The 56,373-nt window shown below is 56.9% G+C and carries 40 protein-coding genes; 21 read left to right on the top strand and 19 right to left on the bottom strand.

The window, feature by feature from the left end:
• The first annotated feature begins 249 nt into the window (after positions 1-249).
• The 4 genes from pnp to CIK87_RS11845 all read left to right on the top strand — a co-directional run bounded on the left by pnp (position 250) and on the right by CIK87_RS11845 (position 7,562).
• Positions 250-2,475 carry a polyribonucleotide nucleotidyltransferase gene (gene pnp, locus CIK87_RS11860; protein ID WP_022310623.1) on the top strand — a complete coding sequence of 742 codons (2,226 nt, stop codon included), beginning with the start codon at positions 250-252 and terminating at the stop codon, positions 2,473-2,475.
• Between the two features lie 154 nt (positions 2,476-2,629).
• Positions 2,630-3,382, top strand: coding sequence for a DUF1573 domain-containing protein (locus tag CIK87_RS11855; RefSeq protein ID WP_094387348.1), 753 nt, complete (start codon positions 2,630-2,632; stop codon positions 3,380-3,382).
• 33 nt (positions 3,383-3,415) lie between these two features.
• Positions 3,416-5,209, top strand: coding sequence for an alpha-L-fucosidase (locus tag CIK87_RS11850; RefSeq protein ID WP_254046556.1), 1,794 nt, complete (start codon positions 3,416-3,418; stop codon positions 5,207-5,209).
• Positions 5,210-5,240: 31 nt separating this feature from the next.
• Positions 5,241-7,562, top strand: coding sequence for a glycoside hydrolase family 3 N-terminal domain-containing protein (locus CIK87_RS11845; RefSeq protein ID WP_371327123.1), 2,322 nt, complete (start codon positions 5,241-5,243; stop codon positions 7,560-7,562).
• A gap of 271 nt (positions 7,563-7,833) precedes the next feature.
• On the opposite strand, the gene CIK87_RS11840 is transcribed toward CIK87_RS11845, so the two are convergent.
• Together CIK87_RS11840 and CIK87_RS11835 are read right to left on the bottom strand one after the other, a co-directional pair.
• Positions 7,834-8,889 carry a YhcG family protein gene (locus CIK87_RS11840; protein WP_094387345.1) on the bottom strand — a complete coding sequence of 352 codons (1,056 nt, stop codon included), beginning with the start codon at positions 8,887-8,889 and terminating at the stop codon, positions 7,834-7,836.
• A 99-nt stretch (positions 8,890-8,988) separates the two neighbouring features.
• The gene (locus CIK87_RS11835) at positions 8,989-11,490 is read right to left on the bottom strand and encodes a glycoside hydrolase N-terminal domain-containing protein (protein ID WP_158216251.1); all 2,502 of its coding nucleotides are present in this window, start codon (positions 11,488-11,490) and stop codon (positions 8,989-8,991) included.
• Positions 11,491-11,706: 216 nt separating this feature from the next.
• Between CIK87_RS11835 and CIK87_RS11830 the strand changes: the two genes are divergently transcribed.
• The 5 genes from CIK87_RS11830 (at position 11,707) to CIK87_RS11805 (ending at position 18,303) form a co-directional block, all read left to right on the top strand.
• Positions 11,707-13,005 carry a M18 family aminopeptidase gene (locus CIK87_RS11830; RefSeq protein ID WP_094387343.1) on the top strand — a complete coding sequence of 433 codons (1,299 nt, stop codon included), beginning with the start codon at positions 11,707-11,709 and terminating at the stop codon, positions 13,003-13,005.
• A gap of 9 nt (positions 13,006-13,014) precedes the next feature.
• Positions 13,015-13,521 (top strand): C-GCAxxG-C-C family protein, encoded by a 507-nt coding sequence (locus CIK87_RS11825; RefSeq protein ID WP_094387342.1) that lies wholly within the window; start codon positions 13,015-13,017, stop codon positions 13,519-13,521.
• Entirely contained in the window at positions 13,490-14,644 is a 1,155-nt protein-coding gene (locus CIK87_RS11820) for a glycosyltransferase (RefSeq protein ID WP_144008216.1), read from the top strand. Before CIK87_RS11825 ends, CIK87_RS11820 begins: the two co-directional genes overlap by 32 nt.
• A 516-nt stretch (positions 14,645-15,160) precedes the next feature.
• Complete coding sequence (locus CIK87_RS11815; RefSeq protein WP_144008215.1) at positions 15,161-15,784, top strand: hypothetical protein; 624 nt, start codon at positions 15,161-15,163, stop codon at positions 15,782-15,784.
• Positions 15,785-16,434: 650 nt separating this feature from the next.
• On the top strand, positions 16,435-18,303 hold the full coding sequence (locus CIK87_RS11805) for a DEAD/DEAH box helicase (RefSeq protein ID WP_094387338.1): 1,869 nt from the start codon (positions 16,435-16,437) through the stop codon (positions 18,301-18,303).
• 464 nt (positions 18,304-18,767) lie between these two features.
• Here the strand turns inward: CIK87_RS11805 and CIK87_RS11800 are convergent, their stop codons facing one another.
• Together CIK87_RS11800 and CIK87_RS11795 are read right to left on the bottom strand one after the other, a co-directional pair.
• On the bottom strand, positions 18,768-19,040 hold the full coding sequence (locus CIK87_RS11800; protein WP_144008214.1) for a hypothetical protein: 273 nt from the start codon (positions 19,038-19,040) through the stop codon (positions 18,768-18,770).
• Positions 19,041-20,115: 1,075 nt separating this feature from the next.
• The gene (locus tag CIK87_RS11795) at positions 20,116-20,715 is read right to left on the bottom strand and encodes a hypothetical protein (RefSeq protein WP_144008213.1); all 600 of its coding nucleotides are present in this window, start codon (positions 20,713-20,715) and stop codon (positions 20,116-20,118) included.
• A 423-nt stretch (positions 20,716-21,138) separates the two neighbouring features.
• On the opposite strand from CIK87_RS11795, the gene CIK87_RS11790 reads away from it, so the two are divergent.
• Entirely contained in the window at positions 21,139-21,672 is a 534-nt protein-coding gene (locus tag CIK87_RS11790) for a TIGR00730 family Rossman fold protein (RefSeq protein ID WP_022309839.1), read from the top strand.
• Here the strand turns inward: CIK87_RS11790 and CIK87_RS11785 are convergent.
• From CIK87_RS11785 to CIK87_RS11765, 5 genes are read right to left on the bottom strand one after another with little or no spacing between them, the layout of a single operon-like run.
• Positions 21,653-22,816, bottom strand: coding sequence for a dicarboxylate/amino acid:cation symporter (locus tag CIK87_RS11785; protein WP_094387335.1), 1,164 nt, complete (start codon positions 22,814-22,816; stop codon positions 21,653-21,655). The genes CIK87_RS11790 and CIK87_RS11785 overlap by 20 nt on opposite strands.
• 25 nt (positions 22,817-22,841) lie before the next feature.
• Entirely contained in the window at positions 22,842-23,492 is a 651-nt protein-coding gene (locus tag CIK87_RS11780; RefSeq protein ID WP_254046138.1) for a CPBP family intramembrane glutamic endopeptidase, read from the bottom strand.
• Between the two features lie 4 nt (positions 23,493-23,496).
• Complete coding sequence (locus CIK87_RS11775; protein WP_158216250.1) at positions 23,497-24,435, bottom strand: prenyltransferase; 939 nt, start codon at positions 24,433-24,435, stop codon at positions 23,497-23,499.
• Positions 24,428-25,618, bottom strand: a complete 1,191-nt coding sequence (locus CIK87_RS11770; protein WP_094387333.1) for an FprA family A-type flavoprotein — start codon at positions 25,616-25,618, stop codon at positions 24,428-24,430. Before CIK87_RS11770 ends, CIK87_RS11775 begins: the two co-directional genes overlap by 8 nt.
• Before the next feature lies 1 nt (position 25,619).
• Positions 25,620-26,561, bottom strand: coding sequence for a carbohydrate kinase (locus tag CIK87_RS11765; RefSeq protein WP_094387332.1), 942 nt, complete (start codon positions 26,559-26,561; stop codon positions 25,620-25,622).
• Between the two features lie 76 nt (positions 26,562-26,637).
• On the opposite strand from CIK87_RS11765, the gene CIK87_RS11760 reads away from it, so the two are divergent.
• Positions 26,638-27,879 (top strand): pitrilysin family protein, encoded by a 1,242-nt coding sequence (locus tag CIK87_RS11760; RefSeq protein WP_094387331.1) that lies wholly within the window; start codon positions 26,638-26,640, stop codon positions 27,877-27,879.
• Between the two features lie 4 nt (positions 27,880-27,883).
• On the opposite strand, the gene CIK87_RS11755 is transcribed toward CIK87_RS11760, so the two are convergent.
• Genes CIK87_RS11755 through dapB form a run of 4 tightly spaced genes read right to left on the bottom strand, consistent with a single transcriptional unit; the run spans position 27,884 to position 31,256 of the window.
• Complete coding sequence (locus CIK87_RS11755) at positions 27,884-28,522, bottom strand: WbqC family protein (protein WP_022309846.1); 639 nt, start codon at positions 28,520-28,522, stop codon at positions 27,884-27,886.
• Positions 28,501-29,025 (bottom strand): signal peptidase I, encoded by a 525-nt coding sequence (gene lepB, locus CIK87_RS11750; RefSeq protein WP_094387330.1) that lies wholly within the window; start codon positions 29,023-29,025, stop codon positions 28,501-28,503. Before lepB (CIK87_RS11750) ends, CIK87_RS11755 begins: the two co-directional genes overlap by 22 nt.
• A gap of 8 nt (positions 29,026-29,033) precedes the next feature.
• Positions 29,034-30,488 carry a signal peptidase I gene (gene lepB, locus CIK87_RS11745; protein ID WP_094387329.1) on the bottom strand — a complete coding sequence of 485 codons (1,455 nt, stop codon included), beginning with the start codon at positions 30,486-30,488 and terminating at the stop codon, positions 29,034-29,036.
• A 6-nt stretch (positions 30,489-30,494) separates the two neighbouring features.
• Positions 30,495-31,256 (bottom strand): 4-hydroxy-tetrahydrodipicolinate reductase, encoded by a 762-nt coding sequence (gene dapB, locus CIK87_RS11740; protein ID WP_094387352.1) that lies wholly within the window; start codon positions 31,254-31,256, stop codon positions 30,495-30,497.
• A 409-nt stretch (positions 31,257-31,665) separates the two neighbouring features.
• Between dapB and CIK87_RS11735 the strand changes: the two genes are divergently transcribed.
• The 4 genes from CIK87_RS11735 (at position 31,666) to dusB (ending at position 35,563) form a co-directional block, all read left to right on the top strand.
• A complete protein-coding gene (locus tag CIK87_RS11735) occupies positions 31,666-32,961 on the top strand; it encodes a DUF2851 family protein (RefSeq protein ID WP_094387328.1) in 1,296 nt (431 codons plus the stop codon).
• A 67-nt stretch (positions 32,962-33,028) separates the two neighbouring features.
• Positions 33,029-33,448, top strand: a complete 420-nt coding sequence (locus CIK87_RS11730) for a thioesterase family protein (protein WP_094387351.1) — start codon at positions 33,029-33,031, stop codon at positions 33,446-33,448.
• Positions 33,445-34,572, top strand: coding sequence for a DNA-processing protein DprA (dprA, locus tag CIK87_RS11725; protein ID WP_094387327.1), 1,128 nt, complete (start codon positions 33,445-33,447; stop codon positions 34,570-34,572). The genes CIK87_RS11730 and dprA overlap by 4 nt, the downstream gene beginning before the upstream one ends.
• A gap of 7 nt (positions 34,573-34,579) precedes the next feature.
• On the top strand, positions 34,580-35,563 hold the full coding sequence (gene dusB, locus CIK87_RS11720; protein WP_094387326.1) for a tRNA dihydrouridine synthase DusB: 984 nt from the start codon (positions 34,580-34,582) through the stop codon (positions 35,561-35,563).
• A gap of 456 nt (positions 35,564-36,019) precedes the next feature.
• Here the strand turns inward: dusB and CIK87_RS11715 are convergent, their stop codons facing one another.
• A complete protein-coding gene (locus tag CIK87_RS11715) occupies positions 36,020-36,388 on the bottom strand; it encodes a hypothetical protein (RefSeq protein WP_094387325.1) in 369 nt (122 codons plus the stop codon).
• Positions 36,389-36,812: 424 nt separating this feature from the next.
• On the opposite strand from CIK87_RS11715, the gene CIK87_RS11705 reads away from it, so the two are divergent.
• The 3 genes from CIK87_RS11705 to CIK87_RS11695 all read left to right on the top strand — a co-directional run bounded on the left by CIK87_RS11705 (position 36,813) and on the right by CIK87_RS11695 (position 41,692).
• Positions 36,813-37,517 carry an alpha/beta hydrolase-fold protein gene (locus CIK87_RS11705; RefSeq protein WP_094387323.1) on the top strand — a complete coding sequence of 235 codons (705 nt, stop codon included), beginning with the start codon at positions 36,813-36,815 and terminating at the stop codon, positions 37,515-37,517.
• Between the two features lie 16 nt (positions 37,518-37,533).
• Positions 37,534-38,301 carry a peptidylprolyl isomerase gene (locus CIK87_RS11700; protein ID WP_094387322.1) on the top strand — a complete coding sequence of 256 codons (768 nt, stop codon included), beginning with the start codon at positions 37,534-37,536 and terminating at the stop codon, positions 38,299-38,301.
• 112 nt (positions 38,302-38,413) lie between these two features.
• Positions 38,414-41,692, top strand: coding sequence for a glycosyl hydrolase (locus CIK87_RS11695; protein WP_094387321.1), 3,279 nt, complete (start codon positions 38,414-38,416; stop codon positions 41,690-41,692).
• Here the strand turns inward: CIK87_RS11695 and CIK87_RS11690 are convergent.
• Positions 41,596-41,919 (bottom strand): hypothetical protein, encoded by a 324-nt coding sequence (locus CIK87_RS11690; RefSeq protein WP_144007675.1) that lies wholly within the window; start codon positions 41,917-41,919, stop codon positions 41,596-41,598. The genes CIK87_RS11695 and CIK87_RS11690 overlap by 97 nt on opposite strands.
• 7 nt (positions 41,920-41,926) lie before the next feature.
• On the opposite strand from CIK87_RS11690, the gene CIK87_RS11685 reads away from it, so the two are divergent.
• A complete protein-coding gene (locus CIK87_RS11685) occupies positions 41,927-45,184 on the top strand; it encodes a glycosyl hydrolase (RefSeq protein WP_094387319.1) in 3,258 nt (1,085 codons plus the stop codon).
• Between the two features lie 305 nt (positions 45,185-45,489).
• On the opposite strand, the gene xylA is transcribed toward CIK87_RS11685, so the two are convergent.
• The 3 genes from xylA to CIK87_RS11670 all read right to left on the bottom strand — a co-directional run bounded on the left by xylA (position 45,490) and on the right by CIK87_RS11670 (position 52,373).
• Positions 45,490-46,812 carry a xylose isomerase gene (xylA, locus tag CIK87_RS11680; protein WP_094387318.1) on the bottom strand — a complete coding sequence of 441 codons (1,323 nt, stop codon included), beginning with the start codon at positions 46,810-46,812 and terminating at the stop codon, positions 45,490-45,492.
• Between the two features lie 32 nt (positions 46,813-46,844).
• Positions 46,845-48,338, bottom strand: a complete 1,494-nt coding sequence (locus CIK87_RS11675; protein WP_022309863.1) for a xylulokinase — start codon at positions 48,336-48,338, stop codon at positions 46,845-46,847.
• A gap of 528 nt (positions 48,339-48,866) precedes the next feature.
• Positions 48,867-52,373 (bottom strand): discoidin domain-containing protein, encoded by a 3,507-nt coding sequence (locus CIK87_RS11670; RefSeq protein WP_094387350.1) that lies wholly within the window; start codon positions 52,371-52,373, stop codon positions 48,867-48,869.
• Positions 52,374-52,696: 323 nt separating this feature from the next.
• On the opposite strand from CIK87_RS11670, the gene CIK87_RS11660 reads away from it, so the two are divergent.
• Both CIK87_RS11660 and CIK87_RS11655 read left to right on the top strand, forming a co-directional pair.
• Positions 52,697-54,925, top strand: a complete 2,229-nt coding sequence (locus tag CIK87_RS11660) for a glycoside hydrolase family 3 C-terminal domain-containing protein (RefSeq protein ID WP_254046554.1) — start codon at positions 52,697-52,699, stop codon at positions 54,923-54,925.
• 167 nt (positions 54,926-55,092) lie between these two features.
• Positions 55,093-55,629 (top strand): hypothetical protein, encoded by a 537-nt coding sequence (locus tag CIK87_RS11655; protein ID WP_144008212.1) that lies wholly within the window; start codon positions 55,093-55,095, stop codon positions 55,627-55,629.
• Between the two features lie 108 nt (positions 55,630-55,737).
• On the opposite strand, the gene CIK87_RS11650 is transcribed toward CIK87_RS11655, so the two are convergent.
• On the bottom strand, positions 55,738-56,175 hold the full coding sequence (locus CIK87_RS11650) for a hypothetical protein (protein ID WP_094387315.1): 438 nt from the start codon (positions 56,173-56,175) through the stop codon (positions 55,738-55,740).
• Positions 56,176-56,373: the final 198 nt, after the last annotated feature.

The raw sequence follows: 56,373 nt of genomic DNA, 5'->3' as shown, positions 1-56,373 counted from the left end.
CATCTGCAACGCGAGAATGGTGGGGGTTGGGCGGTCTTTGGCTGCCTTGTCCGTCGTAGACGGAGGGGGAAGAGGCAGAAATCGCTGTTTTTTAGCGTAAAATAACAATAAAAGGCGCAGATTGTTCGTTTGTTATCATTTTATTGGCTATCTTTGCACGGAAATTTAAAAATGGCTCATTTCGACCACATCACGAGTAGGAAGAAAGGGATTTTTAGATGCAAAAATTAAAACAATAACATTTTTTAGATGAACGTAATTACGAAAACAGTTCAATTGCCTGATGGAAGAACCATCACAATTGAGACCGGAAAGGTTGCAAAACAGGCTGACGGTGCCGCAGTACTCCGTATGGGCAACACCGTGCTTCTCGCAACTGTTTGTGCAGCTAAGGACGCAGTTCCGGGTACAGATTTTATGCCTTTGCAAGTAGATTATCGCGAGCAGTACAGTGCCGCAGGCCGTTTCCCCGGCGGTTTCACCAAGCGTGAAGGCAAGGCAAGTGACAACGAGATTCTTACCTCTCGTCTGGTCGACCGTGCCCTCCGTCCCCTCTTCCCCTCCAACTACCATGCCGAAGTGTATGTACAGGTTATGCTGCTCTCTGCCGACGGTGTAGACCAGCCCGACGCTCTTGCCGGTTTTGCCGCATCAGCCGCTATGGCCTGCTCCGACATTCCCTTCGAGCACACTATCTCTGAGGTTCGCGTAGCCCGCATCAACGGCGAGTTTGTCATCAACCCCACCTTCCAGCAGATGGAAGAGGCCGATATGGACTTGATGGTAGGTGCCACCAAGGACAACATCATGATGGTGGAAGGCGAGATGAAGGAAGTATCTGAGCAAGACCTCATCGGCGCCCTCAAGGCTGCTGCCGAGGCCATCAAGCCTATGTGCGAGCTGCAGGACGAGCTGTCCAAGGAACTGGGCAAGGACGTGAAGCGCGAGTACTGCCACGAGGTCAACGACGAAGAGCTGCGCGAGCAGATCAAGAGCGAGCTCTACGCCCCCGTATACGATGTCAACAAGCAGGCGCTGGAGAAGCACGCCCGTATGGACGCCTTCGACAAGATTATCGCCGACTTTATGGAGAAATATGACGCCGCCCATGCCGACCTCTCTGCCGACGAGCTCGAGGAAAAGCATGCCGAGGCCACACGCTACTACGACGACGTGATGCGCGATGCCATGCGCCGCTGCATCCTCGACGAGGGTAAGCGTCTCGACGGTCGCAAGACTACCGACATCCGCCCCATCTGGTGTGAAGTGTCTCCGCTGCCCATGCCCCACGGTAGCGCCATCTTCCAGCGCGGTGAGACCATGTCGCTCTCTACCTGTACTCTGGGTACCAAGCTCGACGAGAAGCTGGTAGACGATGTGCTGCAGAGAGGCTATCAGCGCTTCCTGCTCCACTACAACTTCCCTCCCTTCTCTACCGGTGAGGCCAAGGCTCAGCGCGGTGTAGGCCGTCGCGAGATTGGTCACGGCCATCTGGCATGGCGCGGTCTGAAGGACATGATTCCCGCCGACTTCCCCTACACCGTACGTCTGGTAAGTCAGATTCTGGAGTCTAACGGCTCATCGTCTATGGCTACCGTATGTGCCGGTACGCTGGCTCTGATGGATGCCGGTGTGCCTATGAAGAAGCCCGTTTCGGGTATCGCTATGGGTCTTATCAAGAACCCCGGTGAGGACAAGTACGCCATCCTGAGCGACATCCTCGGCGATGAGGACCACCTGGGCGACATGGACTTCAAGACCACTGGTACCAAGGACGGTCTTACTGCCACTCAGATGGACATCAAGTGCGACGGTCTGAGCTTCGAGATTCTCGAACAGGCTCTGATGCAGGCTAAGGCCGGCCGCGAGCACATCCTCAACTGCATGATGGAGACCATCTCCGAGCCTCGTGCCGAGATGAAGCCTCAGGTTCCACGCATCGTTGCCTTCGAGATACCCAAGGAGTTTATCGGTGCCGTGATTGGCCCTGGTGGCAAGATTATCCAGCAGATGCAGGAAGATACCAATACCACCATCACCATCGACGAGGTTGACGGCGTAGGCAAGGTACAGGTATCTGCTCCCAACAAGGACGCTATCGACGCCGCTCTCGCCAAGATCAAGGCTATCGTGGCCATTCCCGAGGTGGGCGAGGTCTACGAGGGTACCGTACGCTCTATCATGCCCTATGGCTGCTTCGTAGAGATACTGCCCGGCAAGGACGGTCTGCTGCACATCAGCGAGATTGACTGGAAGCGCCTGGAGACTGTAGAGGAAGCCGGCATCAAGGAAGGCGACAAGATCAAGGTCAAGTTGCTCGAAATAGACCCCAAGACCGGCAAGTACAAGCTGTCACGCCGTGTGCTGCTCGAGAAGCCCGAAGGCTATGTAGAGCGCGAGCGTCGTCCTCGTCGCGATGGCGAGCGCCGCGGTCACGGCCAGCGTCAGCCCCGTCACAACGACAATCAGGAGTAATCCCTGAAAGAGGATTTTCATTGACATATGAGCCACTGCTTTGCCTATAGCGCAAGCAGTGGCTCTTTTAGTTGGCCGGCACGGATAAAATATAAGCCAAATGATTTGGCATTGAGGGTGAAAAGATGTACTTTTGCAATAAAATATAACCTAAATGAAAAAATTATTCGTATTGATTTTCATGGCGGCGCTCACGATGGCCGCCACGGCGCAGAAGGAACCGCAGTATATCTCCTCTTTCAAGTATGACAAGCGTGTCCACGACTTCGGTACCATCAAGGAGAAAGACGGCAAGGTGAGCCATACCTTCACATTTACCAACACCAGCATACTGCCGGTGGTCATCAGCGACGTCAACTCGTGGTGTGGATGTACCACCGCCGAATATACCAAGACCCCCATCCTGCCCGGCAAGACCGCCAAGGTGACGGTGACGTTCAACCCGCTGTCGCGCCCAGGCAAATTCAGCAAGGAGGTGGTGTTAAACCTCGACGGCAACAAGGGTTTCACCCGCGTATGGATCAAGGGCAACGTCATCCCCTACCGCCACCCCGTGGGCGAGGACTATCCCTACGCCTTCGGCGAAGGGCTGCACATGGGCTTCAAGGTCTACCTCTTCCCGCCGCTCGCCGAGGGCAGCACCTACAGGCTGGAGCAGCGCGTGTCTAACGAGACCGACAAGGAGATGACCGTAGAGTTTGAGCGATGGCCCAACAACACGGTGCTGAAGATGCCCTCGAAGATAACGCTCAAGCCCAAGGAGCGCACCACGTTCAAGGTGAGCTACACCGCCCCTGTGAGCCACTATGCCGACCGCCACATCTATGTGCGCGTGAAGGTGAACGGCAAGCAGGTGAAGCCCATCCTGGTGAAATGGTTGGGCTCGGAACAGAGATTTACCAAATAAGCAATGATAACTATGAGTATTAAGCAGACTGTAATGTCACTGTTAGGCTGCGTGATGGCCGTCCAGGCCGCCGCCCAGACAGCTCCGGCGCCCATCGCGCCGCTGCCCTCCAAGCACCAGGTGGCTTGGCAGCAGATGGAGACCTATGCCTTCATCCACTTTGGTCCCAACACCTTTGGCAACCGCGAGTGGGGATATGGCGACGCCCCGTTGGAGAGTTTCAACCCTACCCGCCTCGACTGCGAGCAGTGGGCCAAGACGCTCCACGACGCCGGCATGAAGGGCATCATCATCACCGCCAAGCACCACGACGGCTTCTGCCTCTGGCCCACCAAGTACACCGACTACAGTGTGCGCAATACCCCCTACAAGAACGGCAAGGGCGACATCGTGGGCGAACTGTCGGCAGCCTGCAAGAAATACGGCCTCAAGTTTGGCGTCTATCTCTCGCCCTGGGACCGTCACCAGGCTTTCTACGGCACTCCCCTGTATGTAGAGTACTTCTACGCACAGCTCGAAGAACTGCTCACCCAGTATGGCGACATCTTCGAGATATGGTTTGACGGTGCCAACGGCGGCGACGGCTATTACGGCGGCGCACGCGAAGAGCGCACGATAGACCGCCGCACCTATTATAATTTCCCGCGCGCGTGGAAGATGGTCGAGCGTCTGCAGCCCCAGGCCATCATCTTCTCCGACGGCGGCCCCGGCTGTCGCTGGGTGGGCAACGAGAAAGGCTATGCCCACGCCACCAACTGGTCTTTCCTGCGTGGCAACGAGGTCTATCCCGGCTACAGCCGATACTGGGAGCTGCAGCAGGGCCACGCCGACGGCGACACATGGACTCCTGCCGAGTGTGACGTGTCGATACGCCCGGGATGGTTCTACCACGAGAGCGAGGACAGTAAGGTGAAGACGGTAGACTATCTCACCGACCTCTACTATCGCAGCGTGGGCCACAACGCCACCTTCCTGCTCAACATGCCCGTGGACAAGGAAGGACGCATCCACCCCATCGACTCAGCCCGTGTCGTGGACTTCCACAAGCGCATCTGCGCCGAGTTTAAGACCGACCTGCTGGCCAAAGCCAAAATCAAGGCCTCCAATGTGCGTGGCAAGCAGTGGGGCACCGCCAATCTTACCGACGGCAACTATGAGACCTACTGGAGCATCAGCGACGGCACCGACAAGGCCCAACTCACCATCACCCTGCCCCGCAATACGCGACTCAACCGACTGATGCTGCAGGAGTATATCCCCCTGGGCCAGCGCGTACAGCGCTTCAGCGTGTCTTACCTCAAGGGCAAGGAGTGGGCTCCGCTCTCCGTGGGCGAAGAGACTACCACCGTGGGCTACAAGCGTCTGCTGCGCTTTGCCACGATCGAGACGCGCCAAATCCGCATCAGCTTCGACGCCATGCGCGGCCCCATCTGTCTGAGCACCGTGGCTGCCTATCTCGCCCCCGAGACCAAGGGCGCAGAGGCAAAGAAGGAAGAGGTGAAGGGCGTAGACTTCACCGCCACCGCCGAGGGCGACAACGTGGTCACCTTTGACCTGGGCGGCGAGCAGGAGATAGGCTCTTTGCGCTATCTGCCCCAGCAGGGCGACGACCGCAAGGGACTCGTGGCCAACTATGAGATATATGCCGGTATGGAGAAAGACGCCATGCAGCGCGTGGCTGAAGGCGAGTTCTCCAACATACGCAACAACCCCGTGATGCAGGAAGTATTCTTCACTCCCACCCACTGCCGCTACGTGCAGCTGCGTGCCACCCGCATGGTGAATGCCGGTGAGAAGATAGCTTACCAGCAAGTGATTATCAGATAACATCTAATAAATATTGACCTATATGAAAAGAATGATTATGACCGCAGCCATCGTCTGCATGGCCGGCATCCAGATGATGGCGCAGCCGAAGTTGCCCTACCGCAACGCCTCGCTGCCCATCGAAGAGCGCGTGAGCGACCTGCTGTCGCGCATGACGCTCGAGGAAAAGGTGGGACAGCTGCGCTGCACCCTGGCTTGGAACTACTACGACATCAAGGGCAACAAGGTGGTGCCCTCGTCCACATTCATGAAGGACATCGCCGAGGGCAACATCGGCATGCTGTGGGCCACCTACCGCGCCTGTCCCTGGACACGCAAGTCGCTCGCCACCGGACTCACGCCCACGCTGGCAGCCAAGGCGGGCAACGCACTGCAGCGCTACGTGATAGAGCACACCCGTCTGGGCATCCCACTCTTCCTCGCCGAAGAGGCACCCCACGGCCACATGGCGATAGGCACCACCGTATTTCCCACCGGACTGGGTATGGCTGCCACATGGTCGACAGCCACAGCCGAGGCTGCCGCCCGCGTCACCGCCAAGGAGGTGCGTCTGCAGGGCGCACACATCAGCTACGGCCCCGTGCTCGACATCTCGCGCGACCCACGCTGGTCGCGCGTCGAGGAGAGCTATGGCGAAGACCCCGTGCTGACGGGCGAGATGGGTGCAGCCATCGTGCGCGGACTGGGAGGCGGCAAACTGTCGGCCCCCTACGCCACCCTCGCCACGCTGAAGCACTTCATCGCCTATGGCACCACCGAGGGTGGCCAGAACGGCAACCCCTCTATCGTGGGCGAGCGTGACCTGCTGCAGACCTTCTTCCCCCCGTTCAAGAAGGCTGTCGACGCCGGCGCTCTCTCGGTCATGACATCCTACAACTCGCTCGACGGCATCCCCTCGACAGCCAGCGGCGAGCTCTACAATGACATCCTGCGCCGCCAATGGGGCTTCCGTGGCTTTGTCGTTTCCGACCTCTACAGCATCGACGGCATCTGGGAGACCCACCATGTGGCGCGCGACCTGCAGGAGGCTGGCGTGATGGCGCTGCGTGCCGGAGTGGACGAAGACCTGGGTGGCAAGGCCTACGCACAGCTCATCGCCGCCGTCAAGGATGGCAAGGTGAGCGAGAAGGAGATAGACCAGGCTTGTGTCCGCATCCTGAGGCTCAAGTTTGAGATGGGCCTCTTCGAGCATCCTTATGTCGACGTCAAGGCAGCAGCCGAAGTGGGCTGCGCCGACCATGCCGCCGTGGCTCTCGATGCCGCCCGCAAACTGGTGACGCTGCTCAAGAACAAGGACAATACGCTGCCGCTGCGCCGCGATATGCGCGTGGCTGTGGTAGGCCCCAACGCCGACAACGTATATAATATGTTGGGCGACTATACCTCGCCTCAACCCGACGGAAAGGTGAAGACCGTGCTGGCGGGCATCAAGGCCAAGATAGGCGAGGGTCAGGTGGAATATGTCAAGGGCTGTGCCGTGCGCGACACCAACAACTGCAACATCGAGGCTGCCGTAGAAGCTGCCCGCCGCGCTGATGTGGTGGTGGCAGTTGTGGGTGGCTCGAGTGCCCGCGACTTCAAGACGAGCTACAAGGCTACCGGTGCTGCCGAGGCCGATGTCAAGTCGGTAAGCGACATGGACTGCGGCGAAGGCTACGACCGCGCCACGCTCTCGCTGCTGGGTCGCCAGATGGAGCTGCTCCAATCGCTGCGCAAGACAGGCAAACCCATGGTGGTCATCTATATCGAGGGTCGTCCTATGGACAAGTCGTGGGCTGCCGCCAATGCCGACGCGCTGCTCACCGCCTACTATCCCGGTCAGGAGGGTGGTACCGCCGTGGCCGACGTGCTCTTCGGCGACTACAATCCCGCCGGCCGTCTGCCCATTTCGGTAGCTGCCAACGTGGGTCAGCTTCCTGTATATTACAACAAGCGCGCTCCCAAGCCCCACAACTACGTGGAAATGTCGGCAGCGCCACTCTACGCCTTCGGCTATGGCCTGAGCTATACGCAGTTTGCCTACAGCAACCTCGCCATCGCCAAGAAAGGCGATGCCTACAGCGTCACCTTCGACATCAAGAACGTAGGTGAGCGCGATGGCGAGGAAGTGGCTCAGCTCTACATCCACGACCAGGTGGCGTCGGTGTCGCAGCCGCTGTTGCAACTCAAGAAGTTTGACCGTCTGTCTATAGCCAAGGGTGAGACCCGCAAGGTGGAATTCATCCTCACCGCCGAAGACCTCGCCATCATAGACCGCAATATGAAGAGTGTGGTAGAACCCGGCGACTTCGACATCATGGTCGGCGGTTCGTCAGACAATCTCCCCCTGCGCGGAGTGCTCACTGTAGAGTAGGCCGCCAAAGGCCATCAAGCCATCGATAATCTGCCCAAGCACGGCAGACCCCCATACGCCAGCAGGGCTGGGTTCTGAACGAGGAACCCAGCCCTGCTTGAATACGGTCGACAGAAGAATCAGGATATTCTCACAACGAGCATAACCAAGGAGCTACTGGAGCTCGCATGCGAGCCATACTTCAACCTTTTCTTTGCCATTATCGCTCTCAATGTAATGCCTTATCTCGTTGAAAGCAGATGTTTGCTGATTTATTCTTTGAATATCCATGTTATAATAATTCTTTGTTTTCTTTTTCCTCACCAAACGCCTTTATCTCGTCAGCAAGGACTTTCTGTAATTTCTCTTTCGGTACTATCAGCTGATAATCTGCCACTCCGATAGGCTTTCCCATATCTTCAAGTGCCAGTTCCACCTCTACCCGGTCTTTCTCCGCACAAAGTATGATACCTATGGAACGGTTCTCGTCTGCACCACGTTCAAGGCAGTCAAGCAGAGACAGATAATAGTTCATCTTACCTGCATACTCTGGTTTGAAAGCACCTATCTTCAAGTCAACAGCAACAAGGCAGCGTAGTCCACGGTGGAAAAACAGCATATCTACCTTACTTTCTTTGCCATTGTATTCCAGCACATGCTGGTTTCCGATGAATGTAAAACCACTGCCGAGTTCCATAAGGAAACGGGTAATAGCTTTTACAAGGCGGTCTTCAAGTTCAAGTTCCAAAAGGGGGCTTGTCACTCCTAAGAAGCCGAGATTGTAGCTGCTGCTAAACACCTCGTTAGCATACTGCGCTTGTTCGGCAGGAAGAGTGCGGTCGAAATTGTTGTCTACTTGTACCAATGCCTTTGTCTCATACATTTTGAGTTTAATGGCATTGAGCAACAAGTCGCGATTCCAACCTTTAGTTACGGTTTCCTGCGCATAATATAGCGTGGTCTCATCATCCAGTCCCTTGCTCAACAACAGCAGATTGTGCGACCAAGGCAAAAGTGCAACGGAGCGTAGCACTTTTTCATCATGCCCAGCGTAACGCTCATAGAACTTTTTCATATACCACAGATTTCGTGGCGAAACACCCATCTTCGGATATCGTTCTTTCAGGTCTGCTGATAACCGTCTTACAACGCTGTCACCATACCCACTTTCAATCTTGCGTTCATGAAGCATTTGACCAATCTCCCAATAGGCAGTAGACACATAGCCATTGATGTGTCGGGCTATTTCTGTCCGTGCCTGTTCAATTACTGCGACAGCATGTCGCAGCAATTCGGCATAATCGCTGCTCTCTATTGAGAGTTTGTTGTCTTTATTGTTTGTTGTCATTTTATCAGTCTAATTATCTTCCCTGGGAAGGTCTGTTACATCTACTTCAAACTGTTTGGCTATCTTCATAAGATTGCACGTGGCTGGCGCCGCCATCAATCAAAACTTCACGCAGACCTTCTTGCCTTGTGGCAGCTGAACGGTCTGCTGACAGTCGCCGAAGACGATGTCGAAGGTGCCGCCTGTGGGAGAAGAGAGGGTGGCAGCGAGGCTGTTGGCGCTGAGAGTCCAGTCGATATCGACGGTCACGTTGCCGCGGGCGCGAAGTCCCTTGACGCTACCCTTGTCCCAGGCCTGCGGACAGGCGGGGAGCAGGGTGATGGTGCGACCCTTGCTCTGCAGCAGCATCTCGTTCATACCCGAGAGACCACCCAGGTTGCCGTCAATCTGATAAGGCGGGTGCGTATCCCAAAGGTTGTAGAGCGTGCCCGTACGCAGCAGGTTCTGCAAGAGGGCGTAGGAGCGGTTGCCGTCACGCAGGTGCGCCCAAAGGTTGAGCTTCCAACCCATACTCCAGCCGGTGGAGAAGTCGCCGCGATGGTCGAGCACCACACGGGCAGCCTCAGCCAGTTCGGGGGTAGCCTTGACAGAGATGTCGTGACCGGGGAAGAGGCCGAAGAGATGGTTGGTATGGCGGTGGTTGTCCTTGGGATTGTCGATGTCACGCGACCACTCCATCAGCTGACCATATCTGCCGATGCGGTAAGGCTCTATCTTGTCTCTCACCTGCAACCACTCCTGACGGTCGGTGCTGTCTACGCCCAATACGCGTGAGGCGCTGATGGCATCGGTGAGCAACTGGCGCGCTACGGCATTGGCAAAGGTAGCACCCTTGTCCACAGGGCCATGTTCGGGCGAGGTCGACGGGGCTGCGGTGTAGAGTCCGCTGGGCTGGAGCCAGAGATAGTCGCACACAAACTGCGCGCTCGACTTGAGCAACGGATAAGCCGTCTGCTTCAGATAATCGCGGTCGAGGGTATATTCGTAATAGTCCCACACATGCGTAGCGAGCCAGGGGCCATTGATGGCGGCAAGATTCCAGTTCACGCTCTCGCTCTTGGAGGGAGCGGTGAAACCGAAGATATTGGTTGAGATGTTGGCAGTCCATCCACGGGCGTCGTACATGGTCTTTGCCGTGCGCTGTCCGGGCTCATAGATAGAGCGGAGATAGACATTGAGAGGCTCGAAGCACTCAGCCAGGTTGGCAGAGCATACGGGCCAGTAGTTCATCTGAATGTTGATATTGTTGTGGTAGTCACAGTTCCACGGACCCTTGACGCCACGGTTCCACATACCCTGAAGGTTCATGGGCATGGTCTCACCTCGCGACGACTGGATGATGAGGTAGCGGGCAAACTGATAGTAGAGCATCTCGAGCCAGGCATCGGCCTTGCCCTCACGATAGCGGTCTATACGCTCGTCGGTAGGGATGTCATTGCCGCCCTTCTTGTCGGCCATCTGGCGCAGGTCGATGCTCACGCGGTCGAAGAGCTGGGTATAGTCGTCGACATGGCGGCGCAGCAGCTGACCCCACTTCTTGTCGGCGGCGCCCTTCATGCTGAGCAACGCCCAGGCTCCGGCGTCCTTGCCATAATAGGTGTAGGGGTCAGTCAGCACGGGAGTGTAGTTGGGCTTGTAGCCGGTGGCGGCGGTGATGATGAAGTCTACCTCCGAGGCGTCGCGCACGGCGATGTGTCCGTCCTCATACTTCACGCTACCGTCCTTGACGCGGGCCTGGATGCGGATGACGTAGGGCAGCTTGTTGTTGTTCAGATGTGCGGTATAGACGAGTCCATACTCATCGGTAGCCCAACTGCCGGTGGCGTGGGGATTGGGCTTGTACACCCAGTCGAGGTTCTGGCGCTTGCCACGGTTGGCGCCGTAGTGCATCACCATGAGTTGGTCGGGATAGGAGACAAAGTAGGTGCGGCGGTAGGTGGCACCCTGATACTTGAACGAGGTATGGCTCACAGCCTTGTCGAGCAGCAGACTGCGACGGAAGTCGCTGCAGTCTTCATTGGCAATACCGGTAGAGACATACATCTCGCCCATGGTCGTGAAGGTACCGAAGCGCAGCGTGTCGGCAGTGCCATTGTCGGCGATGGCTCCCGAGAAGGCGCGGCGGGTGAGCGAGTCGGCACGCAGGCTGTCGCCGTCGAGGAACGCCTGACGGATATCGGGCAGGAAACGCGCTGAGTGGGGGTCGGCACGCCAGTAGTTGGCTGGTCCGCTACCCGAGGCGGGGCCTCCCTTCCAGAGGCTTTTCTCGTTGAGCAGTATGGCGTCGACAGCCGGCGACTGGAGCACCATGGCGCCCAGGCTGCTGTTGCCCATAGGGAAGGCATAGTTTTCCCACACCGAGCCCTGCAGCTCGCGGGCTTTCTCGCCCTTGCGCACATACTGTCGCAGATTGTCTTTAGACTGACTGTCCTTGGCGGCACCCTTGGCACCCGAATAGTTAATCTTCGCCTGCACAGTGCTGACGCCCTGGGGCACGGAGATTTCTATGGGGCGGTCATACCACACGGAGAGATGGTCGTCTGCCTTGGTCAGTTCTGACCCTCCCAGACAGAGGGAGATTAATGTAGCTAATACTAACATGTCTGCTATGATTTGAGTGATTGTTATTTTAAGGTAGAAGTGCCCTGTCTGTCCCGACGAGCACTGATTCATTCCGTAAAATTACACTTTTATTGACAAACGGAGTTACATTTTTTGCTTTTTTCGTTACCGACGGCCATTTTTTTAGTACATTTGCATCGGGCGCGTATGTTTGCGCTGTCCGTCCTATACCTATTATTATATATAATGACAACTATGATACAACGACTCTTACACTTTCTGGACGCATCGCCCGTCAACTTTCTTGCGGTGCGCAACATCGCCCATGAGTTGGAAGCCCACGGTTTCCGCCGCATTGACGCCGCCAGCCCTCTGGGCCACGTGAGCGCCGGCGACCGCTTCTTCGTCACCAAGAACGACTCTTCCATCTACGCCTTCCGCATAGGTCGCAAGCCTCTTGCCGACCAGGGTTTCCACATGATATGCGCCCATAGCGACTCGCCTACCTTCCGCATCAAGCCCAACGCCGAGATGACGGGCGAGGGCGGCATCGTAAGGCTCAATACCGAGGTCTACGGAGGCCCTATCCTCTCTACATGGATGGACCGTCCGCTCACCATCGCCGGAAGGGTGATTACGCGCGGCGCAGACGCCCTCTCGCCCGTCACCCATCTGATACACATCCGCCGCCCGCTGATGCAGATCAGCAACCTCGCCATCCACTTCAACCGCCAGGTCAACGACGGCGTCAAGCTCAACCGGCAGAAAGACATGCTGCCCATCCTCGGCTTCGTCAACGATGAGCTGGAGCGCGGCAATATGCTCATCAACCTCATCGTCGAAGAGCTCAACCGCACCGCCACGGTGACCCGCGACGACATCATCGACTTCGACCTCTATCTCGCCGACACCACGCCGGCATGCACCTTCGGTGCCCACAACGAGCTGATATCCTCGGGGCGTCTCGACGACCTCTCCATGTGCTACGCTGGTCTTGAAGCGCTCACTGCTGCCCACGACAGTGACACCACGCAGGTGCTCGCCATCTTTGACAACGAGGAGACGGGGTCGCAGACCAAGCAGGGCGCCGGCAGTCCGTTCCTGTCCTATCTGCTACAGCGTATAGCGCTGGCACAGAGCGGCACCGCAGAGGCTTACTACCAGGCGGTAGAGCGGGCGTTCATGATTTCGGCCGACAATGCCCACGCCTTCCACCCCAACTATGCCGAGAAGTACGACCCCACCAACCACCCCATGCTGGGCGGTGGTCCGGTCATCAAGTTCAATGCCGCCCAGAAGTATGCCAGCGACGCCGTCACAGCGGCAGTCTTTGCCGAGCTGTGCCGCAAGGCGGGTGTACCCTGCCAGCGCTTTGTCAACCACAGCGAGGTGGCGGGCGGAAGCACGCTGGGCAACATTCTGGCCTCGTCGATACCCTTGCGAGGGGTTGACATGGGCAACGCCATCCTGGCCATGCACAGCTGCCGCGAGACGGGAAGCGTGGCCGACCACGAGTATTGCGTCAAGGTATTTACCACTTTCTACAACGAATAACCCATCATCATGCACGACAATATCACTCTCCCTCCCCAGCTCAGCGCACGTGTAGAGCAGGCGGTAGACAACTTCATGCAGGGCTACGGATGCTGCCAGTCGGTGGTGGCTGCCTTTGCCGACCTCTACGGACTCGACGACACGATGGCCAAGCGCATAGCCGCCGGTTTTGGCGGTGGCGTGGGCCGCATGCGCATGATGTGTGGCGCCGTGTCGGCTCTGGTCATCCTCGTGGGACTCGACTGCGGACAGACCGAGGGCAGCGACCGCGAAGGCAAGTCGGCATGCTACCGCGTGGTACAGCAGCTGCTCGAGCGTTCGCGCCAGCAGAACGGTTCCATCATCTGTGCCGAGCTGCTGGGGCTCAATGGCTACGAGCGTGCCCACTCGTCCTATGTAGCCTCTGAGCGCACCGCCGAGTACTACAAGAAGCGCCCTTGCGCCGCCAAGGTAGAGAGTGCCGCGCGCCTCTTTGCCCAGTATCTTGCCGACAAGGAGGGCGACCACAACCATTAACCCCCACCCCATCCCACAGCCCTTCATGATCATCGTCCACTACATACCCGACATCGACCAGCGCTCGGGTGGCACCGCCACCTACATGCAGCTCATGGCCAAGGCGCTGGGCACGAAGGCTCAGCTGCACATCCTCACCCACCGCACGTCCAACCCTCTGGCGATAGACCACTGCACGCTGCACTATCTGCCGCCCTACAGGCCGTGGCACTGGGCGTGGACCCGACAGGTCAGGACGCTGCTCGAAACGATAGCGCCCCAAGTGGTGCATGTCAACTGCTGCTGGATGCCTGCCTGTGCTGCCGTAGTGGGTGTGGCGCGGTCGCTGCATCTGCCCGTGGCGCTCACCACCCACGGCATGCTCGAGCCGTGGATTATGAACCGGCATTACTGGACACGCAAGTGGCCCGCGCTGCATCTCTATCAGGCACGGGCACTGCGCAGCGCCGATGTACTGGTGGCCACAGCCGACCGCGAGGCGCGCCATCTGCGGCAGTTGGGCTTCAACGACCATATCGCCGTGGTGCCCTCGGGTATAGACATCAGTCGGGTGACGATGAAGACCAGCTGGGAGAAGTCGCACACGATGCTGTTTCTGGGTCGCATACATCAGGTCAAGGGCATCTGGCATCTGCTCGAGGCGGTGGCGAGTGTGCAGAGTCAGCTCAACGGCTACAGGGTGGTCATCGCCGGCGAGGGTGCTCCCGACGACATACAGCGGCTCCGGCAGACGATTGTCGACAGACATCTGGCCAGCTGCGTTAGCTATATCGGCGGGGCGTATGGCGAGCACAAGTGGCAGTTGCTGCGCGAGGCCGACTTCGTGGTACAGCCGTCGTTTACTGAGAATTTCGGGCTGACCATAGCCGAGGCGCTGGCATCGGGCACCCCGGTCATCACCACCAACACCACACCTTGGGAGCAGCTCGACGCTACCACCAGCGGCACCTGCATCGAGGTGGGAGCCAGTCCGTTGGTCAACGCCATCACCCGCTTCGTAGCCCTCTCGTCAGCCGAACTGGAGACGATGGGGCGCAATGCCCGCCACCTCATAGAGACCCGGTTCTCGGTCGAGGTCATGGGCACCGCGATGATGGAGGTGTACAGGGAGATTATTGTGTAGGTTGTAACCATAAGCACGAAAGCCCCTCTCCAGCTCTTCAAAAGCCCCTCTCCAGCTCTCCCCAAGGGGAGAGAGCGCAAACCAATTATATACCAATGACTTTACTCTTCTCCCCACCCCCTTGATGAGGGCCGAAATAGGGTTCATTGGCGTGTTTATATCCTACGGCAACGCTGAACCGAAGGTCACTGGCGTTATGCTATACGTCGCGGAAAGGTAAAGAGTGGAGATTGGTGAGGCATAATCATCAAGAGAGAACAAATGTCCATTCATAAACGAATCCATTGACATTGTGTTCCTTCCCCTTGGGGAAGGCCAGGATGGGGCTTCCTTCCGGCAACTCTGTAGGAGTTGCGATTTCACAGCCCAGGGTTGAGGGGCGAAGCACCTCTACCCTGGGTATTGATACAAAAAAGGGTAGCAACGCTGTAAGTGTTGCGATTAGCCGAAGGCGTTACCGCAGCAGATAAATCAGCAGGCCGATGGCAAATGCCACAACCTCTAATATTATATAAGGTGATACCAAATACACAAAAAGCCGTAGCAACTGCTGGCGGCTTCGCCTTGGTGGCGCTGGTGGTAACGCCCGTCGGAAAACGAGTTTTCCTCCTCATCGTCACCACCATCACCACCGTCATGCACGGCATGACGCCAGCAGCCACAACGGTAAAAAAAGCGGCCCTTGGCCGTTCAAAAAGTCCGCCGTTGGCGGTAAAAAAACATTTCATTGAAAGCCCATCCCCTGTCATCCCCAATGGGCGGGAGTTCCTGCTTGCTGTGTTTGGGGAGATAGCGGTGTATTCCCCTTTCCATCACTTGGGCAGCAGCGGGTTAATGATTGTAGGTTATATAAACCAACGATATGTGATTTATGGGGTAATCTCTTTTTTGTACCGGCGTAGCCGGACTTTTTTTACCGCCAACGGCGGACTTTTTGTATTTGCCCCTTTTCAGCCTGCCATCAGGCAGGCGCGACGGGGTATGGCGGAGAATATCCGAGAGTTCGCTCTCGAGATATTATCCGACACGCACGGACGCATAGGGCAAAGCCCTGAAAAGGTGCAAATCTTTTTGTTTCTTTTATTGATGGCATATACAAGGAACAGGGCAGACCCCCTGGTTTATAACGCCTACGGCTAAGCGCAACTCCTACAGAGTTGCCAGGCTGGTGGGTCGTCTACCCAGGGTAGCGGACTACGCCCGCAACCCTGGGCTGGGGAAACGCAACTCCGTCAGAGTTGCTGCTGCTTGAGTAAGGCTCCTTGGAAGACCCCTCTCCAGCTCTCCCCAAGAGGAGAGAGTGCTAACCAGTTGTGGCTTATTTGTTTTGCCGTTATTATATTGCCATCGTAGAACGCTGTGATGGGCTCGTTTGTGTACGCCCATGCGGTGGTAGTAAATAAGCAAAATGCGCTGTGGACGGTACGCGCTCCCGGCAACTCTGTAGGAGTTGCGATTTCATAGCCCAGGGTTGAGGGGCGAAGCACCTCTACCCTGGGTATTGATACAAAAAAGGATAGCAACTCTGTAGGAGTTGCGATTAGCCGTAGGCGTTACCCAGCAGAAAAAGCAGCACCCCCACACTTGATATAGACCAACTTTTGCGCCGTGGCAATCACTTTTCCCGCAAAAACGATTGTCATTCATTGATTTTTGTGTACCTTTGCATCGAATTTACTGCAGCGGGCGCGCTGCTTGTGGGTTTTATATACATGAAGGTCATACACCCTATTAATGGCTGGGAGGGTGAGACGCCTTCCATGATTATTCATCATTAATAGGAAAAAACATTGAAGACATTTGAAGAATTGGGCGTGAGCGAGGACATTCGCCGCGCCATCAGCGAACTTGGATTTGAGCATCCCATGCCCGTCCAGGAAGAAGTAATCCCGTATCTCTTGGGCAACCGCAACGACGTGATAGCCCTGGCACAAACCGGCACCGGTAAGACGGCTGCCTTCGGTATTCCCGTGCTCCAGCGCATCGATCCTACAAGCAAGGAAACGCAGGCGCTCATCCTGAGCCCCACGCGTGAGCTGTGCCTCCAGATAGCCGACGACCTCAACGACTTTGCCAAGTATATGCCCGGAGTGCATATCGTGGCGGTATATGGCGGCGCGTCCATCGAGGCGCAGATACGCACCCTGCGCCATGGCGTGCAGATTATCGTGGCTACCCCCGGACGACTCATCGACCTGATGCACCGTGGTGTAGCGCGTCTCGACCATGTACGCAACGTGGTGCTCGACGAGGCCGACGAGATGCTCAATATGGGTTTCACCGACAGCATCAACGCCATCTTCGAGGGAGTGCCCGAAGACCGCAACACGCTGCTCTTCTCGGCCACCATGAGCAAGGAGATAGAGCGCATAGCACGCAACTATCTGCACGACTACAAAGAGATAGTGGTAGGCTCGCGCAACGAGGGTGCCGAAAACGTCAACCATATCTACTATATGGTGCACTCCAAGGACAAGTATCTGGCTCTCAAGCGCGTGGTAGACTTCTACCCACGCATCTTCGCCATCATCTTCTGCCGCACCAAGGTCGAGACACAGGAGATAGCCGACAAGCTCATACGCGATGGCTACAACGCCGAAGCGCTGCACGGTGACCTCTCGCAGCAGCAGCGCGACCTGACGATGCAGAAGTTCCGCCAGCACACGGTGCAGCTGCTCGTGGCTACCGACGTGGCTGCACGAGGACTCGACGTGAGCGACCTCACCCATGTCATCAACTACGGACTCCCCGACGATATAGAGAACTACACCCACCGTAGCGGACGCACAGGCCGAGCCGGAAAGAAGGGTACCTCGATTTCCATCATACACACCCGAGAGAAGTCTAAGGTGCGCAACATAGAGCGCGTCATCGGCAAGGACTTCGTCGACGGCACCCTGCCCACCGCCGAAGAAATATGCAAGAAGCAGCTGTACAAGGTGATGGACGACATCATGAAGACCGATGTAGACGAAGAGCAGATAGCTCTCTATATGGACGAAATAAACCGACAGTTTGAGTATATAGACAAGGAGGACATCCTCAAGAAGATGGTGGCAGTGACCTTCGGCCGCTTCCTCGAGTACTACAAGAACGCGCCAGAGATAGAGCGACCCTCTACACAGCGCCGCAGCGCAGAGGCTGGCAGCAAGGGCCGCCAGAGCGACCGCCAGCGTGGCCCGCGCAAGGCAGAGGCTGGCTACACCCGTCTCTTCATCAATCTGGGCAAGGCCGACGGCTTCTACCCCGGCGAGGTGATGCAGTACATCAACCGCCACGTCAAGGGTGGACGACAGGAGGTGGGACACATAGACCTGCTCTCCAAGTTTGCCTATATCGAGGTGCCCCAGGACGATGCTCAGCGCGTGATGCGCGCCCTCAACGGCACGGTATACAAGGGTCGTGAGGTGCGCTGCAACGAGGCTGACGAAGCCGGACACGGCAGAGCAGCTCGCGGGTCGCGCGCAGAGGGTCGCACACAGCGTAGAGAGGAGAGAGGCGACCGCCGACCCAACCGCGAGCGCCGCACAGACCGTCAGCAGCATGGACGCGACGACTGGCGCAATCTCATCAACGGCAAAGCGGTAAACCTAAAAGGCGAAGAGCCCGACTTCAGTGAAGAGGGATGGGCAAGACGCCGACCCAAGAAGCAGAGATAGTTCACTCCTGACAGCCCTCATCCAAGCTCTGCCGAAGGGGAAGCCCTCTCCGGCTCATCGCAGGGTGAGAGTGAACAACCAAATCAAAAGATAGACTCGTAACACTACCCACTATCATCGTGGGAAACGAATGGGCGCCAAACAAGATGGCGCCCATTCTCTTTTCTATGACCCAGCGATGAAACGGAACTCAGTGCGTCGGCGCGGAAAGGCAAGAGGCAGAAAAGTAAAATGCGGCGATTATCAAGGCATATTCATCAAGACAGGACAAATGCCCATTCATCCTCGAAACCATTGACATTGTGTTCATTCCCCTTGGGGAAGGCCAGGATGGGGCTTCCTTCCGGCAACTCTGTGGGAGTTGCGATTTCACAGCCCAGGGTTGAGGCGTGCAGCGCCTCTACCCTGGGTATTGATACAAAAAAGGGTAGCAACGCTGTAAGTGTTGCGATTAGCCGCAGGCGTTAGCGCAGCAGAAATATCAGCAGGCCAATGGCAAATGCCACAACCCCTAATATTAAATAAGGTAACGACAAAATACAAAAAGCCGCTGCAGCTGCTGGCGGCTTCGCCTTGGTGGCGCGGGTGGCAACGCCCGTCGGAAAACGAGTTTTCCTCCTCATCGACCCCACCATCACCACCGTCATGCACGACATGACGCCAGCAGCCACAACGGTAAAAAAAGCGGCCCTTGGCCGTTCAAAAAGTCCGCCGTTGGCGGTAAAAAAACATTTCATTGAAAGCCCATCCCCTGTCATCCCCAATGGGCGGGAGTTCCTGCTTGCTGTGTTTGGGGAGATAGCGGTGTATTCCCCTTTCCATCACTTGGGCTGCAGCGGGTTAATGATTGTAGGTTATATAAACCAACGATATGTGATTTATGGGGTAATCTCTTTTTGTACCGGCGAAGCCGGACTTTTTTTACTGCCAACGGCGGACTTTTTGTATTTGCTCCTTTTCAGCCTGCCATCAGGCAGGCGCGGCGGGGTATGGCGGAGAATATCCGAGAGCTCGCTCTCGAGATATTATCCGACACGCACGGACGCATAGGGCAAAGCCCTGAAAAGGTGCAAATCTTTTTGTTTCTTTTATTGATGGCATATACAAGGAACAGGGCAGACCCCCAGGTTTATAACGCCTACGGCTAAGCGCAACTCCTACAGAGTTGCCAGGATAGTGGGGCGGCTACCCAGGGTAGCGGGCTACGCCCGCAACCCTGGGCTGGGGAAACGCAACTCCGTCAGAGTTGCTGCTGCTTGAGTAAGGCCCCTTGGAAAGCCCCTCTCCAGCTCTCCCCAAAGGGAGAGTGATCCAATCAATTATATACCAGGTGTTTTATGCTTATCCTTATTCCCTTGACGAGTTGCGGAATAGGGTTTATTGGCGTGTTTATATCCTACGGCAACGCTGAACCGAAGGTCATCGGCGTTATGCTGTGCGTCGCGGAAAGATAAAGTGAGGAGATTGGCGAGGCATAATCATCAAGAGAGAACAAATGTCCATTCATATACGAATCCATTGACATTGTTTTCCTTCCCCTTGGGGAAGGCCAGGATGGGGCTTTCTTCCGGCAACTCTGTAGGAGTTGCGATTTCATAGCCCAGGGTTGAGGGGCGAAGCACCTCTACCCTGGGTAATAATCCCCTCAATTGTAGCAACTCTGTAGGAGTTGCGATTAGCCGAAGGCGTTACCGCAGCAGAAAAATCAGCAAGCCGATGACAAATGCCACAACCCCTAATATTAAATAAGGTAACGACAAAACACAAAAAACCGCAGCATCTGCTGGCGGCTTCGCCTTGGTGGAGCTGGTGTCACCGCCCGTCGGAAAACGAGTTTTCCTCCTTGTCGTCGCGACCATCACGTGCTATGCGCATCGGCCAATAACGATGTCGATACCGTACGGTGTGGATGTCGATAGCGGCCGATGTGGATGCCGTTGACGGACGGTGCGCATCACGCAAGGGCATCTCTACAACCCCGAGGGCACCCTCGCCGGCTCGTAACATTTGACACGAAGGCTCGTGACATAAGGCACGTGGCACGTAACAATTGATACGAGACCACGTGACATACGTTACGAGCCAGCCAAGGGAAACCCCAGCCGAGCCTTCACCAAGAGAAATGAGAGCGGACACTACCTCCACAAACGCAGCAAGAATGAAATCCCGCCCATTGGGAGAGTTGGGAGGGTCGTCGACAAGCTGTTGTTTTTGTACCGCCAACGGCGGACTTTTTGAACGGCCAAGGGCTGCTTTTTTTACCGTCGTGGCTGCTGTCGTCATGCCGTGCATGACGGTGGGGATGGTGGGGACGATGAGGAGGAAAACTCGTTTTCCGACAGGCGTCACCGACAGGCACACCCAGGCGAAGCCGACAGCTGTCACCACGGCTTTTTGTGTATTTGGTATCACCTTGTTTATTATTAATGATTGTATTATTTGCCGCTGTCCCGCTGATGTTCCCGCTGCGGTAACGCCTGCGGCTAAGCGCAACTCCTACAGAGTTGCCGGAAGAAAGCCCCATCCTGGCCTTCCCCAAGGGGAAGGAACACAATGTCAATGGATTCGTATATGAATGGACATTTGTTCTCTCTTGATGATTATGCCTCACCAATCTCCACACTTTATCGTTCCGCAACGCATAGCGCCACGCCGATAACACGCGGTTCAGAGTTGCCGGGGGTGCGTACCGTCCACGGCGCATATTGCTTATTGATTACGACGGGATGGGAATAGGCAAGAAGTCTTATCCCGGTTTTCCCAAGAAGGATGGGAAATTGTTTGCTTTTTGTTGTAACTTTGTACCTATTAATATATACAACGACAAAAAGCATTATGAAAATTGGAGTTTTCTGTTCGGCCAACAACAACATAGACCCCGACTTCTTCACGGCAACCGAGGAGATGGGGCGGTGGATGGCTGACAACGGGCATACGCTGGTATTCGGCGGCTGCAACATCGGCCTGATGCAGTGCATAGGCAAGGCGGTAAAGGACCATGGTGGCATGACGATAGGTGTGGTGCCTACGCTCGTGGAACGCGGTGGCAAGAAGTTTGCCGACCTCGATGTAGAGATTGCCTGTGACAATCTGAGCGACCGCAAGGACCTGCTGGTGGCCCAGAGCGACATCATCGTGGCTCTGCCTGGTGGCGTGGGAACCCTGGACGAGATATTCACCGTGGTGGCAGCCCACACGATAGGCTATCACAACAAGAGGGTGATAGTCTATGACCTGAAGGGGTTCTGGGGCAAACTCATCGAACTGCTCGACGATATGCAGGAGCGTGGCTTCGTGCGCGGGTCATGGCACGACTATATCGACGTGGCCCACTCGCTGGACGACATCGCTAAGCTGTGTGTCGGCTGAAGAGACGGTTGACCACCACCGAGATGGCTCCGTCGCCGGTAACGTTGCAGGCGGTGCCGAATGAGTCCATCGCGATGTAGAGGGCGATGATGAGCGCCTGCTGCTCGTCGCTGAAGCCCAGGATAGTCGCCAGGGGCGCCAGGGCTGCCATGATGGCTCCGCCTGGCACTCCGGGCGCTGCCACCATCATGATGCCGAGCATGAGGATAAAATTGATGAAGGTGAGGGTGTCGTGGCCCATGCCCTCCATGAGGCAGATGGCGAGCGCACACGAGGTAATCTTCATCATAGACCCCGACATGTGGATGGTGGCGCAGAGGGGCACGGTAAATCCGGCGATGCTCTCGCTCACGCCGTTGCGCATGGTCTGCTTGAGTGTCACGGGTATAGTGGCTGCCGACGACGAGGTGCCGAGGGCAGTGAAATAGGCGGGCAGCATGTTGTAGAGGAGCCTGAAGGGATTGCGGCGGGCAATGATGCCGGCAGCGACAAACTCGTAGAGCAGGATGAAAAGGTGGAGGATGAAGATGACCACGATGATACGGGCAAAGACGGCAAGGATATGGTAAGCCTGGCCAGACCGCGTCATGTTGAGGAAGATGCCGAAGATGTAGATGGGCAGCAGGGGGATGATGGCCTTGGAGATGGTGGTGGCGATGACTGCCTTGAAGTCGGCAAAGAGCCCCTTGAGCGTGGGCAGCTGGGCATAGGCGATGCACAAGCCCACGACGAAGGAGAAGAGCAGACCACTCATCACATCAATGAGCGGCGGCACGGAGATGGTGAAATAGGGCTCAATGGCAGTGGCCTTCTCGACCTGGGCAGAGGTGACACTGCCTATCATGTCGGGGAAGAGCCAGGAGCCGGTGCCAAAGGAGAGGAGCCCGGCAAAGACGGTATCGAGATAGGCTATGAGCACGGTGACAACCAGCAGCCGTCCGGCTCCGCGACCGATATCGCCGATGGCGGGGGTGACCAGTCCGACGATGATGAGGGGTATCATGAAGCCCAGAAACTGGCCGAAGATGCTATTGAACGTGATGAACACACGGGTTAGGGGCAGAGGCAGCCAGTTGCCGACAACGATACCCAAGACGATGGCCACCAGGATGCGTGGCAGGAGTCCAAACTTAAATCTCTTCATAGGTCAGACGGTTGAGGAAAAACATTCAGAAAGGGAAAAACACAAAGGCGCAGGCGTCCCACACGGCGTGGGAGATGACAAGGGCGGTAAGCCACTGCGGGCGCAGACGGTAGAGAAGTCCCCAGAAGGCTCCTACCACCAGCGCAGCCATGAGCAGCATGAAATTGAAAGACCACACATGTATCAACGTATAGAGGGCAAGCGTGACGACAAACCCCACATTGACATTCCAGCGCTGGGAGAGGCGGCGCTGCACATAGCCGCGCCAGAAAATCTCCTCGGCAGGGCCGATGACAAGCAGGAGCAGCACGCCGATGAGGGTAGAGGCTGTGCCGCTCTTCATGCCATAAATCATGTCGACCTGGGGGCGGGCAAAGCTGAACAGCAGCTGCGACACCTTGTCGCCCACCCAGAACACGCACCACAGCACCAGGGCGATGACCAACCCCAGGGCCAGCTGGCTGGCGGTGGGGCGGATGTCGGCAAGCCACTGGCGACAGAAACAGGTGGAGAGGGTGACAAGGATGACAGCCGAAGCGGTCATGGCATACCAGAAGTTGACCATCGGAGCCGTCCAGGGCGAGAACATCACAAACCATAGCACAGCGGCCACAGCCACCGCTATCCAGACCCGAGAGTCGTTGATTTTTGCCGATTCCATCGTCATATTGTCCATGTTTTTATACAAAAGAGGCCAAAGCAAATCCAAGGGAGTAAGAGAGTCCGAAGACGAGCTGCAGCTGCGCCGACATCTGGTCGAGCGCACCGATGTCTTGCTTGTCCTCGGTCTCTGCGGTCATCATCGCCCTGATGTTGCGCACGGCAACGGGCAGCGTGAGCAGCACAAGGAGCAGACAGAGGATGGTGGCAGAGTGGCCGAAATAAAATCCCATGACAAAGAGTACCAACAGATAGGGCACGACAAGATAGGCCACATAGAGGCGGCGCGACGCCTGCCACCCGAGGATGAGCGGGAGGGTAAGGAGTCCGGCCCGGCGGTCGTTGGCACGGTCTCGGGTATTGTTGGCATGGAGGATAGACACCGTGAGGAGTCCGTAGGGAAGACTGAGGAAAAGCACGGGGAGATAGTAGACGCCTGTCATGACAAAGCAGGTACCCAGCGCGGGCAGCACGGAAAAGCAGAGCAGGATGTCGACATCGCCGAGGGCATGGGCCTTGAGCCAGGGATAACCCAAGGGCAACGCCACCGCAAGGACGCCTATCCACAGCACCTCAATGTCTGAACGGAAGAGGATAAGCACGCCCACGGCAGCACCTATGGCAAGGAGCAGAAGGCCATAGACCAATATCTCGCGCGGACGGAACACGCCCGACGATATCCAATGGACACCATTGGGGCAGCCGGGGAGGTCTACGCGACGCACATGGTCGTAATAGTCGCTCACGAGGTTGCCTCCGCCATGGAGCAGCATAATCATCAGCAGGCTGAGGAAGCCGTTGGCGTAGTCGGGAGCAGAGGCTGAAGGCCCCAAGTCAATGTCGTGATGAGAAGCAAAGCACACAAAAGCCAATGTCGCTATCACGGGAATGGCAGAGGTGGAAAAAGACCAGGGGCGAAGCGCTATAAACCAGTCTTTCAGCGTGCGGGGATTACTCATCGGCAAGGAGCTTTTCGGCCATGGCTCTTCCCAGCGCCTCGCACTGAGCCTGAGTCTCGGCATTGAGAGACTGCTTCATCTCAACGGGAGTGCCGACGGCCTCGAAGTGAAGTCGGGTATCGTTCCACTCAGTAATCTTCTGCACGGCCTTGCCTGCCCAGGCGTAGCTGCCAAACCACCCGAAGAGGCGGTCCTTGACGTCGCGGTTGGCAATCTCTGCCAGCAGCACATCCATCTCGTGGTAGAGTCCGGCGTTATAGGTGGGCGCACCGACGATGAGTCCGCGATACTTGAAGATATCCCGCAGGATGTAGCTGTGATGGGTCTTGGAGACATTGTAAAGCAGAATGTCCTTGAGGCCGGCTTTGGAGGCTGCCTCGGCTATGACCTCGGCCATGCGCTCGGTGTTGCCGTACATGGTGCCATAACAGATGACCAGGCCAGGCACTGTGGCGTAGCGGCTCATGCTGTCGTACATGCCCACGACCTTGTCGATGTAGCTGTGCCAAACCGGGCCGTGAGTGGAACAAATGTAGGCGAGCGGCAGACCGGCGAGCTTCTTCAGGGCGTTCTGCACAGGGATGCCATACTTACCCACGATGTTGGAGTAGTAACGGGTCATCTCGTCCCAGCACCAGTCGGTGTTGATGGCGTCATCGATGACACCTCCGTTGAGGGCTCCGAAGCAGCCAAAGGCATCTCCGCTGAAGAGGGTTTGGGTGGCAGACTCGTAGGTCATCATGGTCTCGGGCCAGTGAACCATGGGGGTGAGGTGGAAGGTAAGGTTGTGCTTGCCGAGAGCGATGGATTCGGCGTTTTTCACCTCTACACAGTTATCGGTGACACCATAGAAGCCCTCGAGCATACCGATGGCCTTCTTGTTGCCTATCACCTGCATATCGGGATAATACTGGCGCAGCAGGGCGATAGACCCGCTGTGGTCGGGTTCCATGTGGTTGATGACGAGATAATCGACGGGGCGACTGCCGATGACTTCGCGGATATTGCTGATATATCGGGCAAAGAAATCGACCTCCACGGTATCGATGAGACACACTTTGTCGTCGTCGATGAGGTAAGAATTGTAAGAGACTCCATATGGGAGCGGCCACAGTCCTTCGAAGAGCGACTTGTTGCGGTCGTTAACTCCTACATAGTAAATGTTATTATTAATAATGTTCATATTAAATATGATTTGGTAATTGCTTGTTGTTGCCGAAATCGACTGAGATATAGTTGTAGATACTCTTGCAACTCTCGGCGGCAAACGCCAGCGCGTCGGCGATGAGTCCGTCCCACTGCTGCTGCGTAAGCCCGCGGTCGAGATGGTCTCGGGTGATGCCCTGGCGCAGCAGACCGTAGATGAAACCGGCGTTGAAGTTGTCGCCGGCACCTATGGTACTCACTGTGTCGGTGGTGTCGACAGGGTATTCGCCCACCACGCCACCGTCGGCCAGCACCACGGCGGGCTGAGCGCCTCGGGTGCAGATGAAGCGCTTGCAGTAGAACGAGATTTCGGCTTTGTAGATGGTCTCGGGGTCCTGCTTGCGGTAGAGCACCTCGAAGTCGTCGACACTGCCACGTACAATGTCGGCATAGTCAAGGTTGTCGAGCAGATTGGGCGTGACCTTCATCACATCGGTGCGATGGGAAGGACGGAAGTTGATGTCGTAATAGATGATGGCACCGGCAGCGCGCGCCTGGTCAAGCAGGGCTACCACCTGCTGGCGCACGGCGGGGTCGAGGGCATAGTAGCTGCCTATGAGCACGATGTCGTCGGCGTGGAGGTCAGGGATATTGATGTCCTGGCGGTCTACCTTACAGTCGCGATAGAACATGTACTGGGCATTGTTGGCCTCATCGAGAAAGGCAAGCGACACGGGCGACTGGCCATGGGCAAAGCGCTGCACATAGTCGGCACAGACGCCATTGTCACTGAGAAAACTTACCACCTGGTCGCCGATACGGTCGCGGCCGGTATCGGTAAGCATCGTGGAAGCCACGCCACAACGGCCAAGGGAAATCATGGCATTGAAGACCGAACCTCCAGGCACAGCGCCCACAGGTTGGTTGTCCTTGAATATGATGTCGAGCACAGTCTCGCCTATTCCTATTACTTTGCGCATATCAGTTATTTTAGATGCAAATATCTATATTTTTACGCAATTATCAAAGCAAATTTCCGTAATTTTGCACATAATTATGGAATATAACTCATGCACTCTGTCGAATGGTCTGAGGGTGATACACCGCCCCTCGGCGTCACGGGTAGTTTTCTGCGGATATGGCGTGGCTGCAGGCTCGCGCCACGAAGCCAAAGATGACGAAGGAATCGCCCATTTCTGCGAGCACGTCACCTTCAAGGGCACTGAGCGGCGCAAGGCGTGCCACATCATCAACGCTCTTGAGCGCGTGGGCGGCGACCTCAACGCATTTACCAATAAGGAAGACACTTTCTTCTATGCCGCCGTGATGAACGACCATCTTGCGCGGGCGGTGGACTTGCTCTCCGACATGGTTTTCCATTCGGTCTATCCCCAGCACGAGATAGACAAGGAGGTGGAGATTATCTGTGACGAGATAGAGAGTTATCACGACAGTCCCGCCGAGCTCATCTACGACGAGTTTGAGAACCTGGTCTTCGCCGGGCATCCCGTGGGCCACAACATCCTGGGCAATGCCGACAGGGTGAGGCGCTTCACCACCGCCGATGCGCTCCGCTTCACGCGCGAGCATTACCGTGCCGACCGCGCCATCTTCTTCGCTTACGGCGACATCGACTTCGGCCGACTCACCCGTATGCTGTGCAAGGCTATGGACTGCACGGTGGCTGCCGAGGGTGCCCAGCGCAAGCCATTTTCGCCCATTCCATCGCCATTCATGCAGCCGCTTACGGGTCAGACCATCGTGAGCGAGCGCCATACCCACCAGGCCCACGTGATGATGGGCAACCGCACCTTTGACATCCACGACCCGAGACGCATAGCGCTCTTTGTGCTCAACAACATCCTGGGTGGACCGGGCATGAACGCCCGCCTGAACATGGCATTGCGCGAGCGCCACGGACTGGTCTACACCGTGGAGAGTTCGATGGTCTGCTATGGCGACACAGGCATGTGGGCCACCTATTTCGGCTGCGACCCTCACGACGTGAAGCGCTGTATGCGCCTGGTGAGGAGCGAGCTCAACCGCGTGTGCGACCACAGCCTCACCGAGACCCAGCTCGCCAACGCCAAGCGCCAGTTGAAGGGGCAGATAGGCATCGCCTGCGACAACAGGGAGAACTTTGCCCTCGATTTTGCCAAGAGCTTCCTCCATTATGGTTGGGAGAAGGACACCGAGCGGCTGTTTGCCCAGATAGACAGCGTGACCGCCGCCGACATACAGCAGGTGGCGCAGACGGTCTTTGACCCTACGCAGCTCACCACGCTTATATATAAATAAGGTATCAGAGATAGAGTATCGACTCGTTGCCCTGGTTGAAGAGGAGGTCGAGGATGCTCAGATTGGGAATAAATCCATGCCGCTGGGCATAGACCTGATAATAACGCTGAGGACAGAAATCCGCATCAGGCAGCGGCTTCTTCGGACGTATAGACTCACGATAATCACCGATAACATCGGCATTATCGTGAGTTTCTGTTTTGATATAACTCTCGGTGGCACCCACATCCACACGCAGGTCGAGCAGCTCTATCATCTTGTACATGATGGCCTCGTTGAAGTCATACAGAAACTCCCACTTCTGCTCGAAGAAGGGACGGATGTCATCCTGATAATACTCAAAGAAGGCACTCTCGCCGTAGGCCGAAGCGAGGGCGTTCCAGTGCACATGCCGCCAGTTGGCGTGGTCAGAGATACGGATATCGGTGATAAGCATCGAGTCGTCGTGGGTCACGGGGATAGAGAGCGTCTGCGCGCCATTGGCCGTGGCGATGACCATGCGGTTGCGGTAGGTCTGCTTGATGAAACTCTCATGCCGCTCTATCAGACAGGGCTTATGCCGGTGGAGTTTCTGATACCATTGTATCGGACCGAAATAAGTGGTGGAAAGAAGGGCTGGTGTCAGCGTATCGGGAGAAACCATCGCGAGTTGTCGAAATAATAATTGTTGAAATTGTAGATGACCGAGGTGGCTCTGCCGATGATGTCGCTCTCGGCGACGAGCATATCGCCGCCATGCTGGTTGGGGTTGACGATGCACGACGACATGCAGCCACAGGTACACACCTGGCATCCACGCGGGATGACATACAGCTGGCCGTCTATCTTGACCGTATCGCCGGGCACAGCCACTACTCTACCCATCATTACAGCCCTCTTTGCAGCAGAAGAGACAGGCGCATCGAAAGCGATGAAATCGCCCTTTTCTACCGTTTTACGGGCTATACGGCAGTAGCTTATCCAGTCGTTGCCACCCACACGCAGTCCATAGCTCCAGCGATTTACCAGCACCCTGTCGCCCTGCTTCACGGCAGGGGCGAGCGTGTTGTCGGGGATGGTGTAGATGGTACATACAGACACACGAAACAGGAAGAGCAGCACTGCTGCCGCTGCCACAATCAATAGGGTTTTGACAGTGCCGCTCATAGTCCTACTTACTTGATGTTATCTACCCAACGGAACAGACGGCTCCATCGTATGCCGCCGAAGCCCTTACGGTCGGGGTCAGAGCTCCACCAGATAAAGATGGGCTTGCCCACCACGTGGTCTTCGGGCACAAATCCCCAGTAGCGCGAGTCTTCCGAGTTGTGACGGTTGTCGCCCATCATCCAGTAGTAGTCCATCTTGAAGGTATAGCTCTTGGCCTGCTTGCCGTTGATGAAGATGCGGCCACGGTTGTCGACGCGCAGGTCGTTGTCTTCATACACCTTGATGCAGCGCTCATAGATGGGCAGATTCTTCAGGGTCAGCTGGATGCTCGCGCCCTTCTTGGGAATCCACACGGGACCATAGTTGTCGCGGGTCCATCCGGTGTAGGCGTTCTTGGGATAGAGTTCGAAGGTCGAGGGGTCGTTGTAGAACACCACGGAGTCTACCAGATCCTTGCGCTCACGCAGCGCCTTGACGGCACGGGCCGTGAGGGGCATATATCCGTTCTGGTTGAGCGACAGCAGGTCTTCCATAGAGATACCCAGCTGCTGCAGCATCTCGTCGGGGATTTCCTTGCCCGGCTTCAGGGCTACCGCATAGGCATACTGCACATTGTCGGGCTCCTTGTTGGCCTTGCCGTCGAGATAGACGATATGGTTCTTGATTCGGAGGGTCTGTCCGGGCAATCCCACACAGCGCTTCACATAGTTCTCACGACGGTCGGTAGGACGGCTGCTGATGTCGCCAAAATCCGTGGGCATGCTGGCCAGATAGTGGCGGCCCAGACTGTAGATTTCACCATAGTAGCGGCGCTGCTCCATAGGGTTCATGCTGCTCACATCGGGCGTGGCACCGTACTTCTGCTCATAGAGGTTGGCGCCGAAGCCGTAGACCATAGAGTAGTACTGGGTGGAATAGCGCTCTTCGGTGAGGATGCTGTCGCCGGCAGGATAGTTGAACACCACAATGTCATTGAGCTCCACATGGCCCAAGCCCTTCACGCGGCGATAGTCCCAGTGGGGCCAGGAGATGTAGCTGTTGGTATTGATTACGGGCAGCGTGTGCTGGGTGAGAGGCATGGTGAGCGGGGTCTGTGGGATGCGGGGGCCATAGCTCACCTTGCTCACAAAGAGATAGTCGCCCGTGAGCAGACTCTTCTCGAGCGAAGAAGAGGGGATGACATAGTTCTGGAAGAAGAAGAGGTTGATGAAGTAGACAGCCACCAGTGCAAACACGAGGGCGTCGACCCAACTCATCACAAACCTCACAGGAGCCTCGGCATCACGCCACCACTGCCAGCGTATCTTCTTGGTGATATACACATCAAAGATGAAGGGCACAACCACCAGGCCGAGCCACGATTTCACCCATACGAGAAAGAGAAGATACAGTGCCAGTACAACCACAAACTTGGTCCACTGCACTTTCATATTGAGTTTGGCTTTTGTCTTGTCTATCATAGTCGTTTAGAATTTGAAGAGGTCTGAAGTAGTGAGCAGTCCGCTGTGCTGGGCGGTAAACTCGGCAGCCAGCACGGCACCGAGGGCGAAGCCCTTGCGCGAGTGGGCGCTGTGCTCGATGCTTATCATGTCGGCCTCAGAGTCGTAGATGACGGTATGGATGCCGGGCACCTCGCCGTCGCGCACGCAGTTGATGACCAAGTCCTCGTCGGTGATGTTGCCGTCACCTTCGTCCTGGTGGCCGTCCTCGGTCCAGTAGGTCACACCGCGTTTCCAGTCCTTCTTGCGGTCTATGTTGTCGATGATGTCCTCTGCCAGAGTGATGGCGGTGCCGCTTGGGGCGTCGAGTTTGTGCACGTGGTGGGTTTCCTGCATGCACACATTGTACTCGTCAAACTGGTTCATAATCTTGGCCAGATAGCGGTTGACGGCCGAGAAGATGGCCACGCCGATGCTGAAGTTGGAAGCCCAGAAGAGGGTGTTGGCGCCGTTCTTGGTCAGGTTGACCACATCGTCCTTATGGTCTTTCATCCAGCCTGTAGAGCCGCTCACCACCTTCACGCCATGGCTGAACGCCTTGAGGTAGTTGCCATAGGCGGCAGTAGGATTGGTGAACTCGATGGCCACGTCGGCCGAAGCGAACTCAGGCGAGTCGAAATCGTCTTGGTTATTGACATCGATAATACTTACAATCTCGTGGCCGCGTTGACGGGCAATCTCTTCTATCATGTGCCCCATCTTACCGTAGCCGATAAGTGCTATTTTCATATCTTGCTTGCTGTTTGTTCTGTTTGTCCCGCCCGTCACCGCGCTTTGCGTGCGATGGCTTGTGGGCATCAAGGGCAAAGTTAAACATAAAATTTGGGATAATCCGCCATTGATCACGATTTTTTACCTCCCACGGCAGCATTTTTACCTTATTATATATATAGAGGGTTGCTGTTAACGTGATTTAAGAGGGCGCAGAGACCGAAACTGCCGTAGCGAAGGCCGCCCTGCCGACCGCTCCGCTACCGCCAAGGGGCGCCGCCATGACACGCCCCCACCCCTCCCGACGCAGCCGACGGGGCGGCGAAAAGTGATTAGTTTGATGGCGCACCGCATATTTTCATCCACATCCAACGGGCGTTTGCGAAAAAAATCGTATTTTTGCACGATAAGTATTTTGCTTACGCCAATGGAACAACTGCTGCACTATGTATGGAAACACAAGATGTTTCCGTTAGGCCATCTCTCCACCACCGACGGGCTGGAGGTCGAGGTGATAGACCCGGGACTGCACAACAACAATGCCGGACCCGACTTCTTCAACGCCAAGATACGCATCGACGGCACCCTGTGGGTGGGCAACATCGAAATCCATACCCGTTCTTCCGACTGGTATCAGCATGGCCATCAGCGCGATGCACGATACAACAACGTGATACTGCATATAGCCGAGACGGTAGACACCGATGTGGTGACCGAGAGCGGAGAGCGCCCGCCGCAGCTCCAGCTCAGCGTGCCCCAGGACATCAGTATGCGCTATACCGAGCTCGCCGCCACCGACAAATACCCACCCTGTTACCACATCATTCCGTCGCTGAGCCGCCTCACCGTACACAGCTGGATGAGCGCACTGCAGACCGAGCGGCTGGAACAGAAGACCGAAGCCATAGGACAACGGCTGAAGCGATGCAACGGCTCGTGGGAAGCAGCCTACTTCGTCACGCTGGCGCGCAACTACGGTTTCGGCGTCAATGGCGATGCCTTTGAGACCTGGGCATACCACATCCCGCTGAACGATGTGGCCCACCACCGCGACGACCTTTTCCAAGTAGAAGCCATGTTTATGGGCCAAGCCGGGCTGCTCGCCCCTGAAGCCGTCCCGGAGCGTTATCGCGACAGCGCCAACCACGACGACTACTGCTGCCGACTGCGCAGCGAGTACCGCTACCTCGCCCACAAGTTCGGCCTTACGCCTATGGACCACCATCTATGGAAGTTTCTGCGGCTGCGACCACAGAACTTCCCCCACATACGCATCTCGCAGCTGGCGCAGCTCTACTTCTCGCGCCAGGCAGGGCTGAGCCGCATACTCGAGTGTACCTCCGTCGCCCAGTTGGCCGAGGCGCTGCACACATCGGTCACCCCCTACTGGAAGACCCATTACACCTTCGGCTCCGAAGCCGATAGCAACGACAAGCAGATGTCGCCCTTCTCCATCAATCTGCTCATCATCAACACCGTCATTCCCCTGCTCTTCGCCTACGGGCGCTACAAGGGCAACGAGGCGCTCTGCGACCGCGCCTTCAGTCTGCTCGAACAGGCCCACGCCGAAAACAACCACATCGTGAGGCTCTGGCGCGAGTGCGGACTGGAGGTCGAGAATGCCGGCGACTCCCAGGCGCTCATCCAGTTGAAGTCGGCCTACTGCGACCGCCGCGACTGTCTGCGCTGCCGCTTCGGCTACGAGTATCTGAAAGCCCGATGAAATGGGCCGAAACCGCCCCGACACCGTCACCATTATAGACAAACAGCATACAACCCATAAGACAATGATAAAGAAGTATATCTTTGAGACCCGCATGGAAGTGAGAGACTACGAGTGCGACATCCAGGGCATCGTCAACAATGCCAACTATCTGCACTATACCGAGCACACCCGCCACCTCTTCCTGAAGCACACGGGGCTGAGCTTCGCCGAGATGCACAGCCGCGGCATCGACGCCGTAGTGGCGCGCATGAACCTGCAGTACAAGCAGCCGCTCAGATGCGACGACGTACTCATCTCCCGGTTGGCCTTGCGCAAGGAAGGCATACGCTGGGTGTTCGACCACGACATCTTCCGCGCCAGCGACGAGCGCCTCTGCTTCCGCGCCACCGTCGAACTGGCGGTGCTCATCAACGGCCGCTTGGGCACAAGCGACGAGTACGACAAGGCTTTTGCCCCCTATCTCAACGACAGCACGCACCCATGAGCCACGAGCAAGACGTCATCCACGCCATCACCCTCACCCGCATAGGTTTCTACAACATGGCGGGCATGCTCGACCTCCTGCGCCGAGCAGGGTCTGCCACGGCCATCATGGAGCATAGCGCCGACATACGCCAACTGGTGCCCGACGCCTCGCCCAGGCTGGTAGAGGCTTTCCGCAACAGCGGCGACGCCGCCCATCGTGCCGAGGTAGAGTATGCGTGGGCCGTGGAGCATGGTGTAAGGGTGCTCTGCTATGGCAGCAGCGACTATCCGCAGCGACTCAACGACTGCCCCGACGCGCCGCTGGTGCTCTACTACAAGGGCAATGCCGACCTCAATCAGCAGCGCGTCATCAACATCGTGGGCACGCGCCGCTGCACGGTCTACGGACAGGACATCATACGCCGCTTTGTCGCCGACCTGCGACAACTGTGTCCGCGCGTGCTCATCGTGAGCGGACTGGCTTACGGCGTAGATATCTGTGCCCACCGCCAGGCGCTCCAGCAGGGCTTTGAGACTGTGGGCGTGCTGGCACACGGGCTCGACGACCTCTACCCCACCGCCCACCGCGACACTGCGGTGCAGATGCTGCACCAGGGCGGACTCGTCACCGAGTTTATGACCCAGACGCGTGCCGACAAGATGAACTTCGTAAGGCGCAACCGCATCGTGGCGGGTATGGCCGACGCCACCCTGCTCATCCAGAGCGCTGCCAAGGGCGGCGGACTCATCACCTGCGACATCGCCCAGAACTACGGCCGCGACGTGTTTGCCTTCCCCGGTCCGGTGGATGTCGAGGAATGTCGCGGATGCAACAACCTGATACGCGACAACGGCGCCGGACTCATTACCTCGGCCGAGGACTTCGTCAATGCCGTCAACTGGAACGACCACCGGCTGCTCGAAGCCACGCGCATGGGCATTGAGCGGCAGCTGTTTCCCGACCTCTCGGCAGAGGAGCAGACCGTCGTCGACGTGCTCAGCGCCACCAACGACCTGCAGGTCAACCTGCTCACCGTCAAGACCGGCATACCCATATCGCGCCTCTCGGCACTGCTCTTCACGCTCGAGATGAAGGGCGTGGTAAGGTCGCTCGCCGGCGGAATGTATCATCTGCTCAAATAAGTAAGTTATGAAAATAGGAAATATAGACCTGGGCACACGCCCACTCTTTCTGGCGCCGATGGAAGACGTCACCGACATAGGCTTCCGCATGCTCTGCAAGCGGTTTGGCGCCGCCATGGTATATACCGAATTCGTATCGGCAGAGGCCATCATCCGCTCGATACGCTCCACGCTCAACAAGATGGTGCTCCACGACGAAGAACGGCCCGTGGGCATACAGATTTACGGCCGAGACACCGCCTCGATGGTCGAGGCTGCCAAGATAGTGGAAGAGGCCAAGCCCGACGTGATAGACATCAACTTCGGATGCCCCGTCAAGAAGGTGGCGGGCAAAGGCGCCGGAGCCGGCATGCTGCGCAATGTGCCGCTCATGCTCGAAATCACGCGCGAGGTGGTCAAGGCGGTCAACGTGCCCGTGACGGTCAAGACCCGACTGGGATGGGACAGCGACAACCTCATCATCACCCAACTGGCTGAGCAGCTGCAGGACTGCGGCATACAGGCGCTCACCATCCACGGCCGCACACGCAGCCAGATGTACACCGGACAGGCCGACTGGTCGCTCATAGGCGAGGTGAAGCGCAACCCGCGCATACATATACCCATCATCGGCAACGGCGACATCGACTCGCCTGAGTCGGCACGACGCGCGTTCGACGACTATGGCGTGGATGCCGTGATGATAGGCCGCGCCACCTTCGGCCGCCCATGGATATTCCAGGATATACGCGAGGGACGCGACACGCTGACGCTCGACGAGAAGATTGACGTACTCAAGGAGCAGTTGCGCATCAACGTGGAGCGCATTGACGAATACAGGGGCATACTCCACACCCGCCGGCATCTCGCGGCAAGTCCCATATTCAAGGGCATACCCGATTTCAAGCAGACGCGCATAGCCATGCTCAGGGCTGACACCGTAGAGGCGCTCACGGACATTCTCGAGGAGTGTCGCCACAGGCTCAAAGCCATAGAAGAGCATAACGAATAGTGAGTGACTGCGCTCACACCGCACATCACTGACCACACAGCAATCCCCGGACAGCCCACAACAGGCAGTCCGGGGATTTTATGTTGACTCCGCCCTGCCTGTCAGCACAAGTGGGTGTGACTGGGATGATGTTATGACGACCTTCTATGACGACAAACGCTATATGACAATAAAATAAAACCGCATGGGAAAAAACAAACATACTATAGCTTGGTTATCGGTTAATGACAAGTTCTATTTAGTTATTGCAGGGCGCAAATCACTCATATAGAACCTCAAATTATGGAAATATTGACATGAAAGTAATATCAATGAGTGCGCTACGCACATCAACAGGTATGGACAAAAAAAAGAGCCAAAAGGGAATCTTCTATCAGATGCCTCCGGCTCTTTGGGTATTTATATAAAGAATGTGTATGTCTGTATAAGACGGCTATTTTCTATTAAGTTAGATTTTTATGCGTACTTGGAGTAAATCATGTTGAACACGTGGTTGTCCTCGCTGGTCATGGGCGCATAGGCGCCTACGTAGTCGATGGTCTGGTCGGTCACCTCACAGTCAGCGTTACCCGCGAAACGATAGACGATGCTGTCGTTCTCCACATAGAAGTTGGGGAAGTAAGCCTCGTTCATCATGTCCATGGTAGGGTTCATACACATGCCAAAATCTATGCGGTCGTCATAGATCACGATATTGGCTGTAGGATTCTCTGACAGCATGATGCCGTGCTCGATGGCCTCGGAGAGATACATGCAGGCTGTGCGGGTGATGTTCTTCACCGAAGAATCCACTGTGATGTCCAGATTGTCGAATTTTGAGTACATAACTCTTGCGTTTTGATGGTTTTCTTTTTCCTTAATGGTCTTTCCCGTTGCGGGATTATCCTTTACAATTTTTTGTCCACGCTGAGTGGCTTGCTTGATTGTTGCAAAGGTAATGGGAAATCTCGCGCACCACAAGAAAATAATCTGCGCGCATCTCCCATTTGGTCATTTTGTCCGTAATTTTGGTTTTAATATGATTTTTATGCGTCATTTGGTCATTTTTCTTATACAAGTACACTTTTTAGACATATCCTCTATTTTTCCCGTTTTCATCGTGTTTTGGTTGAGCAATGCGACACTTTGAACAGTCCTGTACATAGGAAAGTCACAGCACATGACTATAGCCACATTGGGCAAGAATGTTTTTTGGCGGTCGCACATAATATTTCCAACCCTTTCGTCGTTTATATAGAAAAGGACCGAAATGAAAGCATTGGACATCGACAGCCAGCCCTGTCTCATCCACACGGCAGGCACACCCAAGGCGGTGCTCATACAGCTGACCGCCCGCCACGAGCGCAAGACCATAGACAGCGAACTGAGCCTCATAGAGCAAGGCTCCCAGATGGGCTTTGTCTTTGTGGGCATCGACCTGCAGCAGTGGGCACTCTCCCTCATGCCCTGGGCCGACGAGGCAGTGGCGAGAGACCCCGAGGTGGGGCGTCACGCCATAGATACGCTCGACTATGTGACCCGCCGGCTGCTGCCCTATATATATAATAGGTATGGACAGCTGCCCTGCATCCTCGGAGGCTACTCTCTGGGCGGACTCTTCAGTCTCTGGGCGGCATCGGAGTGTCCTCTCTTCGACGCAGTGTCGGCAGCCTCGCCCTCGGTGTGGGTCAAGAACTGGGACAACTATGCCGACAGCCACCCCAGCATGGCACGCAAGGTATACATGAGCCTGGGCGACCGCGAAGAGCATGCCCGCAACCAGCGCATGGCTGCCGTGGGCGACTGCATACGCCGCCACCACGAGCGGCTCAAGGCACAGCTGGGCGACGGCAGCACCACGCTCGCATGGAACAAGGGCGGCCACTTCGACCACGAAGACCAGCGCATGGCCGACGCCTTCCTCTGGTGTCTCGAGCGCATCGACGGCGATAAAATGGACGAAAACAAACGATAACCGCACAACTACTGATATGAAGAAGACCCTCATCTCTACCCTGGCGCTGCTCATGGCAGCCCTCGGCGCCAAGGCGCAGACAGCGCCCGCTAAGGCGCAACGCCCCGAAGTGCTCATCGAGACCACTATGGGCAACATCCGTCTGCAACTCTACAATGAGACGCCGCAGCACCGTGACAACTTTCTCAAGCTCATCCGTACCCACCACTTCTACGACTCGCTGCTCTTCCACCGCGTCATCCCCGACTTCATGATACAGGCGGGCGACCCGCGCAGCAAGCATGCCCCCGCCGGCGAACTGCTGGGCAACACCTCGCTCGACTATACCCTGCCCGCCGAGATACGGCTGCCGCAGATTTTCCACAAGCGCGGCGCACTGGCGGCTGCCCGCGAGGGCGACAAGACCAACCCCGAGCGACGCTCGAGCAGCACCCAGTTCTATATCGTCTATGGCAAGGTGTGCGACGAGACCACCCTGGAGCGCGGACGGCAGAACCTGAAACAGCTCTTCGGCGACAGCATCACCATGAGTCCTGAGATGGAACGCGTCTATACCACCCTGGGCGGCACACCCCATCTCGACGGTGCCTATACGGTGTTTGGCGAGGTGACAGAGGGCATGGATGTGGTCGAGAAGATACAGGCGGTGGAGCGCGACACCAATGACCGTCCGCTCACCGACGTGCGCATCGTCAGAGCCACCATCACGCGCGATGTGCCGGGCATGGAGCCCCGTCCCAAGGCCACTCCCAAGCGCACAAAGAGAATGGCAAGACGCAGATAAACAACAACTTTTGCCGTCTTTTCTTGCGTATCTTGGTTTTTATTGGTAATATTGCATATCTTTTTATTCCTGAAAGCAATAGACATATACCATACAAACCCTAATAATTGGAATGATACGCTCTGCAATGACTCTGCTGGCACTGTGTGGCTCACTGCTCGCACAGGGGCAGACAAGTTCGATGAAATCGGGCTTTTTGAACCCTCCACATGAGGCTCGCCCTCAGGTGTGGTGGCACTGGCTGAACGGCAACATCACCCCCGACGGCATCCGCAAGGACCTCGAGTGGATGCACCGTGTGGGTATCAGCGGTGTGCACCTCTTCGACGCCGGACTGAACACACCACAGATAGTGCCGCAACGCGTGAAATACATGACACCCGAGTGGAACGACTGTCTGAGGCTGGCCGTAGGGCTGGCAGACTCGCTCGGCATGGACATCGTGCTGCCCTCGGCACCCGGCTGGAGCAACACCGGAGGTCCATGGGTAACGCCCGACGACGCCATGAAACGCATAGAGTGGCGCGACACCGTTATCAACGGCGGCACCCTCACGAGCATGGCGCTGCCCGCACCCTACACCCACAGCGGAGAATACCAGAATTATCGCAACAAGGGCAAGGGCGTAAAGCAGACACCATATTATAAAGACCTGTATGTCATCGCGGTGCCGGTGGCAGACGATGCCGTGGGGATGGCAAGCATGGTAAAGCGCATCACCACGTCGGAAGGCAGCATCAACGGCAGCCACCTCTACGACGGCGACTTCACCCACACCTTCGCAATAGGGCCGCGGAAGAAGCAGGCTTGGATACAAGTGGTACTGGACAGCCCCCGCACCATCAGGTCGATGACCATAGCCGACTCGCATCTGCTGGGCGCATGGGAGCAATACCCCAACAACCCCACCAAATACCTCGAAGCCAGCGACGACGGCCGTGAGTGGCGGCGCGTATGCAACGTGCCCAACGGCGCCACGCCCCGCCTCACCCTCTCTCTGCCACCTACCGAGGCACGATATTTCCGTCTGGTCTACCAGCCCAATGCCCGACCAGCGACAATCAGCGAGTTTACGCTCAGCACAGAGAGTCGCGTCAACCACAGCGAGGAAAAGGCTGGCTTTGGCGGTCCGCTGCGTCTCATCGACTACCCCACCCACACCGGCAGCCATGCCACGGGGCTGGACAGCGTCATCGACCTCACCCGATATATGGACGCTCAGGGGCGGCTCAGCTGGCAGGCTCCCGAGGGACGATGGCGAATATACCGCTTCGGCTACTCACTGACGGGCAAGACCAACCATCCGGCGTCGCCCGAAGCGACCGGACTGGAGGTAGACAAACTCGACTCGACCGCCGTGCGCCGCTACATGGAGGCATACATAGACACCTACCGCCGCGTGGTGGGCGACAGCATGATAGGGCGCGTGGTCAACGGTCTGCTCATAGACAGTTATGAAGCGGGATATGCCACCTGGACCCGCCACATGCGTGAGGAGTTCAGGAGCAGGCGTGGATATGACCTGCTGCCCTACCTACCGGCACTGGCAGGCGAGGTAATCGGGTCGGCAGAGGCGTCAGACAGGTTTCTCGATGACTGGCGCCTGACGCTGGGCGAGCTCATCGCCGACAATCTCTATGGTCAGGTCGGGCGCATAGCCCATGAGCAGGGTCTCACCACTTACTTTGAAGCCATGGAAAACAGTCGCCCGTTTGTCGGCGACGGACTGGCACCCAAGTGTAAGGCCGATATACCGATGGCGGCGATGTGGGCACGCACGCAGACACTTGATTTCACCCAGAAAATGTTCCTCGAAATGCAGGCAGACCTCATGGAGTCGGCTTCGGCAGCCCATGTATTCGGGCGCAAGCAGGTGGCGGCAGAGTCGTTTACGGCTTACGGCCCGTCACAGGGCGACAGTCTGGTCTACGGGCTCTATCCGGCTATGCTCAAGCGCATTGCCGACCTCGAATTTGCCTGTGGCGTCAACCGTATCGTCATCCACGAGAGCGCCCACCAGCCCATCGACAGCATGGTGCCGGGTCTGAGTCTCGACATCTATGGCATGTGGTTCAACCGGCTGAGCACCTGGGCTGAGCAGGCTCGTGGCTGGACCGACTATATGGCTCGCAGCAGTTATATGCTCCAACAAGGCATCAATGTGGCTGATGTCGCCTACTTCTATGGCGATGAAGCCAACGCTACGGCACTCTTCGACAAGCAGAAACCAGCCATTCCATCGAGCTGTAACATGGATTTCATCAACAGCGACATCCTCTGCCACCGCCTCGATGCAGACGACGGCCGGCTCGTGACTCCGGGCGGCAGCCGCTACCGCATGCTGGTGCTTGGAGGTACCTCGGACCGACTCTCTCTGGCGTCGCTGCAAGCCGTGAAGAGGCTGGCAGACCAGGGGGCGACCATCGTGGGGCGGCGTCCGGCACGGGCTATGGGGCTGAAGGCAGACTCGGCTGAGTTTGACCGCATCGCCGACGACCTCTGGAGTGGCAAGCGTGACAACATCGTCGACACCGGCTCGACCCGCCATGCCATCGACTCGCTGCTCGATGTGCCCGACTTCCGCTGCACGCACATGGACAGCATCCGCTACGTACACCGCACCACTGGGGATGCTGAGATTTACTGGGTCAACAACCGTTCGAAGAGCGATATGCACGATTGGTTTGAGTTCAGGACCACTGGGCGCAAGCCACAGATATGGAATGCCATGACAGGCGAAATCAGCGATGTGACCTACATGATTGGCAGCCGCTCGACCTACGTGGAAATGGATTTGAAGTCGGCAGATGCGCTGTTTGTCGTCTTCAGCGGCGAGGCCGACAAGCGTCTGCGTCACCGCGCAACGGAGTCTCTGCCGCTCAGAAGTGACACGATAGCCAGTCCATGGCGCGTGGTATTCGGACGGAAGATGGGCACGCCAGACGCCATCGTGATGGACTCGCTCAAGTCGTATATCGACACCACGCTCGCCATAGCCAACCCGACCGAGGCTCGGGCAATAAAATACTTCTCGGGCACCGCCGCCTATCACAACCGTTTCTTCCTCGGCGCTGTCGACAGTGCCCAGACTTACCGGATAGACTTGGGCACGGTCAACTATATGGCTGAGGTTTGGGTCAACGGCAAATACTGCGGATTAACGTGGTTTTCGCCCCATTCCATCGACATCTCGGCGGCGGTGAAGTCGGGCGAAAACACGCTGGAGATACGCGTAACCAACCCATGGAAGAACCGCATCTGCGGCGACAAACTCGCCAAGGCTGGGGAGACAACCTACACGTGGACCTCGTATCCCTGGAGCAAGAAAACCAAGAACATACTGATGCCCGCAGGACTCTTGGGGCCCGTCACCATCACCTTATATAAATAAAGGGCAAGCGCGGCGGGAGCGACGACAATCTCCACGGGAGCGACGGCAATCTCCAAGAGCGCAATGGTCATCACCACGAGTGCAAAGGTCATCTCCACGAGCGCGAAGGTCATCTCCACGAGCGCAAAGGTCATCTCCACGGGCGCGACGGTCATCTCCACGAGTGCGGCGACGCCCCCGACGCAAGACAGGGTAATCAATCGGAAAACAAGAACAAACAACAACATAACCACTATGAACTGGAAAAGAAACATCATGCTTACGGCGCTGGCCTCGATAACGATAGGCGCAGCGGCACAAACCGATGTACTGAAGGAGGGATTTATCAATCCGCCACAGAGCGCCCGCCCGCGCGTGTGGTGGCACTGGATGAACGGCAACATATCACGCGACGGCATCCGCAAGGACCTCGAATGGATGAATCGGGCAGGACTCGGCGGCATCCATATCTTCGACGCCGGAAAGAAGACACCACAGGTGGTGCCACAACGAATCATCTACATGACACCCGAATGGAAAGAGTGCTATGCGTATGCTGTGGCGTTGGCAGACTCGCTCGGCATGGAAGCCACGATGACCGCCACGCCGGGGTGGAGTAACACGGGAGGACCGTGGGTGAAGCCCTGCGACGCCATGAAGAAACTGGTGTGGAGGGAGGTCACCATCAAGGGAGGCAAGACCATCAACATGACGCTGCCCGAACCCTACAGCGTGAGCGGAGCCTTCCAGAACATCAGGGCGAGGGGCACCGCGTCAAGCAAGACCTACTACAAGGACATCGCCGTGGTGGCGGTGAGGACCGACGGCGAGCTCACTCTCGGAGAGATGGGCGCGAAGGCTACGGCGAGCAACGGCGCGATAGACCTGACCATGCTCACCGACGGCGACATGGCAAAGACGCAGAAACTGACTGCCGACAGCACCGGCAAGGTGGCTTGGATAAAGATAGAACTCGACAAGGCATACACCATCAGGGCATTGGCTCTGGGCGACGGGCGTCAGCACAGCCAGTGGCGCAACAAGCGGCCCGCGCCGACCAAATGGTTGGAAGCGAGCAATGATGGTCTGCACTTCACCAAAGTATGCGACCTGGTGCTGGGAGGTGCCCCGCTGACCACCGTGGACATCACGCCGACCACGGCGCGCTACTTCAGAGTGGTATGGAAAACCGACCGCCGTCCACTGGCCATCAGCGAGCTCAACCTGTTTACCTCCTTCCGCGTGAACCATGCCGAAGAGAAAGCCGCGTTCGGCACGCCGGTCGACCTGCCGCTCTACCCCACGCCAGAGACCGACAAGGCCACGGCGCTGACTGATGTGATAGACCTCACTCATCTCACCGACAGCACCGGAAGGCTCACGTGGAAAGCGCCGATGGGCCGCTGGCGCATACTGCGCTTCGGCTACTCGCTCACGGGCAAGATGAACCATCCCGCGTCGCCCGAGGCGACCGGACTCGAGGTCGACAAGATGTCGGCAGAGGCTGTGCAGCGATATATAAGCACCTATCTCGCCACTTATGTCGACGCCTCGCGCGGCATGATGGGCAAACGCGGACTCCAGAACCTGCTCATCGACAGTTATGAGGCAGGAATAGCCAACTGGACGCCACGAATGGCAGAAGAGTTCAAAGCCCGACGCGGCTACGAACTGCTGCCGTGGATGCCGGCATTGGCGGGAACCATCGTAGAGAGCAGCGAAAAGACCGACCGGTTCCTCTTCGACTGGCGCCGAACCATCGGAGAGCTCATCGAGCAGAACCTCTACCGCCAGGTAGCCGACACCATGAAGGCGCGAGATATGGGTACCTACTTCGAGAGCCACGAGTCGTGCCGCGTCTATGAAGCCGACGGCATGGCTGTCAAGCAATACTGCACTATCCCTATGGGTGCGATGTGGGCGAGTGAACCCGTGATGCACATGAATGACCGCGGCGAGACCGGCAAGCAAGGTGACATACGCGAATCGGCGTCTGTGGCTCACATCTATGGTCAGAATCTGGTTGCCGCCGAATCCCTTACATCCAACGGCATGGACGGCAACGGACTGGCTTATTCCCTCACGCCCAACCTGCTCAAGCCTGTCGCCGACCTCGAATTCGCCAGTGGCGTCAACCGTATCGTCATCCACGACAGTGCCCATCAGCCGATAGATACCAAGGTTCCGGGACAGGGACTGGAGGTCTATGGACAGTGGTTCCACCGTCACGAGACGTGGGCAGAGCAAGCCCGCCCGTGGGTAGACTATCTCTCGCGCACCAGTTATATGCTCCAGCAGGGCAGATATGTCGCCGACGTGGCCTACTACTATGGCGACGACAACAATGTTACCGGTCTCTTCTACGCCAACCAGCCCCAGGTTCCGCCGACGGCGTCTTACGACTATGTCAACACACCCGCGCTGACGGAGCAGTTGACCTGCAGCGACGGCAAGATAACCACGCCATCGGGGATGACCTACCAGGTGCTCGCCCTCGACGCCAACACCCAGCGTATGACCGTTCCTGCGCTGCGCCACATCGCCGCGATGGTCGACAAGGGCATGAAACTCTGCGGCGCAAGACCCCAGGCAGTGCTCAGCCTCAACGATGACAAGGCAGAGTTTGACCGCCTGGTAGCCGAGATATGGGATGCCAACCGCCCCAATGTCAAGGAGAACGCCAGCATCGCCGACGCCCTTGCCGCATGGGGCATCGCGCCCGATTTCTACTGTGACCGCATGGACAGCCTGCGCTTCGTACACCGACAGACGCCACAGGCAGAGATATACTGGGTCAACAACCGCAGCTACCAGACACGTTCTCTCGACGCGAGGTTCAGGGTGACGGGCATGAAGCCTTACTTGTGGCATCCCGAGACGGGCGAGGTGAGTGCAGTAGACTACACCCCCGCTGCCGGTTATACCCAGGTAAGTCTGCAGATGAACCCCGGCGAAGCCTACTTCATCGTCTTCCGCACCGAGAGCGACCCCACGGCGGCAGAGGCTGTCAAAGTCGACGCCCAGACCGTCGCCGCCACGCTCGAGGGGCCCTGGACCGTGACCTTCCAGCCCGACAGAGGCGCACCGGCACAGACCACGATGGCGCAGTTGCGCTCGCTCAGCGAGAGCGACGACGCGGGCATCCGTTACTTCGCCGGCACCGCCACATACCGCAACTCTGTGAAGCTCACCAAAGCCCAGATACGCGGCAAGCGGCTCTGGATAAACCTCGGGCAGATGAGCGCACTGGCAGAGGTCATCGTCAACGGCAAGAACATGGGCATACTCTGGCGCGCACCGTTCTCTACCGAGATTACCGATGCCCTGCGTCGTGGCAACAATGACATCGAGATACGCGTCACCACCCTCTGGCGCAACCGCATCATCGGCGACCAGCAGCCCGACTGTCCCAAGCGTTACACCTATACTTCCTATCCTTTCTACAAGAAAGATTCCAAGTTGCAGCCTTCAGGTCTGATAGGCCCAGTGACACTGACAGAAATGCCAAGATAACAACAAAAATCGCCGATTTCATCGATAAAACAGCGGTGGGGCAGACTCCAGACACACATCTGGTTTCTGCCCCACCGCTTGTTTGTTTGCCACCGCCAGCAGCCATCCCAGCGCACGCCAAGCTCATCCCAGCGATGCCACATATCATCCCCCTGCGCCCCAAGGTCACCCCCACTCTCGTCAAGGTCATCCCCACGCTTCCAAATGCATCTAAAAGAAAAGCCGCCAGCTAAACTCACGTTCTGCTGACGGCACATTTATGAAAAAAGTGTAATTGTGTAGCCTTAATATTGCCTATATCATAGTTATTTACAGTTGAGTGCTACGATGGTTTCATAGAGTTCCTGCTTACCCGAGATTTGGGCAGGCTCACCGTGCTCCTTGGCGTAAGCCACGAGGTCCTCGAGCGAGAGTTTGCCATCCTCGAAGTCCTTGCCCTTGCCACTGTCAAACGAAGCGTAACGCTCCTTGACCATGCGGGGCAGTTCGCTGTGCTCGAGGATTTCGGCTGCGTTCTCGAGCGCACGAGCCATAGCGTCCATACCACTGATGTGGGCGATGAAGATATCCTCGGGGTCGGTAGAGTTACGGCGCAGCTTGGCGTCGAAGTTAGAGCCACCGTTGCCGAGACCACCGTTGCGGATAATCTGCATCATGGCCTGAGTGAGTTCGAAGTTGTCGATGGGGAACTGGTCAGTATCCCATCCGTTCTGGGCGTCGCCACGGTTGGCATCGATGCTGCCCAGCATGCCGTTGTCGACGGCAACAGCCAGTTCATGCTCAAAGGTATGGCCGGCGAGTGTGGCGTGGTTGACCTCGATGTTTACCTTGAAGTCGTCCTGCAGGTTGTGAGCGCGCAGGAAGCCTACTACCGTCTCTACATCGACATCATACTGGTGCTTGGTAGGCTCCATGGGCTTGGGTTCGATGAGGAAGGTGCCGGTGAACCCCTTGGCGCGAGCATAGTCGCGTGCAGCGGTAAGCATCTGAGCCAGATGTTCCTTCTCACGCTTCATATCGGTGTTGAGCAGGCTCATATAACCCTCGCGTCCACCCCAGAACACGTAATTCTGACCACCCAGTTTGATGGTGGCGTCGATGGCGTTCTTGATTTGCACGGCAGCGCGAGCCACTACATCGAAGTTGGGATTGGTGGCAGCACCGTTCATATAGCGCTTGTCGCTGAATACGTTGGCAGTACCCCAGAGCAGACGGATGTCGTCGGCGGCAGCCATCTTTTCGAGCGCATAGTCGGTGATGGCCTTCATGTTGGCCTCGTATTCGTCGATATCGTCGGCGGGGTCGATGAGGTCCACATCGTGGAAGCAGAAATAGTGGATGCCCAGCTTCTCCATGATTTCAAAGCCTGCGTCCATCTTGTCCTTGGCGCGCTGCAGAGCGCTGTCGGCCTTGTCCCACTCGTAGGAGCGTGTCTGTCCGCCAAACTGGTCACCGCTTGCGCCGCCCAGAGTGTGCCACCACGCCATTGCGAACTTCAACCAGTCCTTCATTTTCTTACCTGCAACTACTTTGTTTTGGTCGTAGTAGTGAAAAGCCATAGGGTTCTTGCTGGCAGTGCCCTCAAAGGGGATTTTGCCAATCTGTGGAAAATACTCTTTTGCCATAATTAGTACATATAAGTTTTATTATATTTAGATTGTCATGTCATTGGTAGCAATATACCTTTCCATTCGGCATAAGCCTGTGCATACTGCGCACGTTTCTGTTCATCGGGCTCAATCACGGCAAGCCTGCGCAAGGTAGCAAACGCCTCTTCGTGACTGCTGTAGATGCCGCAGCCCATGCCGGCACCCTTTGCGGCGCCCACGCTGCCGTCGGTCTCATAGAGTTCGATGGTCGCTCCCGAGGTGGTGGCGAGCGCCTCGCGGAATACCGGGCTCAGGAACATATTCGCCTTTCCCGCGTGTATCTTGCGGATGTCCATGCCCATCTCTGCCATCACCTCCATGCCGTAGCAGAAGCTGAATACGATGCCTTCCTGGGCAGCGCGCACCAGATGAGCCTGTGTATGGTGGTTGAAATCGATGCCGTGGATGGAGCATCCCACCTCCCGGTTCTCCAGCACCCGCTCGGCACCATTGCCGAAGGGGATGATGCGCAGTCCGTCGGCACCTGGTGCCACACCTTCAGCCATCGCGTTCATGTCGGCATAAGAGATGCCCTGGGGAGCCACGTTGCGGCGCATCCACGCATTGAGGATGCCGGTGCCGTTGATACACAGGAGCACGCCCAGACGCGTGAGGTCCTCAGTATAATTAACATGCGCGAAGGTATTTACCCTACTCTTTTTATCATAATTAACATCGCCTAACACTCCATACACTACACCCGACGTACCAGCCGTTGAGGCTATCTCGCCGGGATTGAAGACATTCAGACTGAGCGCGTTGTTGGGCTGGTCGCCAGCGCGGTAGCTGATAGGCGTACCTTCGCTGAGTCCCAGCTCGTCAGCCACCTCACGGCTCACGCGGCTCTGCACATCGAAGGTAGGCACGATGTCGGCGAGGATGTCTCTGTCGAAACCATAGTAATCGAGGAGGAAGCCGGCGACAGCGTGGGCCTGAAAATCCCAGAACATACCCTCGGAGAGACCCGATACGGTGGTGTTGATGACGCCGCTGAGCTTCATGGCGAGGTAGTCGCCGGGCAGCATCACCTTGTATATACGCTCATAGACCTCGGGCTCGTTGTCCTTGACCCACGCCAGTTTGGCGGCGGTGAAGTTGCCGGGCGAGTTGAGCAGATGCGACAGACAGCGGTCGCTGCCCAGGTCGGCAAAAGCCCTCTCTCCATAGGGTACAGCACGCGAGTCGCACCAGATAATGGCGTCGCGCACGGGCCGTTGTGCCTTGTCGACACACACCAGACCATGCATCTGATAAGAGATGCCAATCGCCCGGATGTCGTCGCCCTTGGCGCCACTCTCGGCCATGATGCGGGCAAGCGCCAGTTTGGCATTGGCCCACCACATTTCAGGGTCTTGCTCAGCCCAACCGTTTCTGATTGATTTAATCGGTGCTTCGTGCTCGGGGTAGAAAGCCGTAGCCACACACTCTCCGGAATTGACATCTACGAGAGAAGCCTTGACCGAGCTGCTGCCCACGTCAAAGCCCAACAACAAATGTTTGTTCATACTCAATACGTATGTTTAGGTTTTATTTTTTATTTCTTACGTTGCAAAGATATAAAATATCTGAGAATTGACGCAAGAGATTGCCTTTTTTATTACTCTCGCGCGCAATATTTTTAAGGAACCCCCTTCTGCGCTGGCTCCTACGAGGTTAGGCAGCCCCTCTCGACCATCCCGAAGCCACCAACCGTCAAGCCGAGACCACCTTTGCCGGCTCGTAACTATTGACACGAGCCCACGTATCATAAGTCACGAGCTCACGTTTCTTATGTCACGAGCCCTCGTGCCTACCGATACGAGCCGCCCATGACCATCGCGGCGGCGCCCTACTTGACCGCCGGGCATAAAGAAAGCCATTGCACCGACCCTGGCGATGATGGTCGGGGTTGGTGCAATGGCTTGCTTGTGGCGCGCGGGGGCTTGGATGCAGCGCGTTATGGTTTGGATGTCGGCAACCGTGGCTTAACGGCAGCGCGCGGTGGCTTGGATGCAGCCAGCCTTGTCGCCTGCTGCTGCGGCTTGGGCTGCGGGCTATTCTGCCTTGCCGTTGAAGGCGCTTACCTCGATGTGGGGCTGGCTGTCGCGGCGGTCTTCGTCGGCAAACTCTACCGTGACATCGCGGCTCTCGCCCGGCATCAGCGCGAAGTAGTTGTCGCTATAGACCACGGGCAGTATCTGCTCGCCATCGTCGCCCTTGAGGCAGAGGCGTATCATGAGCGTGGGCGTGTCAGAGGTGTTGGTCACCGTCAGTTGTCCATGCCAGGTGTCGCCCTGTCGGCTGAATTTTTCGCGGAGCGTAAGGCGTGTCACGGGCAGATGCTTCAGCGCGCTGTAACACTCGGGGCTGGCTGCCTGTACGTAGAAGTTGTCTGAGCGCAGATACCCCCTCTCGTAGAGTCTCAGCCGGAGATAGCCCACCGAGAGGCTGTCGGGCATGCGCACCGCAGCCACATCGGTGGTGGCGTCGGCATAGGCGTCTACCCATAGCGAGTCGGTGCGTATCACCCTGCCCCGCATGTCTATCGTCTCTATCAGCGCCTCCATGTCGCAGTGGGTGACGGGGGTGATGTTGACCACCTGCACCTTGCGGGTATGGGCGTTGTACATGATGTGGAGCGGCTCACACGCCTTGCGGGCTCCGAAGTAGGCTGCCGTAGGCTCGAGATAGTAGTCGTAGGTCTGCCATACCATCGACGGCCATGCCGGATGCGACATCCAGATGAGCAGTCCCTGTCTATCTTGCTGCGCCGACTCGTACATGGCGCGATAGCCGTCGTAGTTGATCCACTGTGCCCACTCGGCAAACTGGCGTGCATCGGCGGCGGGTCCGAAACGGCGCTGCATCATATCCAGGAATGTCGAGCCCCGCTGCGCGCCCTTCTGGGTGAAGTCGTGCTGCGCCCATCCCTCACCGATAGGCCAGAGGTCGGCTGGGCTGAGCATGCGGCGCAGGCTCTCGATGGTGGGAATGTTGGGCATACCGCGCTCGGAGTGCAGTCGGTGGCTCTGGCTGGTAAAGTATTCTTCGGCTTCGACCGCCCGGTAGGGGCCATGCCCCGACACACCGTCGTCGGCAGAACTGGAGATGTAGCCCAAGCCCGGATGGAGCAGGTCTACCTGGCGGCGCAGGGCGCTGTCGAGCTCGGCAGGCGGATAGCCCTCGTTGCGGCCCACGTAGATGGCTATCGAGGCGTGGCGTCGTATGCGGCGGATATAGTCTTCGGCATTGGCCATGAAGAGACGGTTGTCATAAGGGTCGGGGCCGTCCCAAGGGTTGGCGAGCCAGAAGTCTTGCCAGAGCAGCAGACCATGGCGGTCGCAGGCTTCATAGAGTTCGCGGTCGCCGGTCTGTCCTACCCAGTTGCGTATCATATTGAAGTTCATCTCCTTGTGATACCTCACCGCACGGTCGTACTCTCTGCCTCGGTAGCAGAGGTTGGTCTCGGAGAAACCCCAGTTGCCGCCCAGCGGAACCACACGGCGGTGGTTGACAAAGAACTGCAGACGGGTGCCCATCTCCTTGTAGGTCATCTGTCGTATGCCAACCTGGTAGTGGAGCGAGTCTATCTGCTCACTACCCTCAAGAAGGGCAAAACCGGCACGGTAGAGGTGGGGCTTGCCATAGCCCACGGGCCACCAGAGGTGCATGGGCTGGCGCTGCAGTTGGGCAAACTCGTCGGGCGAGAAAGTCACCTCGCGGCTCTCGCGGGGCTGGAGCGTCACCTGTCGGGCAAAGGCTATCGCCCCTATCCATCCGCGCAGCGTAGCCACCACGGCGGTGTCGCGGTGGTTGGTGACCCACACCTTGGGGGTCATCGTGGCGAGCGAGTCGGCGGGGTCTATGCGACTGTCTACCAGCGGGTCTGCCAGGCTCACGCCACCATTGGCACTCAGGTAGACGTCGTTCCAGATGCCGGTCTCGCGGCCGGGCGTAGAGGTCATCCAGTCCCATCCTATCGAAGCATGGAAGGTGGGGTTGTCGGCTCCCAGCACGCCGCCGTTCATGTCGGTGCTCTCGGTGGTCTTCTGCTTGACTGCGCCAAAGTGGGCGGGGCGTTCCACCCTCACCTCGAGGCGGTTGCCCGTGGGCAGGAGACAGCCGGTCACATCGAAGCGTCCACGCATGAAGGCTCCCTCTATGCGCCCGAGGTCATGGCCGTTGAGGCGGACAGAGGCTTTCCAGTTGATACCATCGAAGTTGAGGAACACATGGCGCCCCTCGTACTCGGCCGGGGCGTCGAAGGTGGTGGTATAGGTAAAGTCGGAATGGAAAAACGACTCTGAAACCATGCGCAGGTTGTCGGCGTGGTTGGTATTGGGCACCGCACCTATATTAATATAACTCTGCAGGGCAGTGGCGGGCACCGTGGCAAGGACAGAGTCAGCCGCCCCGTCGCGGAAGAGCCTCCAGTCGCCTCCGTTGAGGTAGTATCGGCCGTGGACCATACCCTGCCGCTCGGCGGGTATGGCAGAGAGACCTCCGCGCCCCATCACCTGGAGTTCGCTCAGCGCATAGTGGCCCGACGGGTCGGGCTGGCGCATCATGAGTTTGACATAGCGGGCGGTGAAATGATGGCGAAGAGTCTGCACGCCACCCTTGACCTTGATGCGGCCCAGGTCGCCTATCTGCTGCCACTGGTCGCCGTCTTTGGAGACGAGTATCTCGCCACGGCGGGCGGGGTGTATCCAGTGCATCACCACGCGGTCGGCTATCACCGGCGTGCCCAGGTCGACCATGAGCCACTCGTCGGCGCCTCCGGCACTCATCCACGCACTGGTATAACAGGATGAGGGCAGCGCCAGCTGCTCACGGCCGTGGCGTATGGGTCGTGCCTCGTAGAACCGCCAGTAGGTGCAGCCCGTCATGTGGAGCCTTATGCGCAGATGGGAGTAGCGTCCGGGCTTGGAGAAGGGTATCTGCTTCTTGACCAGTCGCATGGGCAGCCGCACGGGGTCTTCCTGCTTGTTGGGGTCGTTGCTTCCGGTGTGTCGGGTGGGCTCGCCGGGCATGCCGTCACCCCGCTCTCCGCCCACGAGGGTCCATGTCTTGCCGTCGTTGGAGGCAAGGAAGTCTATGGCGTAGCCTCCGGTGCCCCGGCCGGGCTGATAGACGGGTTCGGCGAGGATGTCGAAGGCATCGATGTCTACATCCATCGCCGTCCAGTCAAACTGCACGAAGGTATCTTCGCCCTTGACCATCAGACGGGTATGCACGTTGCCGTCGAGCAGTTTCTCGGCATCGCGGCGCGCCACCACGCCGTCGGGCATAGACACCTGCAGACGGCAAGGCTCGCCCCGGTATACGGTACCGTCGGTGACGAGCTGTCCGGTGAGGTTGGCATCGAGTGATGAAGAATGATAGACCATGCGGTGGAGAGCCGTATTGCGGTAGTCGAAGTTACGGCGGAGCGTGGGGGCGAAACTCTCAGACTGGCGGCCTGGGTAGACACCTATGCCACGCGTGGTCTGGCGCTGTGCATGGGTGGGTATGGCGTTGACAAACATCATAGCAACGAGTGTAATCAGTAATTTTTTCATCTCTATCAGGTTTGTGGTCTGCGTCGGGTGGCTCGCAGACATGATGGTAATGACTAACTATAGTGTACAAAATTACTATTTTCTGCCTATCCATGGAAAGAAAAGCGCAACTTTGTGCTGCAGAATGGCATTTTTACAAGATATCCTGGCAGAGACGCCTTCCCTCACTGCGGAGGAAAGTAGGGAAAAAACGAAGAAAAGCCCGACCCGGCTCAACTTTTGCGCAAAAAAGATGACAAAAATGACCTTATGCACAAAGATTTATCATTAATTATGTGTACATGTCAAGGATTTGTGGTAACTTTGCAGCAATTAATATAATAATGTATATGAAAAAGCTGCTAATATCGTGTTTACTCTTAATTGGAATGAACGCCGGAGCGCAGACGCTTCCGACCTATCTTGATGAAACCAAACCTGTGGAACAACGCATCGACGACGTGCTCAGCCGCATGACCCTCGATGAAAAGATAGCCGTCATCCATGCACAGAGCAAGTTCTCGGCAGCAGGCGTGCCCAGACTGGGCATTCCAGACCTCTGGACCGACGACGGCCCTCATGGTATACGCCCCAACACACTGTGGGACAAGTGGCGCGACGCCGGACAGACCAATGACTCTTGTGTGGCTTTCCCCGCACTTACCTGTCTTGCCGCCACATGGAATCCCGCACTTGCCGGCGACTATGGCGTAAGCCTGGGCGAAGAAGCCCGCTATCGCAGCAAGGATGTGGTGCTGGGCCCCGGCATGAATATCTATCGCTCGCCCATCGGCGGCCGCAACTTCGAGTACCTCGGCGAAGACCCGTTCCTCGCCTCGCGCATGGTAGTTCCCTATATCCAGGGCATCCAGAGTACCGGTACTGCCGCATGTGCCAAGCACTTTGCGCTGAACAATGAAGAGGCTTTCCGCAAACGCTACAATGTGGTGGTAAGCGACCGTGCGCTGCACGAGATTTACCTCCCCGCCTTCAAGGCTGCCGTGGAAGAGGGCAAGGTATGGGCTGTAATGTGTGCCTATAACCTCTACAACAACCAGCCCTGCTGCGCCAACGACGTGCTGGTCAACAAGATACTGAAAGGCGACTGGAAGTTTGACGGTGTAGCCATGACCGACTGGGGCGTGCACACCACCACCGACGACGCCGTGAAGTACGGCATGGACATGGAGTTCGGTACCCACACCGACGGTCTCGCCAAGGGCAAGGACAACGCCTATGAGTACTACTACCTGGCGCGTCCCTACAAGGAGGGCATCCTCTCAGGCAAATACAGCATGAAAGACCTCGACGAGAAGGTTCGCCGCGTGCTGAGACTGCACTTCCGCACAACCATGAACCGTCACCGCGCTTACGGTTTCATGTGCTCTGAAGCCCACTACGATGTGGCTCGCAAGATAGGTGAAGAGGGTATCGTTCTGCTGCAGAACAAGCGCTCGCTGTTGCCCCTCAACGCCAACGCAAAGCGCATTCTGGTGGTAGGAGAGAACGCCATAAAGCCCATGACCGTAGGTGGTGGTTCGTCATCGCTGAAGGTACAGCGCGAGGTAAGTCCTCTCGACGGACTCAAGGCTCGTCTGGGCGACAAGGTACAGATAGACTATGCCCGCGGATATGTGGGCGACACCATCGTGAGCTATTCGGGCTACCGCTTCAATACAGACCTGCGCGACAACCGCTCTGCCGAAGAGCTGAAACGCGAAGCCATAGAGAAGGCCAAGGGTGCCGACTACGTCATCTTCGTGGGCGGACTCAACAAGTGTGACGGCCAGGACGCTGAAGGCTATGACCGCAAGGGTCTGGAACTGCCTTACGGACAGAACGAGCTGATAGAGGCTCTGGCAGCCGTAAACAAGAATATGGTATACGTCAACGTATCGGGCAACGCCGTGGCAATGCCTTGGCACGCCAAGGTTCCCGCCATCGTACAGGCATGGTTCCTGGGCTCAGAGGCAGGCAACGCCCTGGCAGCCGTACTCGCTGGCGACGCCAACCCATCGGGCAAGCTGCCCTTCACCATGCCCGCCAAGCTGGAGGATGTAGGCGCTCATGCGCTGGACACCTATCCCGGCACCTGGCGCAAGGACAAGAAGATTATCGACCGCGAATACAAGGAGGGTCTCTATGTGGGTTACCGCTGGGTAGACCATGCTAAGACCACACCGCTGTTTGCATTCGGCTACGGACTGAGCTATACACAGTTCAAGATAGCCAACCTGCGTGCAGACAAGACCACCATGACTCGCGACGGCAAGATAACATTCACCGTAGATGTAACCAACACCGGCCGACGCGCTGGCGCCGAGGTGGTGCAGCTGTACATCCACGACAAGGAGAGTTCGCTGGAGCGCCCCTACAAAGAGCTGAAAGGCTTTGACAAGGTCTATCTCCAGCCAGGTGAAACCCGCCAGGTGAACATTACCATCGACGTCAAGGCACTGAGCTTCTACAACGACAAGACTCAGAGCTGGACTGCCGAAGACGGAGAGTTTGTGGCGCTCGTTGGCAATGGCACCAACAACCTTAAGAACTCACTCAAGTTTAGACTTCAATAGACAATTTTTTATATAGGTTTTATTTTTTAGAAATGAAGGGTACCTTGTCGGGAGACAAGGTATCTTTTTTTTATACCCTAAAAAAACGGCGACAGGCATTGCGTTGACGAGATATTTTATTAAATTTGCAGCGGACATTGTCTTAATTATTAACTAACACAAACATTATGAAAAAGAGATTATTAGTAATGCTGGCGCTTTTTACCATGGCTGTAGGCGCATCAGCACAAATCCAGCTGCTGTACACAGACTTCGGACGCAATGTGATTGACCGCAACAAGAAACTGTTCTGGATGGACGGCGACAGCGACCCCTGCTTTGACATCCAAAGCTACAAGAAGGGTGGCAACAAAGAGGTATTCGTCATCAGTGAAAAGGAAGACAAGAACAACAAATACAAGGTCACCATCATTCTCGACAGCAAGTCTACGCCTATAGAGATAGAGTTGAGTCATCCCCGATACGGTGTCCAGAAGTCAAAGGTAAAGACCACATCGGGCGACAAGAATGAAGACGACCGCCTCTACAAGTATTTCGGCGAGCTGGCAGGCTATCCCCCATCGGCAACTCCGAGTGTAAAGGGTGGTGTGCCCACCGCAAAGAGCGTGAAAGAAGATGCCGGAAAGAGTGCCGGTGCCAAGGTGGGTGATGCCGCCAAGAGTGTAGTGAACAAGGTGAAGGGCCTATTCAAGAAAAAGAAATAGGAAACTAACGCCAGGCAATATAACAAGAGCGGATGCAGGTGGCTGCATCCGCTCTTTCCGTCAGTCGGCGCACGCGGCTCTCGCGTGCGCGTATATATTAATAAGGTATTACTTCTTGACGATTTTGCGGGTTACTCCGTTGGTGTACTTGACGATGGTCACACCCTGAACAGGCTCTGCCACGCGCACGCCGTCAAGGGTGTAGTAGGCAGCGACAGCCGAGGGGGCCTCCACCTCGCCGATGCCGTTGGCCACAACATCGTTGCTGGTAGAAACGGCGAAGATGGCTACGCTGCGGTCGTCGGAAGTCTGCTCGACGGTAACGCTCTTGATGGTCTTGGTATTGTCGGTGTTGACCGCAGACTCATAGAGCTTGAAGACATAGGCATCTATCTTTCCAGCATCACCTGCCCAGTTCTTCTTGGTTGCGATACGTCCCAGGCTGGTCACTACGGCAGCCTGGTTGGCGGCGGAAGAGCTGCTACCCCAGTCGTACATGGTGATACTGCCATCGGCGGTGGTGTTGTCGGTGTAGTTGATGGTCACCTTGATTTGGCTGTCGCCGTCGGCGCTGGTTCCTACGACATAGATGGACTTGGCCTTGATAGGAGTCTCAAAACCTGAGTTCGGGATAAGAAAGTCTCTATAAAAGTTGGTAATCTCAATAATTTTTAGTACCTTTATGGTTGTAAATCAATTAGTTATAAAGTAAAAGGATACTATAGTTATGGAGATTACCAAGGA

This window comes from Prevotella sp. P5-64 (assembly GCF_002251285.1).
Classification (GTDB): Bacteria; Bacteroidota; Bacteroidia; order Bacteroidales; family Bacteroidaceae; genus Prevotella.
The sequence above is the reverse complement of the archived record's forward strand: the minus strand, read 5'-3'. Positions and strand labels throughout refer to the sequence as shown.

Bases quoted from the DNA above. Each gene is read 5' to 3' on its own strand.
- pnp (WP_022310623.1), top strand. From the start codon at position 250: ATGAACGTAATTACGAAAACAGTTCAATTGCCTGATGGAAGAACCATC.
- CIK87_RS11855 (WP_094387348.1), top strand. From the start codon at position 2,630: ATGAAAAAATTATTCGTATTGATTTTCATGGCGGCGCTCACGATGGCC.
- CIK87_RS11850 (WP_254046556.1), top strand. From the start codon at position 3,416: ATGTCACTGTTAGGCTGCGTGATGGCCGTCCAGGCCGCCGCCCAGACA.
- CIK87_RS11845 (WP_371327123.1), top strand. From the start codon at position 5,241: ATGATTATGACCGCAGCCATCGTCTGCATGGCCGGCATCCAGATGATG.
- CIK87_RS11840 (WP_094387345.1), bottom strand. From the start codon at position 8,889: ATGACAACAAACAATAAAGACAACAAACTCTCAATAGAGAGCAGCGAT.
- CIK87_RS11835 (WP_158216251.1), bottom strand. From the start codon at position 11,490: ATGTTAGTATTAGCTACATTAATCTCCCTCTGTCTGGGAGGGTCAGAA.
- CIK87_RS11830 (WP_094387343.1), top strand. From the start codon at position 11,707: ATGATACAACGACTCTTACACTTTCTGGACGCATCGCCCGTCAACTTT.
- CIK87_RS11825 (WP_094387342.1), top strand. From the start codon at position 13,015: ATGCACGACAATATCACTCTCCCTCCCCAGCTCAGCGCACGTGTAGAG.
- CIK87_RS11800 (WP_144008214.1), bottom strand. From the start codon at position 19,040: ATGAAATGTTTTTTTACCGCCAACGGCGGACTTTTTGAACGGCCAAGG.
- CIK87_RS11790 (WP_022309839.1), top strand. From the start codon at position 21,139: ATGAAAATTGGAGTTTTCTGTTCGGCCAACAACAACATAGACCCCGAC.
- CIK87_RS11785 (WP_094387335.1), bottom strand. From the start codon at position 22,816: ATGAAGAGATTTAAGTTTGGACTCCTGCCACGCATCCTGGTGGCCATC.
- CIK87_RS11780 (WP_254046138.1), bottom strand. From the start codon at position 23,492: ATGGACAATATGACGATGGAATCGGCAAAAATCAACGACTCTCGGGTC.
- CIK87_RS11775 (WP_158216250.1), bottom strand. From the start codon at position 24,435: ATGAGTAATCCCCGCACGCTGAAAGACTGGTTTATAGCGCTTCGCCCC.
- CIK87_RS11770 (WP_094387333.1), bottom strand. From the start codon at position 25,618: ATGAACATTATTAATAATAACATTTACTATGTAGGAGTTAACGACCGC.
- CIK87_RS11765 (WP_094387332.1), bottom strand. From the start codon at position 26,561: ATGCGCAAAGTAATAGGAATAGGCGAGACTGTGCTCGACATCATATTC.
- CIK87_RS11760 (WP_094387331.1), top strand. From the start codon at position 26,638: ATGGAATATAACTCATGCACTCTGTCGAATGGTCTGAGGGTGATACAC.
- CIK87_RS11755 (WP_022309846.1), bottom strand. From the start codon at position 28,522: ATGGTTTCTCCCGATACGCTGACACCAGCCCTTCTTTCCACCACTTAT.
- lepB (WP_094387330.1), bottom strand. From the start codon at position 29,025: ATGAGCGGCACTGTCAAAACCCTATTGATTGTGGCAGCGGCAGCAGTG.
- lepB (WP_094387329.1), bottom strand. From the start codon at position 30,488: ATGATAGACAAGACAAAAGCCAAACTCAATATGAAAGTGCAGTGGACC.
- dapB (WP_094387352.1), bottom strand. From the start codon at position 31,256: ATGAAAATAGCACTTATCGGCTACGGTAAGATGGGGCACATGATAGAA.
- CIK87_RS11735 (WP_094387328.1), top strand. From the start codon at position 31,666: ATGGAACAACTGCTGCACTATGTATGGAAACACAAGATGTTTCCGTTA.
- dprA (WP_094387327.1), top strand. From the start codon at position 33,445: ATGAGCCACGAGCAAGACGTCATCCACGCCATCACCCTCACCCGCATA.
- dusB (WP_094387326.1), top strand. From the start codon at position 34,580: ATGAAAATAGGAAATATAGACCTGGGCACACGCCCACTCTTTCTGGCG.
- CIK87_RS11715 (WP_094387325.1), bottom strand. From the start codon at position 36,388: ATGTACTCAAAATTCGACAATCTGGACATCACAGTGGATTCTTCGGTG.
- CIK87_RS11705 (WP_094387323.1), top strand. From the start codon at position 36,813: ATGAAAGCATTGGACATCGACAGCCAGCCCTGTCTCATCCACACGGCA.
- CIK87_RS11700 (WP_094387322.1), top strand. From the start codon at position 37,534: ATGAAGAAGACCCTCATCTCTACCCTGGCGCTGCTCATGGCAGCCCTC.
- CIK87_RS11695 (WP_094387321.1), top strand. From the start codon at position 38,414: ATGATACGCTCTGCAATGACTCTGCTGGCACTGTGTGGCTCACTGCTC.
- CIK87_RS11690 (WP_144007675.1), bottom strand. From the start codon at position 41,919: ATGTTGTTGTTTGTTCTTGTTTTCCGATTGATTACCCTGTCTTGCGTC.
- CIK87_RS11685 (WP_094387319.1), top strand. From the start codon at position 41,927: ATGAACTGGAAAAGAAACATCATGCTTACGGCGCTGGCCTCGATAACG.
- CIK87_RS11675 (WP_022309863.1), bottom strand. From the start codon at position 48,338: ATGAACAAACATTTGTTGTTGGGCTTTGACGTGGGCAGCAGCTCGGTC.
- CIK87_RS11670 (WP_094387350.1), bottom strand. From the start codon at position 52,373: ATGAAAAAATTACTGATTACACTCGTTGCTATGATGTTTGTCAACGCC.
- CIK87_RS11660 (WP_254046554.1), top strand. From the start codon at position 52,697: ATGTATATGAAAAAGCTGCTAATATCGTGTTTACTCTTAATTGGAATG.
- CIK87_RS11655 (WP_144008212.1), top strand. From the start codon at position 55,093: ATGAAAAAGAGATTATTAGTAATGCTGGCGCTTTTTACCATGGCTGTA.